Raw genomic sequence first — 57671 nt, forward strand, 5'->3', positions numbered from 1 at the left:
GGCCGCAGGCGCTTAGAGTGGTGTAATTTCTTCCGCTTTTGGGCCCCTCCACCGAAATGTCGCCACAGGAAATGCGAACACGGAGGTATTTGCCGTTGAATCTCGTGCGTAGTTCGTCAGTAAGCTCAAGAGAAGATTTTGTCTCGCCCTCGATAGGGGCAAAATCGTTGGAGCTTGCGCTTGGGCCTACCAGCCACTGATAAGTCCATCCGAACTCGGCGTCAACCCGTTTGTCCTTGGCCGACCAAGCAACGGCATACAAGGTCTCATTGCGCTGTAGAAAGCCGGGTAGAGCGCTGGTTTTCCAGGGTCTCTCGCTGCGGGATATCATGGCGAAGCTGGAACTTGTTAGCGCAGTTCTTGCTTTCGATGCGACTGTCGTGACTTCTGAAGAGGCGGTCGTCTCGCTTGCGTCGGTGTTTTCCGAGAAGGTGGGCGCCTCGTCTGTCGCTGTGCTTTCCGCAAGCCCTGCTGCGGAGTCTTCCGCAATCGCTTTTGCTGCAGATGCTTCTGCAGGCGCGTCGCCGGTCTCGTCGCCCCAGGCCGGCAAGGGCGTGAGGGTGAGGGCGAGCGCCAAGGCAAGGAACAGGGATAAGAGTCGCCGCGACCACGGCTGAGGGGCGTACGCTGAGCGCACGCGGGGGTTTCCGACCATGCGGAATCACCTACTTCCAGGGCTGTCGTGCGATGAGCAGGTGTTCCGACTTTGCGTCTTCTGGGACATCTGGCGTGCCCGCCATCGCCTTCTCGCGCCGCGTTGCCCGAGCCTGTAGAAGGCGTGGGACCGGTTTCGAAGGCGAGCGAATGCCCCATCGGCTTTTACGGTTCCTGGTAGAGCAGGGGAGTCTCACCCCTATTCCCCTCGGCCGCGCGTTTTCGGCAACGGCGACCGGCGCGGCGCCCCGCGCAACCCATCAGTGCCAATGCCGCCATTGTAGCATCATCGCTGAGCGTCTCGCTAAGCATTTCCCAGATCGAGCGGTTTGGTACCGCGCGGGGCGATCCCGCCCCTGCCGCTGGCAAAATGAGACGGTTTGGTTCCCCGTTTCAGGCCAACTTCGCCGATTTGGTACCCACGGGTTGAAGAAACCCCAGGTCGCAAAAATGACAACACGCTTTTTCGGATACCAAACCGCCCGTCTTGCCAAAGGCGGGGTACCAAATCGGCCATCCTGCCACGAAAAGATACCAAAGCCCGCTATTCTGCCAGCAAATGCGCGCCGTCGGGTACCAAACTTCGCGTTCTGTCAGCAAATGCGCGATGGGGGTGCTCGCGTGGCCGCGCTTTCAATTCTGTCTTGGTCGTTTACCGTGATGGTTCAATATGCTATACTCCCAAAGGAGTAGAGGAGGTGAGTCTCTATGGTGAAGACGCTGTACCACGGGTCGAAGGACATCATCGAGCACCCGCGCTACGGGGCCGGAAAACCCTACAACGATTACGGGCGGGGGTTTTATTGCACGGAATCTCTCGATCTCGCGAAGGAATGGGCGGTGGCCGTCGATCGCGGAGGGTTTGCCAACATCTATGAGCTCGATTGCGCTGGCCTCGCCATCCTCGATTTGAACGGGGATGAATACGGGCTCCTCCACTGGCTGGCGCTCCTGCTCCGCTACCGCGAGTTCGACGCGTCGGGCCCCTTGGCCTTCGAGGCCAAGCAGTATCTTCTGGAAAACTTCGCCATGGATCTCACCCCCTATGACGCCATCGTAGGCTACCGGGCCGACGACAGCTACTTTTCCTTCGCCCAGGATTTCATCTCCGGCGCCATCTCCTACCAGCAGTTGGGCCGCGCCATGCATCTGGGCAGGCTCGGTCAGCAGTTCGTGCTGAAGAGCGAGCGCGCCTTCGACCGGCTGCGCTTCACCGGTTACGAGGGGGCCTCGCGCGACGAGTGGTACGAGCGCAAGATGAGCCGCGACCGGGCGGCGCGCCGCGAGTATTTGGACGAGGAGCGAAACCGGCGCCAGCCAGGCGATCTGTTCATAACGACCATCATGGACGAGGGAATGGGGGCCGGCGATGAGCGCCTACGATGAGGTCTACCTGCAACCGGCCCGCGCGAATATGGGCCGTATGTTGGATGTGGCCGTGGGCAGCATGGGCTTCGGGCTGGGGGAGTTCTATGGGCTGTTCCTCGCTTCCGGCCTCGCCCGCCGCTTCGGGGCCGGAGACTACGCTCTCATTACGGGATGCTCGGGGACGGAGCTGGCCTTCCGCGTCGCGGTAGAGGTACAGGCAGAGGAGCCGCCGCGTCCCCGGGTGCGTTACCGCTACGACCGCAGCCCTGAGTACTGGTGCGGTTGGGCGCTTGCCCGCTACCAGTGGGAGACGGCGATGACCTTCGACATGATCAACCGCATCACGCCCATCGAGGACGTCCGAAAGATGTACGACGCCTACCACGAGATGGACATCCGCCATTTCGAGGATGCGTTGAATGAACGCCGCGCCCGCTTCTTTCGGCCGCCTCTGCGCATGCGGCGCATGGCTGCGAAGCTGAGCCAGGCCCAGCTGGCCGTCATCTCCGGCGTGCCGGTGCGCAGCATCCAGCAGTACGAGCAGCGCCGCAAGGACCTGAACAAGGCCGCCGCCGAAACCGTGGCCGCCCTGGCCCGCGCCCTGTTCTGCTCGGTGGAGGATCTGCTGGAATAGCGTCCAGTAGCGATTCGCCGGAACATACGGTTCCTTAATCCGAGGGCTGCGGGCGCCAGCGTGCCTACAGTCCTCGGGCAACGTTTACCCAACAGCTTATGTTGCGGCGTATGTCAAGACTTTCCTGTCACCAGGTTTTGCGTATACTGAAATCAAGCCTTGTTCCCGCCATATACTGCGATGGACCGACGTATTATGACGAGGGAGCTCTAGAAGCGGTTGGAACGGAGATTCGCATCCGTTGATGCGAAAGCCGGGAGACCCGATGCGAGCACCCACCTTTTGAGGTGGGTTCATCCTCTGGCGTGGGGCAGGGCTATTTTTGTGCCCCGTCTTCCTCGTCCTTCACGGGCACGAGCGAACCGGTGGCGTCGGTAAGTTTCTGCCCGGTCAGGTCGCCCATGGCCTCCTCGATAAGATGGTTGTGCACATAGGGGGCCACGGCGCGGATAGCGGCATCGGTGGCAGAGGAGGCTTTGGAAGCCTCGGCGATGGTGAAGCTCAGCGAACCTTTGAACCCGTAGTCGGTGATGGACGAGAACGATACGCTGGGGCGCTTCTTCAGCTTGCTCACACGGGCGACGGCCTTCTCGGCGGCGTCCTCAATGTGATGGGCCGTGGCGGTGAGGCGCTCGCTGTTGGTGGTGACCACCAGGGGAATGGAAATCTCATTCAAGGGCGACAGCTTGCAGACGGCCGTGGAAGTCATGAGCGAGTTGGGGATGTTGGTGATGGTGCCCGAACTGTCTTTGATGGAGGTGTAGCGCCAGGTGACGTCCTGCACGACGCCGGTGACGCCGGATGGTCCCATGCGGATGTTGTCGCCGGGTTCCACGGTGCGCGACACGCTGACGGTCAGGCCGCCGATGAGGTTCGAGAGCGTGTCCTGAAAACCCAACGACACCGCGATACCGACAACGCCCAGGCCGGTGACCATGGCGGAGATGTTCACGTTGAAGCACATCGACAGCACGCAGCAGATGCCGATGACCCACACGATGATGCGCACGAGATTGATGAAGATGGAGCTGGAAGGCAGAAGCGTCGTCTTGTTCAGCACGCGGCGCATAAAAGCCACGGTGATGCGCGCGACGACGAAGGTGATCGCGCAGATGATCACGACGCCGAGCAGGGTGTTGAACCAATCGGCGTGGATGAACTTATCGAATATGTCGAGCAAATTGGGCATGGCCCCATTATAGAAGGGCGCCTCCATCCCAAAGGAGGAGGCGCCCGGTTTTCACGGTTTCGTTATGCGATCCTAGTTGGTGGAAGGGGTGGTGGTGCCGGTGTCGCCGCCCTGGTTGCCCGGGTCGGTGGTGCCGGGGTCGGTCGTGCCCGGATCGGTGGTGCCACCAGGATTGTTGGTGCCGGGGTCGGTCGTGCCGGGGTTGGTGGGCTGCTCCGGCTTGGGGTCGGGCTCGGGCTCCGGCTCGGGGCCCTTCGAAATGGTGATCTGCACGGTAGCGCCAGGCTTCACCTTGTCGTTCAGCGGATCCTGCTTCATGACGCGGCCCTCGCCCTGCTTGTCGCTGTACTCGCGGGCCTTCACGTCGGCACCGAAGCCCTCGGACTGCAGCTTGTCGATGGCCACCTCCTCGGTCATGCCGATGACGTTGGGCACGGTCGTCAGCTCGCTTCCGCGGGAGGTGACGACCTCGATGGTGGTGCCGGGCTTCACCGGGTCGCCGGCGGCGGGGCTTTGCGAAATGATCTTGCCCTCGGCGACATCTTCCGAGTATTTGCTCTCGGCTTCCACAACCTTAAGGCCGGCGTCCTCGGCCGCCTGGCGCGCCTTGTCCATGGTCATGTTCTTGAAGTTGGGCGCGTCCACGGTATCGGGCCCCACGGCAATGGTGAGGGTGATGGTCGTACCCTTCGGCTGCTTGGTGCCGCCGGCCGGGTCTTGCTGCAGCACGGTGCCCTCATCGACGGACTCGTCTTCCTTAGGAGTGGTAGTTACTTGGAAGCCCGCTTGCTCCAAGGTGAATGTTGCCTCGTCTAAGGTATTGCCCACCACGCTGGGCACCTCGATGGGCTCATCGGCAGGGGCGGCCGGCTTGAAGCCGCCGGACACGGCGAAGGCGATGCCGGCCACCAGCGCGATGGCCAAAATGGCGCAGAGGGCGATGATAACGGGCTTCTTGCTCTTCTTCGTGTTGGCGTCGTGGAAGTTCGTTGCTTGGAAATTGCCCGTGGAACTCGGCGACATGGCCGCTGTGCCGCCGGCAACCGTCGGCATAACCTGGGTGCTCGTGATGCCCGGCACGGGAGCGGGCACGGCGCCCATCATGCGGGTCTGGGCCTCGGTGAACGACGAGCTCATCGCACCGGCGGGCAGGGTGACGGGGCGCCCGGCCAGGTAGTCGTTCAGTGCGATGCGCATGTCGTTGGCCGTGGCGAAGCGGCGCGCCGGATCCTTCGAGAGGGCCACCATGATGATGTCCTCGAGGTCGGGATCGATGTTCGGGTTGATGGAAGAGGGCGCGGCCGGCTCGTCCTTCACCTGCTGCATGGCCACCGATACGGCGTCCGGGCCATCGAAGGGGAGCTTGCCCGTGGTGGCCTCGTACAGCACGATGCCCAGCGAGTAGATGTCGCTGGCGGCCGTGAGATCTTTGCCCTGGGCCTGTTCCGGCGAGATGTAGTGGGCGGTGCCCAGCACAGCGGACGTTTTGTCGTTCACGGAATTCTTCGCCCGGGCGATGCCGAAGTCCATCACCTTCACGTTGCCGTCGGGCTGCACCATGATGTTCTGCGGCTTGATGTCGCGATGGATGATGTCCTGGTTGTGGGCGACGGTGAGGGCCTGGCACACCTGGGCGCCGATTTCGGCGGCCTTGCGCTGGTTAATAGCGCCGCGCTGCTGAATGGCGGTCTTCAGGTCGGACCCGCGCACGAACTCCATGACGATGTAATAGGTGTCGTCGTCTTGGCCCCAGTCGTACACGTTCACGATGTAGGGGCTCTGCAGGTTTGCAGCCGCGGCGGCTTCCTGGCGGAAGCGCTGGGTGAAAGAGGGGTCGGCGGCGAATTGGGGCAGCATCACCTTCACGGCGACGACGCGGCCCAGCGTGCTATCTTGGGCGCGGTACACCTCGGCCATGCCGCCGATGCCGATGCGATCCTTTATCTCGTAGCGGCCGCCGAAGACCTTGCCCGTCATTGTTCCCTGTCCGGTCACCTTGATACTCCTTAAAGTTCCATGTACGAGTGCGTTTGCGGTTTAAGTATGCGAACTCTGGTGAGTCTTGCCATTGTACTACAGCGCCCCCGTCACTTCGAGAGCCGTTTCCAGAACGTCGTGGGCGGCGCTGGCGCCAGCCCCCGATTCGCCCTTCTCGATGACGACGGCCACCACGACCTTGGGGTCAGCAGCGGGGGCCATTCCCACGAACCAGCTGTCGTCGCTGCCGTCACCGCGCTCGTGGGTGCCGGTCTTGCCGGCCACGGCCACATCGTCCAGGGCCGCCTTGCCGCCGGTTCCTTCGGTGACGACGCCCTTCATGATGTCGATCTCGGCGGCGGCGGTGTCGGCATCCATGGCCTGCTTCAGCTTCACGGGAATGGGCGAGAAGCTGCGCTCGCCGTTGGCGTTGTAGATGCCGTCGACCAGGTAGGGCTGCATGATGGCTCCCTCGTTGGCGATGGCGGCGCCCACCAGCGCCATCTGCAGCACGGTGGCCTGGGGTCCGGCGGGGCTCTCGTGCTCGCCCACGGGCTCGCCGCAGGCGGCCCAGGCGGTTTCCCAGGTGGTCATTTCCTCGGGGTCGGGCATGAGGGACGTGGCCAGGGGCAAATCGAAGGGGATGTCTTCGTTGAAGCCGAAGCTGCACGCCATCTGCACGAGCAAATCGCTGCCGAGCTGCACGCCCACCTGGCCGAACACGGTGTTCGACGAGTACCACATGGCCTGCTCCAGGGTGATCTTGCCGTAGGAGCGCTTCTTCACGTTGGTCACGGGCGCGTTGCCGATGTCCATCTCGCCGGGGGAGTCGTAGGTGGTGTCCGCCGTGGCGATGTGATCCTGCAGCGCGGCGGCCAGGGTCACCATCTTGAAGGTGGAGCCGGGCGCGTACAGTGCCTGGGTGGCGCGGTTGAACAGCTCGGAGGAATCGCTGCCGCCGTCCGCGGCGGCGGTGAGCAGCTCCTCGTAGTTGGCGGCGTCGAAGGTGGGGGAGGAGGCCAGAGCGTACACGGCGCCGGTCTCGGGGTTCAGGGCCACCACGGCGCCTACCTGGCCGGCCAGCGCGTCTTGCGCCGCCTGCTGGATGCGGGAATCGATGGAAAGCACGACGTCGTTGCCCTTGGTCTGGATGCCCGCGAGCGAGTTCACCACATCGGTAAAGCTGGCGAAGTTCTGCTCGCCGCGCAGGGTGTCGTTGTAGGCGGCCTCGATGCCGGCGGTGCCGAAGCGCTCGGAGGTGTAGCCCACGATGTGCGCCGCCAGCTCGCCGGCGGGGTATTCGCGCTTGTAGGAGCCGTCCTCTTGGCGCACCGATGTGGCGAGCACCGTCCCGTCGGCAGTGGAGATGGTGCCCCGCTCCATGCGGGCCTCTTTCGCGATGGTGTGGTTGTTCGACGGCATGCTCTGGTATTCCGGCGCCTTGATGACCATGAGGTAGGTGAGGTTGGCCACGAGCACTGCGAACAGCACCGAGAAGACGATCATGGTGCCGGTGAGTCGCTTGCCCAACGCCACGCGTCCCAGCACGGCGTCCGACCCGTGGGCGCCGATGGCCCCGGTCTGGCGCATTTCGGAATCGACGCCGGTGCCCTCGTCGCCGCAGCGCAGCAGGCAGCCGACGATGATGAAGCTGGCGATGAGTGAGGAGCCGCCCTGGCTGATGAAGGGCAGCGTGATGCCGGTCAGGGGAATGAGGCGCGTGACGCCGCCGACGATGATAAACGCCTGCAGCACGATGATGGAGGTGAGGCCCACGGCAGTGAACGAGCTGACGTCGGATTTTGCTCGGGCCGCCGTGACGATGCCGCGAATGGCGAAGCACAGATACAAAAGCAGCACGCCGGCCGCGCCGAGCAGGCCCGTCTCCTCGGCGATGACGGGGAAGATGAAGTCGCTCTCGGCGACGGGGATGCCGCCCTCGGCTACGGGCTGACCGCCCATGCCCCGCCCGATGCCGGTGCCGAACAGGTCGCCGTCGGCGATGGAATAGAGGCTCTGCACTAGCTGGAAGCCGCCGCCCTGAGCCTCGGCGAAGGGATCCTGCCAGATGGCGACGCGGGTCTGCACGTGGCCCATCATGCCGTAAAGGGCCACGGCCGCAATGGCCGCAAGCCCAATGGAGACCACCAGGTAGAGCTTCTTCCCCGTGGCCACGTACAGCATGATGACGAACACGGAGAACAGCACGAGCGCGAGGCCGAGGTCCTTCTCCAACACGACGACGATGAAGGCGAGCGCCCACATGACGATGAGCGGGAGCAGGGTGGCGAGGCTCGGCAGCCACAGCGGCCCCACCTTCCACGTGAATACCGAGAGCATCTCGCGGTTGGCGGCCAGGTAGGCGGCGATGAAGAACACGATGAGGATCTTGGCCAGCTCGCCGGGCTGGAAGCTGAAGCTGCCGAAGCGCAGCCACAGTTGGCCGCCGCCGGACTCGTAGCCGATGACCGGCAGCATGGGCGAGAGCAACAGCAAGATGCCCACGATCATAAGCGTGTACTTGTAGTTGGCGAGCTTGTCCAGATTGCGCACCACGGCCAGGGTGGCGATCATGGCCGCCACGCCGATGAACAGCCAGAGTAGCTGGTTCACGGCCAAGTCGGGCACGATGCGGGTAACGAAGGCGATGCCGATGCCCGACAGAGCGAACGAGATAGGCAGGATGGCCGGGTCGGCCGCAGGCGCGAGCAGGCGCACGGCAATGTGAGCCACGAGGAATGCGGCGAAGATGCCGAGCGGCACGCCCAGGGTGTTGAAGGACAGCTCCTGGCCGCCGGTGACCACCATCATGGCGAAGAGCACGATGACGATGGGCGAGGCGATGAGCAGGAGCATCAGCTCTATGTTGCGCCGGGTCATCGGTTGGTTCCTCCCGAGGTGCCGCCTTGTGCGTCGCGGCTCGTGCCAGCGCCTGTGTTGCCGGAGCTCGTGTCGCTCGTGCCGGAGCCAGCGCCCGATGAAGGCGACGCACTTTGCGAGCCGCCCGTCGCGCCTTGTGCGTCCGTGCCGCCCTGGGTGCCCCCGGCCGTGCTGCCGCCGGCACCTTTCGCGCCCTTTGCGGGCTCTTCCGGCTTGTTGGCCTCGGCCGCTGCCCGGGCCGCCTCCTCTTCAGCGGCACGGCGGTCGGCGATCTCCTTCTCATACTCGGCGACGAGGCTGTTGGCGGCTTCCAAAGAATCCACCTTGATGCCCTCCTCGCGCAGGCGATTGGCGGTGCCCGGCTGCAAGTCATCCAGGGCCACATCGGTCACGCGATCGAGATGGTTGAATGACAACCCGAAGATGTCGCCGGGAACGCCCTGGTACACGGCGACTTTCCCATCCTGGGCCACCAAATAGGCGGCGTTGGACGCCAGGTAGTTGAACCCGTAGGCGCATCCGGCGATGATGGCCACCAGCAAAAGCGCCAGCATGATGGCCGTCGCGCGGCTCTTGCGCGTCAGCTTGCGGCGGTGCTGCTCGGCCAGACCCGTGACGTCCACGACGATGACGGTGACGTTGTCGTAGCCGCCTCGGCCCACCGCCTCGTTCACCAGCTGAGCGGCGCAGCGCTGAGGCTCGCTGTGGTTGGCGAGGATCTTGGCGATTTGGTCATCTTCCAGCATGGTGGAAAGGCCATCGGAGCACAGAAGCAGGCGGTCGCCGGCTTCCACGGTGATTTCGAACAAGTCGGGCTGGGTGCGCGGGTCGCTGCCCAAAGCGCGGGTGATGACCGAGCGCTGGGGATGCACCCGGGCCTCGGCCTCGGTAATTTGCCCGGCCTCGATAAGGTCGGCCACAAGCGAGTGGTCGCGGGTGAGCTGCTGCATCTGCCCCTTGTGCAGGAGATAGGCCCGCGAGTCGCCCACCTGGGCGATGACGAGCTTATCCTTCTCCAGTATGGCGGCGGTGCAGGTACAGCCCATGCCGGCACGTCCGACGCCTTCGCGGGCCGCGCGGATGATGGCGAGGTTCGCCTCTTCCACGGCCTGGCCGAGCGCCGAGGCATCGGGGTGTGCCGGTGCGCGGTCGCAGATGACGTCCACGGCGATTTCGGACGCCACTTCCCCGGCGGCGTGGCCGCCCATGCCGTCGCACACCACGTACAGCGGCGGGGCGACGGCCAGCGAGTCCTCGTTGTGCTCGCGCACGCAGCCGACATCGGTGCGACTGCCGAAAGTTGCGCCGCTCTTCTTGCGCTTTGCCCGGGCCATTATTGGTTCCTCACGCGGATGTCGACGTCGCCGATGGTAACGAGATCCTTGTTGCGCAGGGCTACCGGGTCATGGACGGGGCGTCCGTTCACGGCGGTGCCGTTCTTCGAACCCAAATCTTCCACGAAGAGGTTCTGGCCCATCAGCTGGAAGCGGGCATGACGGCCGGACACGTAGCCGGCGCCGATGACGATGTCGGCCCCGGGCGAGCGGCCCACGATGACGGGCCCGTGCACGGCGATGGAGACGCCGCGCAGCTCTTTGGGGCCGCGTTCCACCGACACCGTCCAGCCGCGTTCCTTCTTGCGGGAACCTTTGACCATGCCGATGCCGGTGCGCATGATGGCGAACAGAAACAAATAGAGCAGCGCCACGAACAACAGGCGCGCGATGAGCAGAACGAGATCGATCACCGATAGCCTCCTTTGGCTCGCTAAGGTGCGGGCGGGCTAGATGAGCTGGAACTCGAGGTTGGTGGTGCCCACGATGATGCGGTCGGCGTCGTGCAACGCGGTGGATTTGATCTGGCGTCCGTTCACGAAGGTGCCGTTGGTGGAGCCGAGGTCGGTGAGAATCCAGGCGCCGGACTCGTCCTGGCGGATTTCCGCGTGTACGCGCGAGACGTTGATGTCGGGGATGACGATGTCGTTCTTCGACTCGCGCCCGATGGTCTCGGCCTGGCCGGGCAGCGTGAAGGCGCGGTCGTTGGTGATGTCGTAGATATAAGCTTGGCGCGGCTCGTCGTCCTCGTAGTAGTCGTCTTCCACGTACTCGTCGACGGGAGCGGCCTGGTAGTCGTAGCCGCCGGCGGGTGCGGGTGCTGGCGCCGGAGCGGGAGCGGGCTGCTGGTAGCCGTAGCCCGCTTGCGGGGCGGCCGCGCGGGCCGGACCGCCGCCGGGACGGATGCCGTAGCGGGCGTACTCTTCCTGACGCAGCTGCTCAACCAGCGGGGAGGCCACCATCTCGGCGATGACGTCGAACTTGCCGTGGCGCAAATCATCGTCGACGATGAAGCGCACAAGGGGCTGGCCGTCCATGACGAGGCCCTGCTCGGCGGCTTTGGCGGAAAGGTAGGTTTCGGTCTCGCCAGCCAGGGTGGGGTAGTAGCCCAGAAGGCGGCGGTCATCGTCGGCGTTGACGAGCACGGTATAAAGCGTGGGAGCGTACTGCTTGCCTGCGCCGACCATCTTCTCGCGGCGCATCTGCTTCTCGGCCTTCTTGGCAATCTGCACGGGAGACAGCGGGGCCGCGCCCATGCGATCGGCGGCGCCTTCCACGGCGTCTTCCATCTTGCCCTCGAATTTTGAGAGGAGTCCCATGTGCTTCTCCTTGTTCTTGCGTGTTTAAGCTGCGTTCTTCTTGCGTGGTTGCGCTGCGCTTTCGGTGCAGCGTTCAGTAGCACAGCAGCTTATTTTGCCATAAAACCTATGCACGCACCTCATCGACCAACCATTTTACTTAATTGCCACAGTGACAATTTTGTTCGATTGGCCGGGAAACAGCTTGATGCCAGGTGAATTGATGAGGAGATCGCTTCTCATTTCGCACGATACCATGGGCTTTCCAGAAAGGAGGAGCGCCCATGGCCACGTTCGAGGAGTTCATGAAGGTCGCCGAGATTTCCATCAAGGACAAGACCTCTCACAAGCGCATGAACGAGATTGTGCGCATCATGCGGCAGTACAAGGTGCTTCACGGGCTTACCCCCGAGCAGGCCGTGGAAGTACTGCAGGCGCTCGGCCCCACGTACGTGAAAATCGGCCAGCTGGCCTCGAACCGTTCCGATCTTCTGCCCAAGGCCTACTGCGACGCCTTCGAAAAACTGCGCGATGACGCGAATCCGATGCCGTTCGATGTGGTGATCGAGCAGATCGACCGCGCATACGGGAAGTCGTGGCACGAGGTGTTCGCCTCCATCGATCCGGTGCCTTTGGGTGCGGCCTCCATTGCTCAGGTGCACAAGGCGACGCTGCTCGACGGCACAACGGTGGCGGTAAAGGTGCGCCGGCCGGGTGTGGCCGAATCCATGGCCGAGGACATCATGCTCATGAAGCACTTGCTGGCCTTGGGCGAGTTCGCTTCCAATTCCCATCGCGACATCCTGCTGTCGCTCGAGGGCTTCATCGAGGAAATCGAGCGCACGACGGCCAGTGAGGTGGATTTCACCTCCGAGCTGCACAACCTCATGCGCTTCCACGACGAGCTGGCCGACGAAGAGGGGGTCACGTCCCCGGTGGCCTACCCGCAGTACTCGTGCGAGTCGGTGCTCGTCATGGAGTTCGTCCAGGGCACGGAAATTTCCCACACGCAAGCGTTGCGCGAGCAGGGGATCGACGTGAGCGCGCTGGCGCGACGCGTGTGCCAAAGCTACGTGACCCAGGTGCTCGACGACGGGTTCTTCCACGCCGACCCGCATCCCGGCAACATTCTTGTGCGCGATGGGGAAGTGGTGTGGATCGATTTGGGCATGGTGGGCACGCTGACGGTGTCGGAGCGCATGCTCGTGGGCAAGGTGTTCACGGCCGTGGCCACCGACAACGCCTACTTGCTGAAGGAGGCGGTGATGGGCCTCGTGCACGTGCTGGGGCCGGTGGACCACGGGGCGCTGCTGGAGGCGCTCTCGCGGCTGCTCGCCGAGTACAGCACGGCCGAGATGAAGGAGATCAACGTGGGCACCGTGCTCACCGAGGTCATCGAGGTGCTGCGCGGCCAGAACATGATGATGACCTCGTCGGTAACGATGCTCGCGCGCGGGTTCGTGACCATCGAGGGGGTCATTGCCCAGGTCGCGCCCGACATCAGCGTCATCGAGATCGTGTCGAAGCACGTCATCGCCCAGCAGGCCGACCCGAAGTTTTTGGCGACGCAGCTGATCGATCTCGCCACGACGAGCGCCGCTTCGGCCGAGGCCTTGGCGAAGCTGCCGACCCAGCTGTCGAACACGTTGGAGATGCTCGACCGCGGGCAGATCAAGGTGAACGGCGACATCGAGGTGTCCTCGCGCATCCTTGCCACCGCCTACGCCTCGGTGGGTCGCATATCGTTGGCGCTGCTGTCGGCGGGGCTGTTCCTGGGGTCGTCTATCCTGTGCACCACGGCTATGCAGCCGCAACTGCTCGGCGTGCCCCTGCTCGGCGTGCTGGGCTATGTCGGCGCCTTCGTGCTGGGTGCCTACACGGTGTTCCACATCCTGGTCTCCCGCCATCGCCTTCTCAACAACGAGGAGCCGCGGTAGGGGTGTGTAACGTCGTGTCTACAGGTGGGCGGCGGCGGGGAAACGGAAAAGGACCGTGGTAAAATGGCAGTTGTTCATTAGGATGAGCCACAAGGTAAGCATTTTCCGGCGATGCTAGAGCATGCGAGCTGCTTTCGGTGGCCGAGCTGTGGTTCGTAGGCGTCGTCGCTTGAAGTGCCGCGAGGGTAAGGAGGCCCCCATGTACAAGAAGATTCTCGTTCCCTACGATAAGTCCGATCCGGCGAAGAACGCCCTGGGGGCTGCGCTCGATCTGGCGGCCGGTGTGCCCGGCGCCCAGATCACCGTGCTGTCGGTGGTCGACTGGCACGACTTCAACGCCGAGACGTTCAAGATTGCCTCGCGCATGTCCGGCGTCATGGGCGACACCATGGATATGGATGTGATCTCCGAAGTGGAGAACGAGGCCATCAAGGCCGACATGGACGCCATTGCCGAGAACATCGCGCCTTTGGTGGGCGACGCCGAGGGCATCGGTATTGCCGTGGTGAACGGCTCGCCGCACGATTCCATCACGGCCTATGCCGACGAGGGCGGTTACGACTGCATCGTCATGGGCCATCGCGGTCTGGGTGCCGTGCGTGGGATGCTCGGCAGCGTGTGCTACTCCGTGCTGCACAAGACCAACGTGCCCGTGCTCATTGTGAAATAGGTTCGAGGCCATGGGACGATCAGGCGGAGGCGGCGGCTTCTCGGGAGGCGGCGGCTTCGGCGGAGGCTTTGGAAGTAGCGGCGGCGGATTCGGTGGCGGGTTTTCCGGCGGCTCGGGATCGGGCGGTCGCTCGGCTGGCCACGGCGGCTCTGGTTTCGGCGGCGGGTACCATGGCGGTGGCTACTACGGCGGAGGCTTCGGGGGCGGCAGCTTCTGGGGCGGTTTCCTCGGTGGCCTGATGGGTTCAAGCCGAGGAGGCGGTGGCTCGATGCCGCCGCAGATGCCCCAGCAGCCGAGCGGCCCGCAGCAGCCCGGATCGGGCGGCGGCCCGGGTGGCCCCGGCGGCCCGAATGCGCCGCAGCCTGGTTCGCCTCAGGGCAAGTCCTCCAACAGCGGATGCGGCACGGTGTTCGTCATCGTGGCCGCCGTGTTGCTGGCGCTGCTCCTCGTGGTGGCCCTGGGCGGCGGTGGCTGCTCGGGCGCGAACGTGCCCGCATCTACCGTGGAGCGCACGGCCCTTCCTGCCGGTTCCGTAAACGAGACGGGCTACTTCACCGACGAGGATGGCGACTGGATTCACGATCCGGCGAAGCTCGAGCGCGGTCTGCGCCATTTCTACGAGGAAACGGGCGTGCAGCCCTACGTGTACATCTTGCCGAACGGATCGGTGCGCTCCTACCAGGAGCTGCAGTCCATTGCCCAGGAAAAGTACGACGAGCTGTTCACCGACCAGGCGCATTTCGTCCTTGTGTTTTGCGACGATGGCAACGGGCGCTTCAACGCCGCCTACTGGGCCGGTGCGATGACGGGATCGGTGCTCGACGATGAGGCCATCAACATCTTCAAAGCATACCTCAGCCAGAACTACGACGACATGAGCCTGTCGGAAGAGGAGATCTTCTCCGACGCCTTTGCCGACACGGCCGACCGTATCATGACGGTGACGCCTTCGCCGCTGCCGATCATCGCGGTGTGCGCGGCAGTGATAATAGTGGCCGTCGTCGTGTTCCTCATCGTGCGCAACCGCCGTTTGGCGAAGCAGCGCGAGGCGGAGCGCATGCAGGAGATTCTGAACACGCCGTTGGAGTCGCTGGCCGACGCCGAGCTGGCGGATTTGGAAAAGAAGTACGCGCAGGCAGGCGCTTCGGACGCGCCGCCGGTGCAGCCGACGAAGACGCGGCCCTAGGCGGCGCTGCGGTATTCAACCCGGCCCTCGGGCCAGATAGGAGACTGACATGGGAATCCTCGATCGCTTCACCTCCATCGTGAAGGCGAATATCAACGAGCTTCTGGATAAGGCCGAAGATCCCGAGAAGATGGTCGACCAGTACCTGCGCGAGATGACCGAGTCGCTCGCCGAGGTGCGCGAGGCCACCGCTGGCGTCATGGCCGAGGAGAAGCGCTGCAAGAAGCTCCTCGACGAGAATCGCGAGGAAACGGAGAAGTACGAGGAGCTGGCTCGCAAGGCGCTCGCCGCCGGCAACGAGGCCGACGCCCGCGTGTTCCTCGCGAAGAAGCAGGAGCTGGCGGGGCGCGCCGAGGGCCTTACGGTGGCCTACGAGGGTGCGAAGGCCAACGCCGACAAGATGCGCCAAATGCACGACAAGCTTGTGGCCGACATCGAGGAGCTGAACGCGCGGAAGGCCACCATCAAGGCGAAGGCCGCCGTGGCGAAAACGCAGTCCAAGGTGAACGAGATGACTTCGGCCGGCGATCGTGCCGAGGGTGCCCGCAGCGCTTTTGACCGCATGGAGGCCAAGGCTGACGAGATGCTCGACCGCGCCAATGCCGTGGCTGAGCTGTCCGAGAAGCCGGCCGATCCCACCGAGGAGCTCGCGAAGAAGTACGCCGCCGCCGGCGCCGAAGCCGCCGTCGACGACGACCTGGCCCGCCTGAAGAAGGAGATGGGCCTGGAGTAGGGCTTGCCTTCGCTCCGCAAAGCGTCAGTTCCAAGCAAACATATCTTTCGCACCGACTGAGAGGCGATCCGTGGGTCGCCTCTTTTACATGCTCCATTCCAGAAGGCGGCTGAGGAAGCGGGTGAGTTCGGGGGTTTCGGGGTGGTCGAAGAGGCGGGCGGCGTCGCCGTATTCCAGAAGGCGGCCGTCGTAGAGGAAGGCGACGTGGTCGCAGGCGTGGCGGGCGAAGCCCATCTCGTGGGTGACGATGATGAAGCGCGTGCCGGCTTCGGCGAGGTTGCGCACGACGTCGAGCACTTCCGTGGTGAATTCCGGATCCAGGGCGCTTGTGGGCTCGTCCAGCAGAAGAAGGCGCGGGCGGGCGGCGAGCGCACGGGCGATGGCGACGCGCTGCTTTTGGCCGCCGGACAGCTGGGCTGGCCGCTTGGCCAGGGAGTCTTCCAAACCGAGGCGCGCGAGTAGCTCGCGGGCGCGATCGTCGGCCTCGTCGGAGCTGGCGCCATGAACCATCCGCAAGGGAAGCGCCACGTTTTCCAAAGCGGTCATGTGGTGGAACAGGCCACCGTCTTGAAAGACGAAGCCCAAGGTGGCGCGGTAGGCGCGCAAAGACGCCTCGTCGAAGGAGACGGGGCTGCCGTCTACGGCCATGGTGCCGGACGTGGGCGCCTCCAGGCCGCCGATGATGCGCAGCAGCGTGGATTTCCCGCCGCCGGAGGGGCCGATGATGGCGAGCGCCGATACCTCCTCATCGAAGGTGATGTCGCGCAGGACTTCCACGCCGTCGAAGGACTTGCACAAATGATCGAGGCTAATGAGCATGGCGTGCCTCCCGGGCTATAAGGGCCAAGGCGCCCGGCTGACGCAAATGTTTTGCTGCCCTAGTGCGCATAGTCGAGCCTCTTCTCGAAGTGGTGGCTTACCGCCATGATGGGCAGCGTGAGCACCAGATACAGCGCGCCGAGCAGCAGAAACCCGCCGAAGAAGTTGTAGTTCGTGGCGGTGATCTCGCGCATGGTCTGGGTCAGCTCGATGACGGCGATGACCGACAGCAGCGACGAATCCTTGATGATGGAGGCCACCTGTCCCGTAAGCGCGGGCAGCGTGCGCGCCACCAGTTGCGGCGCCACCACGTAGCGCAAGGTTTGGGCGCGGGTGAAGCCGACGGCTCGGGCCGCTTCCATCTGCCCCGCGTCCAGCGACAGCAGGCTGCCGCGCACGATTTCGGCGATGTAGGCACCCGAGAACAGCGACAGGATGATGATGCCGGCGAGCACCCGGTTGTCGATGCCCCAGGCCGTGCCGATGATGTAGTAGAAGAAGTACACCTGCACGATGAGCGGCGTGCCGCGGATGATTTTCACGTAGAAGTCGCACAGATAGCGCAACGGCAGGAAGCGCGCGCCTTGGCCCGCGGCCACGAGCACGCCGAGCACCAGGCTCAGTACGAGGGACGCTGCGGAAATGCCCACGGTCATGCAGAAGCCGTCCCAGATGCGCACGCGGTACTGGGCCACGAAATCGAAGTTCAGCGAGATACCCGCCGCGGCCAGCGATGCCCACACCACGGCGATGACCACCACGCACACGGCCAGGTAGTTCAGGGCCGCCTTCGCCGGGCGCACGGGCGTGCCCGCGGCGGCGGTGAAGGGGCGCATCGTCCGATGTGGGCGACGGGGCGTCGGTGAAGTCGTGGAATGAGGCATCGGCCCCGGTCGCCTCCTTAAGCTTCGGAATCGGAAAGAGCGCCCATGGTAAGTGCTCAGGTTTTCTACGCGTGCGCTTTACAGGGTACTTGAAATTACTCGAAATCGAAGAACCACTTGAAGCCGTACTGGTCGAAGGCCTTCTTTTCGTCCGCGAGGTACTTCTCGGTGAGGCGATCGAACTCGCCGTCGGTTTTCGACTGCGCGATGAAGGCGTTCAGCTGGTCGAGCAGCTCCGTGTTGCCCTTCTTCACGGCGATGCCCCATTCCTCGGCGTCCTGGAAGGGGATGAACACAGCCTCAGTGGTATCGGGGTTCGCCTGGTGGTTGCGGTAAATGGTCAGCTGATCGTACAGGAATCCGTCGGCCTTGCCCTGCACCACTTCAGTCACGCACGCGCTCTCGTCGGCCAGGCGAACGATCTCCGCATTGGTCAGGTTCTTCGTGGCGTACACATCGCCGGTGGAGCCGGTCTTCACGGCCACCTTCTTGCCCGGCTGGTTCAAGTCGTCGATGGAAGCCACGCCGGAATTCGCGTTTGCCAGAATGGCCAGCTGGGCCATGGCGTAGGCGTCGGAGAAGTCCACGGACTGCTTGCGCTCGTCGGTAATGGTCATGGAACTGATAACCAGATCGGCCTTGTCCGATTGCAGCGAGGGAATAAGGCCGTCCCAGGCGGTGTTCTCAATCTGCACATCGTAGCCGTAGGCGGCGCCGAAGTCGCGGATGAAATCGACGGCGAGGCCCTCCGGGTTGCCGGCGTCGTCTTTCGTTTCGAAGGGTGGGTAGGCCAGTTCCATGGCGACGCGCAGAGTCTTGCCGTCGGTGCTGGCGGAGGTGTTGTCGGCATCGGCACTGCTGCTGTCGGTGCCGCCCGACGCGCAGCCGGTCAAACTGCAGGCCAGGGCGAAGGTGCAGGCGATGACGGCGGCAGCAAGGGCCGCCTTCGCGATGGGGAAGCTGCGGGATAGGGAAAGGTTCATCGGTGGTCTCCTCGGGTCTCGGGCGTAGGCTCAGAACCGGATGGGGGTTCCGATTCGTGTTCGGTCAGGATGCTTGCGCGCTCTTGCATGATCACAATGGTACGGCAGCTGGTCGTTGGATTGGCGGGGAAACATGATCTGTTAGCATCGCGATAAGCTCGGTGGATGCTTAGCTCGCGATCGGCTTATGAGTGGTCGTTTCAGGCGAAGAGCTCAAATTCCACGATTGTGCGAGACTAAGATTGGGTTACAATGAAGTTCGGCGCCCCGTCACGTCCGGGCGGCTTCCCAGAAAGGAGCTTCCCATGGACACACAAACTGTCATTGCCCTGTGCGATCTCATGCTTGTGTTTATCGGAATCATCGGGCTTTTCCTGGTGAGGAAGGAGTGACGGACGGTGTTGGCAAAGAAGAAGCCGGGCCCCATGCTAAAGTAGACCCGGCTTAGTCATTAACCAGTGCCGCCCGGCTGAGCGGGGCACCGATCGCTTGCATTATAGCATGGCTCGAGGTATTTGCGCGGAAATCGTTGCGGGAAGGGAGGCGTCCGTGGGCAGCAAGAAGCGGTCGGCGTGGCAGAAGCAGAAGGCGGAGTTCGCCGCATCCCTCGGCGGCATGGACGACCTGTTCGCCAGCGAGAGCGCGCGCAGTCAGCGCCACGAAGAAGAGCGCGCCGCCGCCCGGCGCCACAAGGCCTGCGAGCGCAAGAACCGCTATGCGAGTCGCTACGAGGCCGAGCTCACCGCTGCCGAATGCGCCGAGCACGGCGCCCCGCCCCTGCACGTCTACCGCTGCCCCTACTGCAACGGCTGGCACCTCACTTCGAAGGGGGAGTAGGGCTGCGGGCACCGCCGGGTCTTTCGCAGAGTTTCGCAACTTTCGCAAAGGGGAGAGGGGGGATGCTGCACCGTAATTCCCTTTTTCGGACAGCGTGGCGGGCTTAGCGTTTGGCGCGTCGGTTCATGATGAAGGCGATGGCACCCGCTGCCGCTGCTCCTAAAGCGATGCTCGCAATGATGGCGAGGGGCACGAGATCTCCTGTCTGGGCCAGCTTCTCGCCCTCTTTCAGGCCGGTCTCGTAGACGTTCTTCACGTAGTCGGCGTCGGATTTGCTCACCGGGTTCTCGATCATCTCTTCGGTGATCTCTGTCTTGTCTTGCGCGTCTCCCGATTCGATGAAATCTTTTACCACCTCGTCTTTCACGTCGTCGGGCAGCACGCCTTCGATTTCGTCTTTGTCGAAGGTGGTATCGTTCGGCAGGCTCGGCGTAGCGCTTCCGTCGGTGCTCGGCGTGTCGGCGGGCTTGTCGGCGCTGGAATCATCCGCCGGTTTGTCGGCTCCGGAGCCATCGGCGGGCTGGTCGGCGCTGTTGTCGCCGTTTCCGCTGTCGTCGGGCGGCGTCGTGTCGTCCGGCTGGGTCGCATCGCTTGGCGGCGTTGTGTCGGTGGGCACTTCAATATCGTCGGGCAGATTCGCGGAATCGGGCACGTAAAGCACGTTGATGACGTTGTCGTCGGGGTTGACGCCCACGCGTATCTCGGACGGGTAGGTGTCCACCACGTAGGTGCCGTCGATTTTGTACTCGTAGGCGTCGCCCTTGACGAGCTGGTCGAAGCGCTGGTTGGTGAAGGTCTCCGATCCCATCTTAACGAACTTCACGTCATCGGGCGCCAGTGCGTCCTTCCAGTTGTCGGCGGTCAGATCGGCGTTTTCCATGAGGTAATAGTTCACGGTGTACTCGTTGTTCCACAGCTTGAAGTAGAAGAGGTTGATGACGTTGTCGGAAGGGTTGTCGGTCAGCGTGAGATTTTGCGGCCAGCCGTCCCAGAAGAAATGCCCGGGGATGTCGACCACGTAATTCCACGCATTCAGCGTCTGCCCTACGTGCACGTCGGTGAGCTCGTAGCTGCCTAGCAGCACCCGGCCATTCTCGTCGGGCTCGGTGTCACCGTCGTCGTAGCTGACGTTCTCGTAGTACATGATTGTCGCGGTGGTGGGGATCTCGGCCGCTGTGGTGGGGGTCTCGGCTGCCGCGGTGGGGGCCTCAGCCGCTGTGGCGGGCGTCTCAGCGGCTGCGGTGGGCGTCTCGGTGGCATCCGCCTCTTCCGTGGCGCTCGTTGTTGCCTCGGTGCCCTCGTCGCCGTTCGTTGCGGCCAAGGTGCTGTAGGCGCAGGAGGTGAGAGACGCAGCCAGGCACAAGGCGAGAACGAAAGCCGCGAAGGAGCGAGTGGTTCGTTTTGCGGGAGTGGTCATGGTGGTCTCCTCGTCTCGATGGCAGCATTGTTTTCTGAGCAAAAGCATCGAGGTAAGTGTAGAGGGGCCAAGGAAGCCTTTTCTTTCCATCCGCAACCTGTCATTCGTCTTTCTTTGAGTTGTTGTCTATCGGAAAAATACCGAGAGCTGTTCAGGCTTGGCGCTTCTTATCTTCGCGATAACTGCGATTTCGGAAATAGATGGGAGTTTCGAGCGCGTCTGCGGAAATAGACGGGAGTTTCGAGCATGAAACGGGCTCTGGAGCGCTTAATTCGTTCCGAAAATGCTCGAAACTCCCATCTACTTACCCATTTCGTATGGCCAGCTGCTCGAAACTCCCATCTGTTTCCGAAAAAGGGTGCCGGCTTGGCAAAGGAGTTCGGCAAAGGCGTCATGTCATGGGAAATCGCGCGCGAAAGTTACTCAAGGTCATAGGAGGCGCGCTTTTGGGGGCGGTGACAATTCGCTTCGTCTTTGGCAAGGCCTCCAGTACATAAGGATATATGGGGGTAGGTTCGGCGCGTTCTTTAGGAAGTGGGGAAGGAATACACGTAGCTGCCACCGCGGTGTTATTGGCGAGGAAGGGGCCACGGATGGTGCTGGCAGAGAAGAAGCTGGGCCACCGTCCAAAGTAGTCCCGGCTTAGTCATGTAACCGATGCTGCCCGGTTCGGAGGCGCACCGATTTATAATAAGCGTGCAGCGGTTTCAGGATCGGGAATGAGGGGCGTGACGCCCTTCTCGTCCATCTTGCGGCTGAAGCGTTCTTGGCAGTCGGCCATAATTTCTTTCAGGAACCGACTGTCTCCCGTGGTTTGGGCGACTTCCAGCCAGCTTTTGTAGGGACGCTCCAGAGCCTCGTCCACCACGATGATGTCCACGTCGTTCTCGAGGCATTGCTTCATCATGAGGAAGCGGCCAATGCGGCCGTTGCCGTTTTGGAAGGGATGGATGTGCTCGAAGCGCACGTGGTAGTCGACGATGGCGTCGAAATCCTTGGCGGAGCGCTCCCATTGAGCGAATAGCTCAGGCATCGCACGCGGCAGATCCGAGGGAAGTGCCACTTGCATCGACGAGTTGCGTATGCGGTTCGGGATCACCTTGTAGTGCCCGGTGAACCCAGCCTTGGCGTCGGTGGTCTCGCGGAAGAGCATGTCGTTCAGTGTCCAGAGGAATTCATCGTCCACCGGTCGGCCCAAAGTATCCACCACGTAGTTGAACACATCAACGGAGTTCTTCGTCTCCAGCACATCGTCGATGTCGTGAGAGCCTTCCACGAGACCCTGCTCGACGAGTTTCACGAGCTCTTCTTCTGAGAACGTGGAGCCTTCCAATTTGTTCGAGTGAAAGAGAAACTCCGGCATGATGACTTCGTAGGCCGAGTTGGGAGCGGCTTTCATGAGCTGCATTTGATCGACGTTAATCTTCATCAGGACGTCCCTTCTGCAACTCGCCTGGGGGAACAAAAACGCCCTCCGGAGAGGGCGTTCGTTTCAAAATGGTGCGGGCGAGAGGACTTGAACCTCCATGGGGTTGCCCCCATACGGACCTGAACCGTACGCGTCTGCCAATTCCGCCACGCCCGCAGGTGCTATTTCAGCTTTGCCAAAAGAGCGAAGTTGATAATACCCGACTTGGTGCGCGGGCGCAAGAAGTTTTTTCGGGAATCGCCTATTCTCCGCGCAAGATGGTGTCGGCGGTTTCGGTGAGGGCGGCATCGGTTTCGTCTTGCTGGCGGCGCTCGGCCTTTTCCTCATGGGCAATTTCGTCGCCGATGACGTCATGGAACCCGTGGGTCTCGCGCTCTTCGCGCTCTTTGACCTTGCGAATCTCGTCGCCGATGTGGTTTTTGATGTGCTTCTCCTGCTGCTCTACGTGGTCGCGGTAAGTTTCCGTGCTCATGGGGGCCTCCTTTTCCAAAGTATGGTTGAGCGGGGGTTTGGGCCGTGCGGTTGTTGTTCATTGTGCGGCAGGTAAGGTACTTTTCTTTTTCGCCGCGCTAACCGTCAACGAACTGCAACAGCCCCGAAAGACCACGTCCTCTCCGTGCAGGCGCAGAAGGAGAAGCAATGTGTCTAAAGCATCTCCCTTTTAATGAAGGCGCCAAGGCGTGGCACGATAAAGGCGAGCTCTCCCCGCGCAGGTGAATAAATAACGCCTGCATCTATCAGGCGTCGCCGATAAGACTGCACATGCCCCTGGGAGACGCCGAGCCGTTCTTGCAAATCTGCGACGCGCGAAACGCGATCGTCTTGGGACATTGCTTCCAGAAAGGTCATGTCCGCGCGCGAAAGAGGTCGAAGCATGGCGCCGAGGACGTCGTGGTCGAAGTCGTAGAGCGCTGCATCAATTGCGGATTCGAGCTCATCGGGCTTGACTGGCTCTCCTTCGGGGCAGTATTCCACGAGGTAATAGCCAAGAAGTTGGAGAAGATAGGGAAAGCCTTGGGTCGCTTCGGCGGCCCTGTCTAAAAGAGCATCGTCCAGCGAGCGATTCGCTCGCATGAAGGCAGAATGATAGTAAGCGCGCACCGATGGTATGGACAGAGGGCCTAGCTCGACTTTCGTTGCTCTGTGCAGGAAGGTGAGCGTGGCCTCGTCGAGAACTTCCGAAACAATGGCAGGCAAACCGGCCATAACCACGGCGATATTGGCTCCTTCTCCGGCAAGTTCTTGGTAAGTGGTGGCGAGGAGTCGCATCTCGGGCAGCTCGGGGCGCACTTCATCAATGAGAAGCAGAACGCCCTTTTCCGCTTCGGCCAATCGTTCGCAAATCATCTCAAGTTTTACGCGGAATCCGTAGCTTTCGCGCACTTCGTCAGTAAAGGTGAGTCCGAAAGAAAATCCTAAAGCTCCAGCACTGAAGCCTTTCACCGGCTGCCTTTTCTCCGACACGAAGGGGCTTCCATTGCGCTGCAGAAGGTCGAGAATGTTGTCTAGCATTGAAGGGCCGCAGGTGGTTCGCGCCGTAACGAACTCGTTGGCGTGAGCGCGATCGGCCATTTCCAGCAGGAGCACTGTTTTGCCCATGCCTCGCTGGCCTATCAAGAGCCGTGCTCGCTCGCGACTTCCTGGGTGGCGGGATAGGCCGCGAGCGAAATCCTCGATGACGTTTTCGCGCCCTACTATGCGATCAGGGCGATTTCCAAAAGAGGGGCGAAAGATGGATTGGTCGCTCACGGGTTTCCTCCCTGCGGTCGAAGAGATTATAAGCTTCCGTTATTCTCCGTTAAGTTCCGTTATTCTCCGTTAAATCTCTCGAAAAGGAGAAGGCCGTTTGCTGGAAACGGAATATCCAGCCTATCGAGTTATGCGAGCGTGTCGCTATAATAGTTGCGATGAGAAGCGCAAAGCGATAAGGCGCAACGGTGCGACAACGCAGGGTGCAAAAAGCATGACGCTGTGAGCGAGACGGTCTGGCGTGCGAGCCAGTATAGGAAAGGACGCGAACATGAGCGAGGCAACGCCGGTAGTCGGCATCATTATGGGATCGGAATCGGACATGCCGGCCATGGAGCCGTGTATGGCCCAGTTAGACGCCATGGGCGTGCCCTACGAGGTGAAGGTGGCGAGCGCCCACCGCAAGCCGGCCGTGGTGCACGAGTGGGCGGAAGCGGCTCACGACCGCGGCATCAAGGTCATCATCGCCGCAGCGGGTAAGGCGGCGCACCTGGGTGGGGTCGTGGCTGCCTTTACGCCGCTGCCGGTTATCGCCGTGCCCATGAAGACGAGCGACTTGGGTGGCCTGGACTCACTGCTTTCCATGGTGCAGATGCCCTCGGGCGTGCCGGTGGCTTGCGTGGCCATCAACGGCGCGAAGAACGCCGCCATCCTTGCTGTGCAGATGATGGGCACGAATGACGAAGTCATGCTGCAGAAGGTGGCCGACCTGAAGGCAGAGATGGCGTCCTAGGCGTTCTCGTCTTGTAATGGGTGCGGTCTGCGCCACGCAATTTGCTCGACGGTTTGCGTGGCAGAGGCGCCCTTGTTCGTGGTTGCAGGCGATTCGGTCTCCGATTTTTTCCCAAAAATTGCGTTTGTTAGCATCCGCAGTGGAGCCGCGGGAAATCTGAGGGGCGAAAATGACGTCAATGAGGGCAAATGGTTCAATTTCGGGGCAGAAAATGGACATGAGGCGAGGTCTTCCGTCTCGAATGTCTGCAGAAAATGCTAACAACCGCAATTTTTGGCGAAAAGCCGATAGGCAAATTGTCCCAGTAGATTGAGTCGGCGGGTAGGTAGTAAGTTGATACCGACGGAAAGAGCGTCCGTTAGGCTGACGCCAACGGACAGGTTGTTCCAACAGGTTGACGAGAGTGGCGGAACGAATATGGCGAAGAAACTTCTGATGGGAAACGAGGCGTTTGCCCACGCGGCTTTGGAAGCTGGTGTGAACGTGGTGGCGGGCTATCCGGGCACGCCGTCGTCGGAGCTGGTGGAAACCGTGGCGAAGCTGCACGCGGCGGGCGCGGCCCAGGACGTGCATGTGGAATGGTCCACCAACGAGAAGGCGGCGCTCGAGATGCTGGCCGGCGCGTCCTACTGCGGCGCGCGGGTGCTGTTCACCTGCAAGCAGGTGGGGCTCAATGTCGCTTCCGATGCGCTCATGTCGCTGAACTACGTGGGCACGGGCGGCGGCTGCGTGCTGTTCGTGGCCGACGATCCGGGTCCCATCTCCTCCCAAACCGAGCAGGACACGCGCCGGTTCGGCTCCTTCGCGAAGGTGCCGGTGATCGATCCGGCCACACCCGAGCAGGGTTTTGCCATGATGCAGGCCGCCTTCGAGCTGTCCGAGCGCTACCACACGCCGGTCATCGTGCGCCCCACGACGCGTATCAACCATGCTTCCACGTTCTTCGAGGTGGCCGAGGAAACTCACGGTCGCCCGCTGCCTGAAGAAGGTTTCCAGAAGGATCCGAAGTGGGTCATTTTCCCCAAACGGGCTTTCGAGGCGCACGGTGAGATCAATCGCCGGTTGGCCCAAATAGCTTGGGACTACACTCACGACCCCGCATTCGCGCAGTTCAACGAGGTGTTCGAAGGGGGCGGGGAAGGTGAGGGCGCTTGCGCTCAGAATGGCGTCGAAGGTGCTGGAGCGTCTGCTCCTGCGGTGGGTATTGTGGCTGGCGGCGTATCGGCAGCCTATGCTCGCGAGGCGCTGACGCTCATCACGTCTCAGGCCGCTCGTGCCGGCATCCCCGTGCCGCGCTACCGCTTCATAGCTGTGGGGACGCCGTATCCTTTCCCGACTGAGACGGCGGCGGCCTTTGCCGAGGGGCTGACCGATGTGATCGTCTTCGAAGAACTCGATTCCGTGCTGGAAGAGGAGATGCTGAAGCTGGCCGGGGCGCGCCATCTGCCGCTGCGGGTGCACGGCAAGCTGACTGGCGAGGCTAACGACCGCGGCGAGAACATGACGGAGAACATCGCCGGCCGCCTGGGCCGGTTCTTCGATCGCACCCACCGCTCCAATGGGCTCGCCGCCCTGGTGGCGTCCACCATCGGCGCCAACGATCTCAGCTACGAGGGCCCGTTACCCGTGCGGCCGCCGGTGCTGTGCGCGGGCTGCCCTCACCGCGGCAGCTTCTATGCCGTGAAGCAGGCGCTCCGCGGTCGCGAGGCCGTGCTGTGCGGGGACATCGGCTGCTACACGCTCGGCAACGCCCAGCCGCTCGATGCCGTGGACACCTGCCTGTGCATGGGCGCGGGCATTACTATGGCTCAGGGTTTCGCGGTGGCCGAGCCGGACAAGAAGCAGGTGGCTTTCGTGGGCGACTCCACGTTCTTCGCCAGCGCTATGACCGGTATCGCGAATGCAGTGTACAACGGCCACGACGTCACCTTCGCTATCCTGGACAATGCCACCACGGCCATGACGGGCAGTCAGCCCCACCCGGGTACGGGCGTCACGCTCATGGGCGAGCGCCGCCGCCCCATCGTCATTGAGGAAGTGCTGCACGGCCTCGGCATCCAGCACATCGGGTTCGCGAATCCTCACAGTCTGGAAAGCTCCGTGGCGGCGGCCCGCGCGGCCATCGACTACGAGGGGCCCTCGGCCATCATCTTCCGTGCGCCGTGCATTCAGCTGAAGAAGCCCGATGCTCCAGTGACGATCGATGCCGACAAGTGCACCGGCTGCAAGAAGTGCATCACCTCCATCGGGTGCCCTGGCATCGGCTTCGATGAGGGGCTGCGCGGTCCGAAGTCGGGCACGCGTGGTCAAGCTTTTGTGGATACGAGCTTGTGCGATGGCTGCGCGCTCTGCGTGCAGGTGTGCCCCTTCGACGCTATCCAGGGCGCCGTGGGTTTTGGCGGCGCGGTGCCGACAGAGCCGGCCATCTACGCCCCGAACCCCGATCCGTTCCAAACGGGGCCGATCCCTCGTGTACTGACTGATGAGGTGAATGACTTCCAGGAAACGGAGATAGCAGGCGAGTCGAACGAGACGCCTGGTGAGGTGTTGGGGGCAGTCGAAGGGGTGCCAGTGGCAGAACGCATCGTGCATTCCGAAGGGCCGACTGGCCCCTTGGCGGGATTGCCGCTGTCGGAGGAAGGAGGCGTGCGATGATCGATATTTTGCTTGCAGGCGTGGGTGGCCAGGGTACGGTGCTGGCCGCGAAGGTGCTGGCCCAGGCGGCGCAGAGCAAGGGTTGGCAGGTGCGTACGGCCGAGACTATCGGCATGGCCCAGCGCGGCGGCAATGTAACGAGCCACGTGCGCATGGGGTCGAACGGGGAGGCGGTGTACTCTCCGCTCATCACGCCGGGTACGGCCGACATGGTCATCGCTCTGGAGCCGGGCGAGGCGGCCCGCGCGCTGCCCTATCTGGCGCCGGGCGGTGTGCTGGTGACGGCCACGACGGCCATCCAGCCGGTGACGGCGGCCCTGGCGAGCCAGCCTTATCGTGCCGGCGACGTTGTGGCAGCTTTGGCGAACTCCCTGCAGGCGGAGGCGTCCCACGAGCAAGCAGCCGAAACGATCGTTGCGCCGAACACCGTGACTGCTGACCAGGACGCCAGCGCCGATGGCGCGGAAGGCTACCCGGTGCCCCTGTTCATCCCCGTGGACGACGAGGCCCTCGTGCGCGAGGCCGGTGCGAGCTCCCGCAAGTCCCTCAACATGATGCTGCTCGCCGTGGCCGTGGCCCAGGGCCGTGTGCCGCTCACCGTCGACGAGCTGAAAGATGCGGTGCGCGCCCGCGTGAAGCCCCAGTTCGTCGCCATGAACCTCGCCGCCATTGACACCGCCGTCGCCAACTTCGGATAACAGAGGGCCTCGGATAATTTGCTCTAGCTGAATAACATGCAAGAGTTCTCATAGACGTGTTGCTTGATTTGTCAATTAAAGCATCTATAATTAATACCATAATTATGGTAATGAAAGTAGGTGCCTTATGACAGCCGCTGTGGCAGCGCTTCCGCTTATTCGACCTATCACTGATTTGCGCACGCAGTTCAATGACGTGTGCGCTCAGGCGACGGAGAGCCAGGAACCCATCATCCTCACGAAAAACGGCGTACCGGCCTATGTGCTGGAAGACTGCGCCGCTTATGAGGCCGCCGCTCAGCGCAACCGCATGTTCCTCGCCTTGCGTGAGGCGGAAATTGAAGAGCGCTACCGCCCGGAGGCGCTCACAGCGGAGGAATCCGACGCGCGCATGGCCGAAATCTTCAAGGTATGGGGGCTCGACTATGCTTGATCTTGCATGGCGTCCGCGGGCGCAGCTCGATCGGGAGTCCATCGCCATTTACCTCGGCCTCGAGCGGGGAATGCCCCAGGCGGCCCTCGATGCGATAAAGGGTATCGATGCGGCTTTGGAAACCGTACGAACCTTTCCGGACGCCGGCGGCCACTTTACCGACGACCATCTCGAGCACGAGTACCGCACGACGCTTGCGGGCCCCTACATCATCTACTACCGTTACAATGCCACTACGCTTACGGTGTACCGCATCATGCATCAGCGCCAATCCATCGACACCTACAGCCTGATTGAGTATTAACACTCAATCCAGAATCAGTATAGGTTGCCAAGGTACAATTCGAAAACAGTTGATCTCAATCAACCCTCAACCGATCAAACTCGGAAAAACATGAATCAAAAACTCGGAAAACCATGAATCAAAAACTCGGAAAACCATGAATCAAAAACTCGGAAAACCATGAATAGTTTGATAGTATAGGGTCGATGCAAAGAAGCCGCTCGTAGAGAAAAGGTTGCGTGGGCCATGCCTCGGAAAACGCTTGTAAAGAATGGATATCTGCCGCGTCTTGTGGACGAGCAAATAGAGCGCTATCTCGAGGTCTTCGGGGCCGTAGAGGTGGCTGGTACGAAGTGGTGCGGAAAGACGTGGACGGCTTTGGCCCACGCGCAAAGCGTCAGCTATGTGGATGAAGAGTTGGACATGGCTCGTGCCGACCCAAAACTCATGCTCATAGGCGATCGCCCCCACGTTATAGACGAATGGCAGCTTGCGCCTGCGATTTGGAATGCAGTTCGTCATGCCATAGATGACGAGCGGGGGTTAAGGGGAGCGTGGCTGCTGACTGGGTCGTCCACCCCGATCTCGTCCGATGACCAAGAGGGCCAGAGCAGGCATAGTGGTGCGGGTCGGATTGGCTCTGTGAGGATGTATCCCTTCAGCTTGGCCGAGTCTGGGGAGTCTGAACGTTCTGTCTCGCTCCGCGGTCTATTCGCTCACCGGTTTCAGCCAGCGAAAGTTGAAAACGATACGCGTCAGCTAGCTGAGTTGATCTGCCGTGGGGGATGGCCCGAAGCCCTCGATCTTTCCGCTGAAAACGGTCAGCTCGTTGCAAGAGAATATCTGCGTCTTGTTTTCGAAAAGAGTGCTCCTAAACATGGCAAGAGTGGAGAGGTGGCCCGTCGGTTGTGCTTGTCGATTGCCCGCAATTTGGGACAGTCTCCAACCTACAAGACCATCATCAGCGATATGTACGGCGGAGAGGACAATCCATCATCCCTCGTAACCGAGCAGACGCTCGCCTCGTATCTGGAGTTTCTTCGCTCGATCTACCTTGTCGAGGAGGTGCCGGGCTGGGTGCCGCCAAAGCGCTCAAAAAAGCGCCTAGCGACGAAGCCGAAGCGCTACTTCGCCGATCCGTCGTTGGCCGCCGCCCTGCTATTGCTTTCGCCGGATTCCCTCCTCGCGGATGGGCAGACCTTCGGTCTTGTTTTCGAGAATCTTTGCATTCGCGATCTCAAGGTATACGCCCAGGCGATGGATCCTTCGATGCCGGCGGCTGTTTACTACTATCGGGACGATTCGGGGTTAGAGGCCGATGCTGTCATAGAGACCCTGGATGGTAGATGGGCCGCCTTCGAGTTCAAGCTCAGCGAAGAGAAGGTTCCCGATGCGGTGAAATCTCTCAGGCGGCTGCGGAAGAAAGTTGCAGAAAACCCACGAGCGCAGGGGCGTCCTCCAGAGTTCCTCTGTGTGATAACCGGCATTGGCTCGTATGCTAGAGAAGTGGAAGAGGGCATTTACGTCGTGCCCCTCAGGGCGCTGGCAGACTGATACGGTGTACCGCATCATGCACCAGCGCCAATCCATCGACACCTACAGCCTGGTCGAGTATTAAAGGACTTCCAGCGGGATTTACCGCTTGGAGTGAAAGAATTTTCTTCCATGATAGCTTCTAAGTTCCTCTAAGTTTGCAAGGGGTTCCCTGCAAAGACCTATTAGAACTACGGAGGGGAGGAGTACGGGTAATTCTGATTTGGGAGAAAAATTCGTGAAATAATCTCCCGCAGCGGAGATTTTTACGGCAAAGAGGATTATCTGCACTCGCTCGAAGAACGCTTGGCCTCGGGGCAATTAATAATTCGGAAAGAAAGATTGCGGATGGCGGTAATGGCTATTGGGGTCTGGTTCTCGTACTCTTGTAGACACGTTGAGGAGAACGTGCTTCTGAGTAAGGGAGAAGAGGAGGACCTATGGCTCGCAATGAAGAGACGCTCCACGTTGATTCGCACCCGACGACTCGGAACGCTGCTCATCTGACTCGCCGCAGCTTTATCAAAGCCACTACGGCTGCTACGGCTTTGGCCGCGGCTAGCTCGCTGACTGCTTGCGCTCCGGCTACGAGCGATTTGGCCGCTACGGGTGAAGATGCTGAAGCTGCCCATCCGGTCGGTCGCGATATCGTGTCAGGCGAGTGGAAGACGGCGGCCTGCTGGCACAACTGCGGTGGTCGCTGCCTGAACAAGGTGCTTGTGCAAGACGGCGTTGTCGTGCGCCAGAAGACCGACGACACCCACGAGGACAGTCCGGACTATCCGCAGCAGCGCGGGTGCCTGCGCGGCCGCAGCCAGCGCAAGCAGGTGTTCGCCGAGGATCGCATCAAGTATCCGCTCAAGCGCGCCGGCTGGAGCTTGGACGCTCCCAATGGCGAGTTGCGCGGCAAGGACGAGTGGGAGCGTGTGAGCTGGGACGAGGCGCTCGATCTGGTGGCTCAGGGCCTGACTCGCGCCAAGGAGCAGTATGGCAACCGCTCCATCCTGCTCCTGAAGGGTTGGAATCCCGAGATGACCCGCACCATGGGCGCCTTCGGCGGCTTCACGAACTTCTGGGACACCAACTCCTATGGCTCCTGGTCGAAGACTCCGTTCGTCATCGGGTTCCATCACGACAACATGCAGGACCAGACTATCAACGACCGTTACGACCTGCGCAACTGCGAGACCATCGTCATGATGGCTATGAACCCGGCCTGGAGCGCTGCGGGCAGCCAAATGTGGAACTACTGGCAGGCCAAGGCCGCCGGCGCGAAGTTCATCGTCGTTGATCCCATGTACAGCGAGACGGCGGCCACCTTGGATGCGGAGTGGATTCCCATTCGCCCGGCCACCGACATGGCCTTCCTGCTCGGCGTGGCCTACGCCATGCTGGAGGCCGACGAGGCTGAGGGCCTCATTGACTGGGACTTCCTGAACCGCTGCACCGTGGGCTTCGATGCCGAGCATATGCCGTCCGATGCTAAACAGCAGACGAACTTCAAGGACTACGTGCAGGGCGCCTACGACAACACGCCGAAAACGCCGGAATGGGCCAGCGAAATCTGCGGTGCCTCGCCCGAGGCCATCCGCAATCTGGCCCGCGCTATGGGCAAGGATCACAAGGTGGGCTTCCTCGTGTCGGCTGCCTCGGCCCGCGTCAACAACACCGACAACCTGCCCCAGCTCGTCATGACCGTGGGCGCCATGGGCGGCCACATGGGCAAGTCGGGCCACATGACGGGTTCCACCATGCATGTGACTTCGGGTAATGGCGGGCCGGCTCTCATTAAGGCCGGCAAGGACGGTCTGCCCGAGATCAAGAACCCCGTGGATGACCACATCAATGGCAACGAGGTGTGGGATGCTGTCATCGATGGCACTTATACTTTCACGGGCACGAAGCACTACGACCCGGCCGAGAAGCGCGATATCGACATCCACGTCATCTACCATTCAAGCGGCAACAAACTGCAGACCAACGTGGGCATGGCCCGCGCCATCGAGGCCCATCGCAAGGTGGACATGGTGGTGGCCCATGCCCAGTTCTTTACCTCGGCCGCCCGCTATGCCGACATCATCCTGCCCCTCACCACCGAGTGGGAGCGCTTCGACGGTCTGTTCGGCGGCACGCTCGGCCATAAGTCGAACCGCGAGATGATGGTGGCCTATCAGCAGATCATCGACCCCTTGTACGAGGCAAAGTCCGACCAGGACATTGCCTGCGAGCTAGCCGAGAAGCTGGGCATCGCGCGCGCTGATGTGTACCCCTTCGATGTGAAGCAGCAGTATTTCAATCAGCTGGCTTCCATGGAGGTGTGCGACGAGGACGGCAAAACCTATGTGCCGGCCGTGGGCATCACCCAGGAAGACATCGACGAGCTGGGCGTGGAAGGCGAGCCCCAGGAGGGCAAGCTGGCCTATCAGGAGCTCAAGCAGCTCGGCGTGTATCAGGTCAAGCGCACTCCCGACGACAACTACGGCTATATTGCTTTCAAGGACTTCGTGGAAGACCCCGAGGCTAATCCGCTGGAAACGCCCTCCGGTAAGCTGGAGATATACAGCCAGACGCTTGCGGACACGTTCTCGGCCATGGGTTGGGACACGGTGACCCCCATTCCCACCTATGTGAAGGTGACCAACGGCTACGAGGACGCCTCCGCGTCCGGGGCTGAGTATCCCCTGCAGGTGATGAACCCCCACTATCTGCGTCGTGCTCACTCGGTGTTCGACAATATCGGCTGGTTGCGCGAGGCGTGGACGAACCCGGTGTTCATCAGCACTGCCGACGCCGATGCGGCCGGGGTGTCCGACGGCGATACGGTGCTCATCTCGAGTCCCTACGGCCAGTGCGTGCGCAACGCCTGTGTGTACGCGGGTCTCATGCCCGGCGTGGTGGCTCTGCCCCACGGCGCGTGGGTGGCCGTTGACGAGGAGACCGGCATCGATACAGCCGGCGCCGACAACTACCTGACGGGCCCCGCCCCCAACGGTCAGGGCGTGTCGGGCTACAATTCCGCGCTCTGCAAGATTGAGAAGTATACCGGCGAGGCTTTGGCTCCCGATGCCGATCAGCCGCTTCGCATTGTCTGCAAGGATGGTGAGTAACCTATGGCCGACGTGAAAGAGAACAAGAACCCGCAGGGCTTCTATTTCAACCAGCAGATGTGTATCGGCTGCCGTACGTGCCAAGTAGCCTGCAAGGACAAGAACGACTTGGAAGTAGGCTACCTCTTTCGCCGAGTGGAAAGCTTCGAAGTGGGGGAATTCCCCGCTCCCGCCATTTTCCACTACTCCGGGGCTTGCAACCACTGCCATACTCCGGCCTGTGTGGAAGTGTGTCCTGCTGGCGCCACTTACATCAACGAGGAAGACGGCACGGTGCAGCATGACGATGAAGCGTGCATCGGCTGCGGCTACTGCGTGAAGGCTTGCCCCTATGGACACCCGGTGCTCATCGAGGAGTTGAACGTCGTGCATCGTTGCGACGGATGCATCGATCTCCGCGCGGCTGGGGAGAAGCCGGCTTGCGTGGCGGCTTGCCCCATGCGCGCGCTCGATTTCGGGCCTATCGAGGAATTGCGCGCTGCTCATCCTGACGGGGTGAACCGGATCTCGGTGCTGCCCGAGCCCACCACCGATCCCTCGGTGGTTATCGATGCCCGTCAGGCGGCCCTTGCCGGCGAGCCGAAGCAGCTCGTTCTGTAGCCATCTTCCCGCCGAGCCGGGCCGTGCGACCTCCCTCCCGTCGTACGGTCCGGCTTTCCGCGCTACACTGGTCGAAGGTGGAAGGGGGGCGAAAGTGAAGCTGAAAACCAAATTTCTCTGCCTGATCGCCGTGCTGCTGGCGGTGTCGCTCGGCGCGAACTTGGTTTGGACTTCCGCAAACAAGCATGCCCAGATGGAAAACGAGCTGCGAGAGCAGGGTCGCGCCTTGGCCCAGCAGATGGATGCCGTCTGGGAATTCATGGTGGCCAACCAGGACCGCCTGGCCCGGGTGGCTTTCACCGACGACGGCGTGTACCAGGGGCTTCACTGCGCCATTGCCGGTCGCATTATCGGTCAGTCTTTCACGATGCATTCCGATTACACGACGCGGTTCGTGAATTTCAACCCACGCAATAAAGCGGGCGAGCCCGACGACTACGAGGCGGCCGCGCTCTCCGCGTTCCACGACGATGCAAGTCGTGCCGACTACTACGGCTTTACCGACTATGAGGGACACCAAGTCTTTCGATATGTGGCTCCCATGACCATAGATGAGGCCTGCCTGCAGTGCCATGGCGAACCGGCTGGGGAGCTGGACGTGACCGGCACTCCCAAAGAGGGGTGGAAAATGGGGGACGTAGGCGGTGCCATCAGCATCATCATGCCACTTGACGTGTATCAGGCCAACGAGCGGGAGTCCGTCGCTCAAGATGTGCTGTTCTTCGCCGTCATGCTGGCGGTGTGCTTGGTCGTGGTGTATGTGGCGCTGACCTATTTGGTCACGCGGCCTTTGGGCAAAATTCGTTCCGGCGTGGACGAAGTGTCCGAGGGCAATCTTGACGTGCGTCTCAGCTATAGCGAATCGTCCCAGGAGATGAGTTCGCTCACGACGGCCTTCAACGACATGGCACACGAACTTGCTGATGTTTACGCAGGACTTGAAGACGAGGTGGCCGATCGGACGGCGCAGCTGCAGCAGGCTAACGAGGTGCTCGAGCAGCAGCGTCGCCAGCTGGAAGTGGTCAACGCTCAGCTGGTGGATGAGAACCAGTACAAGAGCGACTTCCTCTCTATGGTGAGCCATGAGCTGCGCACGCCGCTCACTTCCATCGTGGCCTTTGCCGATCTGCTGAGCAAGCATCGTGCAGGAGCCGACGAGAACGAGGCTAAGGCCTTGGCGGGCATCGAAGCTAACTCCCAGGCGCTCATGCTGATGATCAACGACATCTTGGAGATGAGTCGTCTTGATGCCGGTCGCGTGAAGCTGAGTCTGGAAGTGGTGGACGTCGGCGATGTGGTGGGCATCGTGCGCGCCACGGTAGGGGCCCTGGCGGCTAAGGAGCATTTGGAGTTCACGAGCGAGGTGGCTCCGGATGTGCCGCTCGTGCAGGGCGATTTCGACAAGCTCGTCCACGTGCTACAGAATTTGTGCGGCAACGCGGTGAAATTTACGCCTGACGGGGGTGCCGTGCATCTTAGGGCCGCTTTCCACCCTGCCAGCTCAAAAGACGCTGTCGATGAGGTATGGCTTACGGTGGCTGATAGCGGCATCGGCATAGATGCCGCAGATCAGGAACGTATCTTCGAGAAGTTCGTGCAGGTGGATTCCTCATCCACCCGGCGCTACAACGGTACGGGATTGGGACTCGCCATCGTGCGCGAGTACGCCGAGATGCACGGGGGCTCTGTGAGCGTGGAAAGCGAGCTGGGCCAGGGAGCTTCCTTTGTCGTGCGCATCCCTGTGTCTGGCCCGGTTTCGCGAGAAACGGCAGAGAAGGACGAGAAATCTGATAGCGGGCCTAGTGGCGAAGACCTTCCGAAGGGGGAACAATCATGAATCGACCCATCAAAGTGATGCTTATCGACGACGATCCGGGCATTCACGAAAGTCTTCGAGCCGTCGTAGAAGAAGCGGGCTACGAGTTCTGCGGGGCTCTTGGCGGGCGAGAGGGGCTTCGGCTGTTGGATGATGAGCACCCCGATCTGTTGCTTCTCGACGTGATGATGCCCGGCATGAATGGCTTCGATGTCTGCCAGCAAATGCGCGAGGAAGGACGTCGTATTCCCGTTATCTTTCTCACGGCGAAAAACGACATCGTAGACAAAAGCACGGGTTTCAAGGCCGGTGCCGATGACTACGTGACCAAGCCCTTCATCGCCGATGAGCTGCTGCTGCGCATCGACGCTCACGTGCGGCGTCACCGCGGCGACATCGAACATGCGCGCAAAAATTCAACCGATGCCAGCGAGCTGGCGCGCCGCGAACCGTGCCGCATAGGAGATCTGGAAGTGTTCTTCGATCGCTACGAAGTGCATTTGCACGGCGAGACAGTTCCTCTGACGGCTAAGGAATTCGAAATACTTGCGCTTTTGGCCGAAAGCCCCGGAGAGGTGTTCACGCGACGCCGCATCTACGAGCATCTGTGGGGCGTGACGGCGGAGGTGGATGAGAACTCCATTACGGTCTTCATGCGCAAGATCCGCGAGAAGATAGAGGACAATCCGAGTGAGCCCCGCTACCTGCTCACCGTTTGGCGCGTTGGCTACAAGCTGGCGTCAGAGTAGCGAGTGATGGGATAGGCTGTCGTCGCGTTTCTCCTTTTCTGGTTCTGATCGGCCATTTTTCCCTAAAATCATACCTTTCGGATGAGCGCTTTAGGACATATCGCCGCTTTCGTGAGACTGACGGCGAGGCGCCAATGTCCTTACGATGCAGGGGTAACCGAACCGGCAGGGACGCTGGTTCGCCGAAAGGAGGAAGTAATGGGAGAAATCAAGGGAATGGGTCGTCGCGACTTCTTGAAGACGGCTGCTCTCTCTGGTCTGGCGCTGGGAGGTGCTGCTGCACTGACGGGTTGTGCCCCCTCGACGGGCGCGGAAAAGGGCGCGAGCGCGAAGGCGAGCGCCGGCGCCGATGTTGCTTGGGATAAGGAAGTAGACGTGCTCGTCATCGGCTCGGGCACCGGTGCGTTCGCGGCTCTGGTCGCCGCGGCCAAGGGCGCCGAATCGGTGTGCCTTGTCGAGAAGGGAACCATGTGGGGCGGCACTGCCGCTACCTCGGGCGGCGGCCTGGCTGTGCCGCTGACCTACGCCGCCACCGACGCCGGCATCACCGACAGCAAGGAAGAGGTGGTCAAGTACTTCACCAACGCCACCGACGGTCGCGTCGATCAGGCTGTGCTCAACTCGTTCATCGATAACGGCAGCACCTTCATCGACTGGATTTCTGAGGAGATGGGCTGGAAGTTCGCAGCCTCGCCGCTATTCGGCGATTACTACGAGCCCATGGATGGCTGGATTCCCATGGGTCGCGGCAGCCTCGGCGCCGCCGACGCCAGCGGTTCGCTCTCGGCTGCTCAGATGTGGGATCAGATGTCCCTACGACCTGTTCAACCAGGCGTTCGCCTACTATGACACGGGCGAGCCGGGCCATGTGAACATCCCCGCCTACTTCATTTGCGATGCTGCCTGCTGGGCTACCTACTCGCTTCCCGGCCACACGGTAGGCGCCGTGGGCGATGGCGAGGACAGCTACTTCAACGAGACCTACGGCGGAGAAGCTTCCGACCCGTCGGAGGTGCCGGCGCATTTCGTGAAGGCCGACACTCTGGAAGAGCTCGCCGAGAAGCTGGGTATCGACGCGGCTGGCCTCGCTGCCGAGATTGCGACCTTCAACGAGAACGCTGCCAAGGGCGTTGACCCGGTGTACCATCGCGGCGAGAAGCACCTGGACATCAACACCACCGGCGTTATGGCCGGTAGCCGAACCGATCTGGCGAACCCGGTGCTCGCGCCGCTGGCCACGGGCCCGTTCTACGGCGCCGTGTATGTGCCCGGCACCTGCGGCACCGCCGGCGGTCTCACCATTAACGAGAACGCTCAGGTCGTGAACGTGAACGGCGAGCCCATCGAGCACCTGTACGCCGTGGGCAACTGCTCCTCCGGCGTATCGGGTGGAACGTACGTGCACGGCGGCATCAGCCTGGGTTCGGGCGCCGTCATGAGCTGGGTGGCCGTGAACCACGTCCTGGCCGCCAAGGCTTAAGCCAACTTCTGCTGGCAGCGGATCCCTCCCTACGCTGCCAGCCCATACCCTTCCCTTTGGCGGCTTCGCTTCGGCGAAGCCGCCTCCTTTATCAACGGAAGGAAGGCGCTTTAATGGGGAGCATTCCTTTTGCTAATGAGGGAGGTTCTGCTTGAAGTAGTCGATAAGCTCCTGTTTGGAGTGGATGCCGAGTTTCGCGTAGATGCGCTTCGCGTGGGTGCGGGCCGTGCCCTCCGAGATGAACAGCTCTTGCTGCACAATGCGCAGGCTTCGTCCCTCTAGGAGAAGGGACGCCACTTCGGTCTCCCTTTTGGTGAGGCCTGCCTTTCGAGCTACGTCCTCTACGGCCGATTCGCGACTCATGCTTGCCGCGCGTCCCAGAGTGTTCACCCATATCCCCGAGAAGGCGAAGAACCCCACAAGGGTGAGAAGGCACACGAAGGAAGACAGATCAACGAGAATAGGGTCTGGCAGCGGGATGAAATGCTCACGGCCGATCAGCCCGATCGCAATGCCGAGGCCCCAGCATAGGTTAATGAGGGCGAAGTAGGTGGCCTTCCGCAAATCGAGGCCGAACGCCGTGATAATGCCGAGCAGCAGGAAGAGCAGCTGCGAGATGAGGAACAGCGGTGCGGGGCGAGTGAACAGCTCCGAGGGGGAGGTGGCCATGGATACCGTGCCGAGTGCCACCACCAAACCGGTTGCGAGACCGACGAGGCACGGTACGACGATAGGCGAGGACAGGCGTACCTTCTTGGGCAGAGGCCCCAGGCGTGTGGAACTTGGTGCGGGGTTGTTTGCGCCTGCGAGCATGACGAGGGGTGCGGCTATGATGCAAGCGTCGTATACGGCTCGCGGCACGAGCAAGAGCCCCAGGTTTAACAGGTAGAAAAGCAGCAGCGAGCCGGACAGCGCCACCGATAGCGTGGAAAAGTCATCGCATTTCGCCAAGGTCTCCAGTCGAAGCAATGCGGCGAAAGTGCAAGCCACGGTCAAGGAAAGAATGAGCGTCGCATGCAGTGTGGCACTGGAGATGGGCATGTGGGGCTCTAGGGCCAAGCCGAGGGTCGTGAACGTGGCCGCAAGGGCGCCGCCGATGCGAATGGCTTTGGGGATGCGATCCCATCGCGCCCGGCCTATGCCTATGACCAAGGCGATGCCGATGAGTGGGCCTGGTATGGCGGGCGTTGCAACAGAGTCGATAAAGGATACGGTGAAAAGGCTGTCGTAATTAATTTGATGCAGCCAGAGCCAGATGATGGCATCGAGTAGGGCTATCTGCGCTGCCTGTTTCCGGTTGACCCTATGGGCCTTCAGATTGATTTGCACGATCCCCTCCCTTGAAATAAGCAAACCATGTCTTTTGGTCGAGAAAAGCCCAAGTATCCGTTTTTGTTAGACGGGCATTTTCTGGCCCGCTGGATATGCTTCCTGCGGGTTTGGTCTCGGGCTCTGCAATTTGCTCGTGGAAGACAATGTAGCAAACCTGGGGCCGAGCCTATCCGTTGGAAGTTTTTTTGTCAAGAAAGAGGCCGCGGCATGAGACGGCTTTCGAGCCCCTGGAAAAGGGATTCATTTTTGTGTCCGTTTTGAAACCAATATGAGTGTTTTATCAGGCTTAACCTCCACTTATGCCGAATCTGTTCTTGATAAAATCGAAGGGTTTTTGAGAGAGCGAAATACGTGCGAGAAGGAACGGTCTTATGGTTTCTCGTTTCGAATATCATGGCAAGGAAAGCTTGATGGAAAAGCGCCGCCAAAGGCGCAAAGAGCAGCTGAGGAATCGGACGGTGGCCCTGGCGGCGGGCTTGTTGCTGGCGGGTGTTTGCGGTGTGTCGAGCGCCCTTGCGGCTACTGGGGGTTCGGACGGGTTCGATGTGGTGGACGTCCTGCAGGATACCGCCTCGTTGAGCGCCGCGCCTTCCAGCCTTGTTCCTGCTGAGGACGACGCGCTCTGGCAGGTGGCTGCCGAAGGTGGGAGCGATGCCGCCCTGAAGGAGATTGCGAGCCGGGGTGCCAATCTCCTAGCCGCCCGATCTGGAGGTCAGAGAGCGGTTGAGGGAATGCGAATTACGACTGCCCTGATTAAGGTAGAAGGTGTACTCGATCAAAATTTGGCAAATGATAGCTCCTTCTCCGTCGACTTCAACAAGCAATTCACCCTGCACATTGAGGTGGAAAGCGAGTTGAATCTGGCGAATAAAAAGGTGGAGATCACCGTGCCCGACGGGCTGACCGTGGTGGAGTACCCCATCCCCGAGCGGGGTGACATGGCGGAGAGCGTAACGCCTGAAAGCATTGACCAGCTGCACAGTGTGAACAACTACGGCGGCTACCACCCCACAAATGGCACCATCACCTATTCTCTCAAAAATACGGCGGAAAAGAACAGCTTTAATATCGTTCTGGCCCCGGACACCGTTCTCTGGAACAGAACAAAGGAGCAGGAGCTTAAGGATTCGCTCAAAATCGAAGTCTACACAGGCGATCGAACATATCAGACAATCTCTGCCACTCCAAAGATTACGGGCAAATACAATGATACGCCTAGTGACAACAGAGCGATCCAGACCGGCCCCAGACTGTCCCGGATTGGCGTGAAGACTGGTGTACCCACGGCGGCGAATCAGCCCTTTGCCCTGCGGCAAATCTGGATAAACCCGGACAAGGACTACATCGATATGCCCCAGTTCTTTAAGAAGCTGGAGCTCACCATTGCCTTGCCATACTACACAGAAAATGGCAACAATATTTATGCGAAACTCGATCATATCACCTGGGATCCTGCGGGAGAGTCTATCAGGCTCAACCTGCTGGATCCGGAAAACCACAAGGGTGGTGACGATAGCTATAAGGACGGCTTTAACTTCACAAAGACGGTAGACGATGCCAATCACACTGTTAAACTGACCTGGGAAAACTTGTACCTGGAGTATGCGCAGGATTACTTTACCCCCTATTTTAAGTGGACGTCCGATTGTGACATCACAACTACAAATGCCGTCAGGTGGGGCAGCGATTCGATTCTCAACACCGGTAAGACAGCCCCCGGATGCTACGAGGGGAAGACGCCCACTACTGGCGATGCCTCCGCAGTGGGCGGAACGATCACCTGGCAGGATGACAGTACGTGGTATCTCTATAATGGCGACTGCACTACGCTCAGCTTCACTGCTCAAGCAGGAGAGAGCATGAGCGTGAATGGAAAAGCCAACAATCAGCCAATCTATAATAATTACGCAAGCGATTCCAATATTATCTATTATCTGGGACAGTTCCATGTGGTCAACCAGGGCGGCGCCGTGAGCGCCAATAAGACGGTGGAATTCACCTATGGAAACAATGATAAAATCGGCGTCACCGCCCAGAAGATTCCTGCAACCACGGGCAATGTTGTGGAAGTCTGGTACACGACGACAACGAACCCAACCGAACAAAAGTACAACGGCACCCTCATCAGCAGCGGCGGCTTTGTCGCCTTTACCACCCAGATGGCAGGACTTGGCAAGGGCGAGTATTTCACCAAGATCAAGGCCAACGTAGGCAGCTATGAGAAGGACTACGTGGGCTATGTGTCCTCCCGTGATCAGGATCCCACGTCGGGATATGCTACCACCTTCGGCAAGCTGCTGACCGCAGACGAGGCTACGTATTCCAACTTTGCTTCCATGAAAATGTACGATACCGGTTCAGGTGATAGCACGGCCAAATCGGGCAACTATACCGTAAAGGTCACAAACACAAGGGGCGAGATCCCCTTGGCCATGGAGCAGGCGTACGAGGAGAATTCCTTGGAGCGGGTGCCGATCCTGAGCAAGACCTCCGCAACAGCGGGAGAGACCATTACCTTCAACGGTCTGCTCAGCTCGTCCGCTTATCCTTATTCTTCCAACAATATTACAACGGATCAGGAAATCTATATCCGTCTGCCGGAAAAGATCACGGTCAAAAACCTCAAGCTATACCAAGAGGTTGGAAGAATGGCGGATAAGGTTTTCCTCCTCGACGCGGTTACGGAGACGGTAACGAGTCCCCAAAGGACCGAGATTGCCAAAGACTCATACAGCTTTGTGGAGGTAACATCTGCTGCCGAAACCGGCTATAAGCTGTACAAGATCACCTTTATGGACGCGGATAACCCCGCAAAGGTTGGCTGGTTCACCGACGGGCTGGGGCAGTACCAGATCGGGATTTCCTTTGATATGGAGATCGCCAAGGACGCCGATGCCATGACCTTGGATATGCGGGACTGCGTACGGTTCAAGAGCGCATCCCTGACCTCCACATCCAACAACGGCACCCTGGCCCAATATCAGGTTATGGATGATAGGGTGCGGTACAGCACCTTCAACGTCAACGCAAAGGGCGCGAAGCTCTCGGTGGTGGCGGCCCGGCTGGGCTTGACCTTCACCTTCGGCGCAAGAATGCTGGACAAGTCAAACACGGAGCCAGACTATGACGCAGGCGACTACTCAAACTTCGAGGAAAAGGGCGACAAGGTCTATCTCAAAGATGCGGATCATGTTGTGGACATGCTTTTTACCCTCAAGAATGAAACTGGACGAGTTTTTTCCAAGGACGACGCGCAGGCCTTTTATTACTTTATTCCGGTGCCCAAAGAGGGGGATTTCTGGGATAGTCATATGCAAGATAAGGCATTTGACTTTGACATGATGCTGACGGGAGAACCGACGCTCAGCGGTGCATCTGCAGTCCGCAATCATATTCAGGTAACGTACAGCACCAAGGTTGATGCAAGCGCAGCCCCTGGAGATTCTTTTCACTATAGTACTGTTACGAATGATAACTATGTTACGGCAGAAAAAATTACCAATTGGGGCGATGTGAAAATGATTCGCATCGCGGCTACGAGTGATACCGAAAGCATTCCGGAGGATGCGGATCTAAAAGTTAACCTGCGTCTGAGTCCAAAGTTTGACAGCAGCGCCGATCTTGTGGGCAGCGTGGTCAACTTTGGGCCTTGCGGCGTGTCTCCCTATTCCGTGGGCAGCACGCTCAATCAGGGGCACAACCCCTTGTCACGCATTCAAGTTGAGTTCCAGACGGGCGTTATTGAAGGGAAGGTCTTTATTGATAAAGACTTCGATGGCGTCTATACGGAAGACGCGGATGATCTCTATACCGGTAAGATTAAAGTAAGTGCACCTCATCAGAATGGAGTTGGCGCCGACGACACCGAAAGCCACGAGACAATTACCGAAACGGGTGTGTTTAAATTCACGGGCCGGCGGGCAGATACCTACCATGTGATTGTTGCCAACCCCGGCAGCAGCGATGCCAACGGCGATAATCCGCTGAAGTTTTCTCTACCAGAAAGTGGAGGGGCGTTTGGTCTGGGTGATGACGAGACGACCGCTACGGCCACGGTGACGCTTGAAAAAGGAACAGGCAAAGGCACCGCCGATCTGGCGATTGGTCTTCAGCAACCCCATACTGTTTCCTTTAGTGCAGAAAACGCAACGCTGAGCGCCTCTTCAACCAAGGTGTGGCACAACGATGCGCTGAAGGAGGGCATTCCGACGGTTACGGCCTCGAGTGGCTGGAGATTCACGGGGAACTGGACAGACGAAGCCACCACGTATACCACTGACCAGTTGAAGGAGCAGGTAATCAATGCGGATGACAAGACCTTTGCTGCCGAGGTGAAGAAGCTCTACTCGGTGACCTATGACTTGAACGGCGGAACCGGAGCGGGTGCTCCGGAAACCACGCAGCATGTTGAAGGCGAGAAGGTTTCGCCAAATTATACGGGCACCAGCAGTCTGAACAAGGGAGAGAAGACGATCTTTGTCGGCTGGAGCCTGGAGAAAATCGCGGACGTTCTTCAGGAGGATGCGACTCAAGAAACCATCGGCAAGATCATCTCTACGGATCAGCATGACATGCCCGATCATGACGTCCACCTTTATGCCGTCTATGCGATGGATGCCAATGGTAACAGCAATCCGGATTACAACGACGATGCCGTCCATGTCCGTTATCACGGCAACAATGGTGACTATACCGACATCATCTGTCCCCACCATCATGTGATAGGGGCAAAGGAACAGCTCTCCACCAACGGTGCGGTTTCCGGTAAAAGCCTGGGGCATGATGACGACGCATCGAGTGCTGCCGCTGAGGTAAAAAACCATACCTTTACTTACGGTACCAACATCTTTGTCGGCTGGAGCACTACGCCGATCCTTGACCGTGTGATAAAAACCAAGGCGGATCACGATGACTTGAAAGACAGCATCGTGACAGAGGTGACGATGCTGTCAAAGCCAGGCGCCGACGTTTCTGCGGATGACGCTAAAGATACGAGCAAGTACGCCGATGCAGATGGCAATACCAACGTCTACGCCGTCTGGGCCGCCGATCGCAACGGGAACAAAGTAGCTGACTACACAGAAGAATATCAGCTGACCTATGAAGCCAACGCTAGAGACGGTGACACGGTTGGCGCGATGCCCACGATCAGCGGAGCGCACATCCCCTCCGACAAGGTGACCTTGAGCGACGCCAAGCCCACGCATAGCGATGTAGATGGCAAGAAAGTGGTTTTCATCGGTTGGACCGAAACGCAAACGAATTCAATTTTCGGCCGTGCCGATGAGGCGCCGGCTACGGTTACCGAAGTCACCTTTGGAGCTGCTGACAAGACAGTCTACGCTGCCTGGGGCTATGACGAAGACGACGATGGCGTGGCCGATGCGCTGGAAACGTACTCTCTCATCTACGATCTTAACGGAGGCAGCGGAACGCCTCCAGCGCAAGTGAGCAATATCGCGAAAGGCAGTGAAGTCAAGCTGACCACGGAGGCAGGTTTCCGTCGCAACGCCAATGAGCTTTTCGTCGGATGGAGCGCCACGGAACACGAGGATGCCTTCACGGCGGCCCAGAAGGAGGAGCTCAAGCAGGCTCTCATCACAGGCACGAGCGTCATTTTCGATACGGCGGACAGAACGTTGTATGCCGTTTGGGCTGCCGACCGCAACGGCAACCACGTGGCGGACTATCAAGAGCCGCAGTACAAGATCAATTATGACGGCAACGCGCAGTCGGGAGGGTCGATCGAAGGCTTGCCCAGCGATAGCGAAATCCATCTGACGAGTGAAACCGTCACGCTCAGCACCGCTACGCCAATCTATCACTCTGCCGACGGCAAGAGCATCGCTTTCCTTGGTTGGACGGAGCGGCCCGCCAAGATCCTGAGCCGCAGCGATGACGAGCCGACCTTGGTAACGAGCGTTGCGTTCGACGATGCCGATAAAACCGTCTATGCCGCTTGGGGCTATGACGACAACAGGAACAATGTCGCCGACGTATTGGAGACCTACTCGCTTTCCTACGATTTGAATGGCGGCGTTGGCTCTGCCCCGGCAGGCCAGACCGACATCAGGAAGGGCACGCCGGTTCCGTTGACGTCGGATACGGGCTTCAGCCGGCAGCCCAGAAATCCCGACGGCATCACAGAAATCTTCGCAGGTTGGAGTCGGGCTAAGCACGAAGATGCCTTTACAGCGGAGCAGCGAGATGAAGCAAAGAAGGCGCTGGTCTCGGGCAAAATTATCATGGGAACGGAAGACCTTACTCTCTATGCCGTATGGGCACAGGACCGCAACAATAGCGGAGTACCTGATTTCTCCGAAACGTCATACAAGATCATCTACGACGGAAACGCTCAGGAAAATGGTACAGTTAAGGGGCTTCCCGTTGATGAGGGGCTTCATCTTGCCGGCGACACGGTATCTCTCGGCAGTGCTCGGCCCACTCACAGCGGCCTGAACGGCAAGGAAGTGGTGTTCCTCGGCTGGACGCTCAGTCGTGTCGACGGCATCTTCGATCATGAGGCGGCGCCCACCTCTGCCGATGAGGGCATGGCTCGCGATGGAGCGGCCTCCCACGCCTATGTTAATAGCGTGGAGCTTGTCGATGCCGATGTAACGGTGTACGCGGCATGGGGGTATCAGGAGCATGTTTGGGGCGACTGGGCTGTCGAAACTCCTTCGACCTGCGTTCAGCAAGGAACCGAAAAGCGCACCTGCACTACGTGTGACGCCGTTGAAAGACGGCCGCTCGATGTTCTTCCCCACGAGTGGGAGGCGAATTTCACGGTAGACAAGCCCGTTACCTGCGTTGAGGACGGTCTGAAATCGAATCATTGCAAGCATTGCGGCGCAACGAGATATGCGACGCCCATCCCGTCGGTGGGGCACGTGTTCGGCGGTTGGAAGGCCGATGCGGCGGGGCACTGGCGCGAGTGCACTGTCTGCAACGTCAAGGCGGCTGCGGGGGCTCATGAGTTCCGCGAGGTGATGGCCGATGATGGGCGTCGTCACGAGGTGTGCTCGGTTTGCGGTTACGATCGCGAGAAGCAGGCTATTCTCCCCGCGACGGATGGCGCGAGTGCGGCCAATGGCAGAGGCGGTTCCAGTTGGTTCCAAACGCTAATCCATCTTCCGCAGACGGGCGATCCGCAGGGTTGGTGGGTGGTCGTCCTTTTGGTGGCAACAGCACTTGGGGCGGGCATTTCGGTAGTAGCCTTCGGGCGCATGCGCCGTCTTGCGAGGGGTCGACACGCCAAATAGCGGGAAGGATCATCGGATGGAGCTACGAGAGGACAAGCTCTCGTGTTTAGCAGGAAAGTAGGGCAGGGTGACGCCAAGCAGCCGTCGGGCATCGTATGATTCGCGTAAAATCGTAACATCGCAAAAGGGCGATACGGGATTCGCTTCGGATGGTGCGGATCCGGCGATGCGCGAGGCGAGTCGCTTCGCTTTGCGCACCGTAAAGCATGAGAAAGGTGAACCGATGGGTTTTCCGAGGGAATTAAAGAGAACTGCTGCTGGTGCGGCCGGCTGCAGCTGCCCTTTTAATCCTCAGGGCAAAAAACAGCTCGGGGGGGGGGGCTCCCAGAAAACAATAGGCGCCGCAAGGGGCGCTGACCCCTCTGTTGCGACCGCGCCGACCGCGCCGACCGTCCTTGCGGCCGCCCCTTCGAACGGGAGAGGGGGCAGATAGTCGTGGCGAACATCGTTATTGTTGAAGGCGAGCAATGCGTGGCTGATGTCGTGAAAGCCGCCTTCGAGCGCGAGGGCCATTATTGCGTCACGGTGTGTGACGGGCTTGATGCCGTTGACGCCATTGTAGAAGCGGATTTCGATCTTGCCGTTCTGGGCCTTGGTCTGACGGGCATCGACAGTATTCAATTACTCGAGTACATTCGCACGCTCGATATCCCTACGATCATGGTGCTTGACGCCTCTCAAGAGAAAGAGTGCCTGCACTGCATGGAAATCGGGGCAAGCGCCTGCATCATCAAGCCTTTTTCGGTTCGGGAGCTGCTGTCGTGCGCCAATAAGTTTCTCGAACGCGGCGCGCTCCGCGAGACGCTGCGCATGGGCACGACGGAGATCGATACGACGGCGCGGCAGGTGCGCATAGCCGGATGCGAAGTGGTTCTTTCCCCCAAAGAGTACGATCTGCTCATGCTGTTCGTGAGGAATCCCCATCGCGCTTTTAGCCGAGAAGATATTTATGAGCGCGTATGGCACGGTTATTACCCTTCGAAGTCGAAGGCTGTCGATATAGCCGTTGCGCGTTTACGGAAAAAGATGGGCTGGGACGCGGAGATCAAGGCCATCCGCAAATTCGGCTACCGATTCGATCCGCCATCTATGGGTTAATCCGTCATCTTTCCAGCCATCACCTCGCCTTTTCCCTGCGCGATTATCGTGATTCACGAGTGCGAGTTGTTGCCAGTTTGTTAGAATGGGGCATACTCGCAACAAATGTGTCCGAAGGAGAGATGCGCGCCCATGGAAATGACGAAAGAGCAGCTTGAGCTTATCGCCAATCAGCTGGCCACCATTAAGGAGCGGTCGCCGTTCTACGCGAAGAAGTTCGAAGGTATCGATGTCGCGGACGTGCGCACCCAGGCCGACTTCGAAAAGCTGCCCTTTTCCGAGAAAGATGACCTGCGCGCGGTGTATCCGCTGGGGTTGCAGGCGGTGCCCGACGAGGAAGTCGTGCGCATCCACAGCTCCTCGGGCACCACGGGCACGCCGGTTATCATCCCCTACACCCAGCAGGACGTCATCGACTGGGCCACGCAGTTCGCCCGCTGCTACGAGATGGCGGGCATCACCCCGCTCGACCGCATCCAAATCACCCCGGGCTACGGCCTGTGGACGGCCGGCATCGGTTTCCAGCTGGGCGCCGAGCGCCTGGGCGCCATGGCCATTCCCATGGGGCCGGGCAACACCGAGAAGCAGCTGAAGATGATGCAGGATTTGAAGTCCACGGTCATCTGCGCCACCAGCTCCTACGCGCTGCTTCTCGCCGAGGAGATCACCAAGCGCAACCTGCGCGACAAGATTCACCTGAAGAAGGGCGTCATCGGCTCCGAGCGCTGGGGCGAGAAGATGCGCAACCGCATTCAGGACGAGCTGGGCATCGAGATTTACGACATTTACGGCCTCACCGAGGTGTACGGCCCGGGCATCGGCATTTCCTGCGACGCCCACGACGGCATGCACATCTGGGACGACTTCGTCTACATCGAGATCGTCGATCCCGAAACCGGCGAGGTGCTGCCCGACGGCCAGGAAGGCGAGCTGGTACTCACCACGCTGCGCAAGCAGGGCGCGCCGCTCATCCGCTACCGCACCCACGACCTCACGCGCATCGTGCCCGGCACCTGCGCCTGCGGCAGCCGCCATCCACGCATCGCCACGCTCACCGGGCGCACCGACGACATGTTCAAGGTGAAGGGCTGCAACATGTTCCCGGCCCAGGTGGAGGAGGTCATCAAGGCCACCGACGGCACCAGCTCCGAATACCAGGTGATGATCGAGGCCGTCGATGGCCACGACGTGCTCACCGTGCTGTTCGAGACGCCGCTTGAAGGCGAGGCGCTGGCGCGCTGCGAGGAGGAGCTCGCGCTCATCTTCAAGGCGAAGCTCGGCTGCACGCCGGAGGCGAAGGGCGTGCCCATGGGCGAGCTGCCGCGTTCCGAAAAGAAGACCAAGCGCATCTTCGACAGCCGCTACTAAGCGCGCCGCATTCGAAAGGGGGCGAGAGCCATCATTACGAGCTTGAGTGAGAAGCAGACGATCCTCATCGTTGATGACTCGATGCTGAATCGCGCACTGCTTGCCGACATGATCGGCGATGCCTACCGCATCATCGAGGCGGAGGACGGCAAGCAGGCCGTGGCGGCGTTGCAGAAAGAGGGCGCGGGCATATCGCTCGTGCTGCTCGACTACGTCATGCCGCAGATGAACGGCTTCGACGTGCTGGAGGTCATGAACAAAAACGGCTGGATCAAGGACATCCCGGTCATCATGGTGTCCGCCGAGTCCGACGCCGCCTATATCGAACGCGCCTACGAGCTGGGCGTGACCGACTTCATCAACCGCCCCTACGACGTGAACATCGTCCGCCGCCGCGTCATGAACACGCTCATGCTGTACCAGAAGCAGCGCACGCTCATGGGCATGGTGGCCGACCAGGTGTACGAGCGCGAGAAGTCCAACAACCTCATGGTGTACATCTTGTCGCACATCGTGGAGTTCCGCAACGGCGAAAGCGGCATGCACGTGCTGAATGTGCAGGCCATGACCGAGATGATCTTGACGCAGCTCATGCGCCTGACCGATCAGTATCCGCTGACCACCGAGGACATCTCGCTCATCACGATGGCCTCCAGCCTGCACGACATCGGCAAGATCGCTATTCCCGAGGAGATACTGAACAAGCCGGGCCGCTTCACCGACGAAGAGTTCGCCATCATGAAGACGCACTCCGCTGTGGGCTCGGATATGCTGGACGATCTGGAGCTGTACAAAGACGAGAAGCTCGTGCGTGTAGCGCGGGATATTTGCCGCTGGCACCATGAGCGCTGGGACGGCCGCGGCTACCCCGACGGCCTGGCGGGCGACGACATTCCCATATCGGCCCAGGTGGTTGCTTTGGCCGACGTGTACGACGCCCTGACGAGCCGTCGCGTCTACAAGCCGCCCTTCAGCCACGAAGAGCCTGCGCATGATTCGCGAAGGGGAGTGCGGCGCGTTCAACCCGCTGATTTTGGAGTGCCTGGAGGCGGTGGCGGACGATCTGGAGAAGCGCCTGAACCACGGCATCACGGGCCGCGAGATTTCGATTGACTCGCTGCATTTGTCCGAGGCGACGCTGGATAACGGCGACGCCGAGGCCTCGAGCCGCACTCTCGAGCTGCTCGACTACGAGCGCATGAAATACCACTTCTTCGCTTCCATGAGCAATGAGGTGCAGTTCGAGTTCACCGAAGAGCCGCCGATGATCGTGCTGTCCGACTGGAGCGACCACAAGCTCGATCTGCCCGAAATCATCATGGATCCCTACAACGACGAGGCCTTCTGTGCGACGTTCGGCCAGGAGAACCTGCAGAAGCTCAGCCGCCTTTTGCGCGCCACCGCCATCGACGACCCGGTGGTCGATATGGAAATGGAGGCGACGGTGGGCGGCGAGACGCGCTGGTTCCACGTGCTGGCGCGAGCGTTGTGGTCGGGGCCTTCCGACCCGGTTTACCTGGGCTCCATCGGCAAGCTCATCGATATCGATGACAGGCAGGCCGAGCTGATCGACCTGCAGTTCAAAGCCTATCACGATCCGCTGACCGAGGTGGTGAACGGGGCGTTCGCCCGCAAGGTGATCGCCGAGCGCCTGGGTGCCGAGGGCGAGTGCGACCGCCATCGCGACCGCCACGTGCTGGCGCTGTGCGATTTGGACTTCTTCAAGCAGGCCAACGACACGTACGGCCATCAGTTCGGCGATCGCGTGCTGAAGCACTTCGCCGAGCGTTTGCAGGAAAGTGTGCGCGGCGAGGACGTGGTGGCCCGCGTGGGCGGCGACGAGTTTTTGCTGTGCATGGAGTGCCCGGTTGACCCGCGCCCGCTCATCGACCGCATTCATCAGTCGCTCGAGGGCGATTTCGAGGGGTTCCCCCTGTCGGTGTCTATGGGCGTGGCCGTCACCGACGGCGTTGCGCGCGACTACGACGAGCTGTTCCGCCGGGCCGATGTGGCGCTGTACCACAAGAAGCGCGGCGGCCGCAGCGGGTATGTGTTTTACGACGATTTGGATGAGGAAGAGCGCGACTCGTTGCTCGAAGAGGCGCATACGGCGCTCTCGGGCATCGACAGAGACGAATCCGACCAGTAGACTGTCACCCAAGGGATAAAAGGAGACTGAGATGTCGTTGGAGATTGCTTACGCTGCCATGGGCGGCGATTTGGAAACCGTGCGCGGACGCTTGCTTACCGACGAGCGCATCGAGAAGTTCGCGAAGATCTTTTTGCAGGACACATCGATGCAGACGCTGGAAAGCGCTCTTGAGGCGGGCGACCTTCCCGAGGCCTATCGCGGAGCCCACACGCTGAAGGGCGTGAGCCGCGACTTGGGCTTCACGCCCCTGTTCGAGGCCGCCGCCGCGCTGTCCGATGCGCTGCGTTTGGATGACGCCGGCGTGCCGGCAAGGGTGGAGGCGGTTCCCGAGCTGATGCCGGCTGTGCGCGCCGCGTATGCCCTGGTGGTCGATTCCATCGCCATCATCTAGCGCGGGCAGCGCGCTGGCGACTGCTCTTGACATCACGTGCGGCTGACGCGAGATCGCACAAAGAATGAAGGCCGAGCCGGGGAATAGGGTCTCGAGCCTGAAAGGAACACAGCGAATGACTGAAACAGACAACAAAACGAGATACGGCCGCATTGTCGTGATTTTTATCGCGCTGGCCATAGTCATCGCCGCGTTCGTACTGTTCATCACCATGAACAACGAGCGCATCTCCGAGCAGAACACGAAGTATCTCCAGGGTTCCACCGAGCAATCGGCGCGGCGTATCAGCGAGTGGATGACCGACTCGCAGACCGAGATCAAGCTTTTGTCCTCCATGTACGAGAGCACGCTTTCGAGCGTTGACGAGATCAGCGCCGATGGCATTGAGCAGCTGGCGAACTACACGAAGTTCGATTACACCACCATTTCCTTGGCGGACGGTCGCACGATTGATGACAGAGGGCAAGTGGCCGATGCCTCTGATCGCGAGTACTTCGTGCGTGGCTTCGAGGGCGAATCGGGCGTGTGCGCCGTGGACAACTCGCTGTTCTACGACGATCTGTCGGTTGTCTTCTACACCCCGTTGTTCTTCGAGGGCGACGTGGTCGGCGTTATCTCGGGCGCCTACCGGGAAGACTCCATGGAGAAGTTCCTGCGCACCTACATTTTCGGTGAGCAAACCAATACCTACCTGCTCGCGCGCAATGGGGATGTGATGGCCCATTCGTCCATCACCTATACCAACGGGGTGAAAAACGCCGTCGACCTTTACCTTGAGGAAGATTCCTCAGGCAACATCTCCCGCAACGATTTGGAGTCGTCGCTGGAAAACGGCGTTTCCGTTACCTTCAATTACGTGGGCGACTCGGGCTCCGGCACCGCTTACGTCATGCCTATCGAGAACTACGATTGGCTGATCATGCGCACCTTCCCCAACTCTATCACCGACGGCATGCAGAGCCGGGCAAACGCGGTGGGACTCATGCTGGTGGCCCTGGTCGGTGGCGCCCTGGCCTTGGTGGCGGGCTTCTTGCTGGTGCAGGTTATGCGTCAGCGCCGCAAGCTCTTGAGCGAGAGCGAGCACGTGACGAGCATCGTGAACTCGTCGCTGGCGCTCTTCCAGCGCTTCGCGGTGATCGATTTGGTCGACAATACCTACGAGTACCTGAAGGACGAGGGCATTAAAGACGATCTGCCGCGCAACGGCGAGTACCATATGTTCCGGTACTATTGGCAGACGCGTTTCTGCGATGACGAGGAAGCCGAGCGTATGAAGGCCGAGCTCATGCCGGAGTTCATTCGCGAGAACCTGACGCCGGACGTGTCGCACTTGCATTTCGAGTACCGCCTGAAGGATCCCGAGACCGACGAGGTGCGCTGGCTGCAGGCCTCTATGCTGCCGCTTCAGCGCGACGCGGCGAAGCAGGTGACGAGCGTGCTTCTGTCGGTACAGGATGTCACCGATGTGAAGGAGCGCGAGATTGCGAACCGCATCGCCCTGGAGGATGCCTTCCGCGAAGCCGAGCGTGCCAGCCGCGCGAAGACTGACTTCCTCAATTCCATGAGCCATGACATCCGCACGCCGATGAACTCCATTATGGGGCTGACGGCCATTGCCTCGATGTATTTGGACGATCCGGAGCGCGTGAAGGATTGCCTCACGAAGATCACCGCCTCGAGCCGGCATTTGCTCGGCCTTATCAACGAGGTGCTTGATATGGCGAAGATTGAGAGCGGCAATTTGGGGTTGTCGGAGGAAGACTTCGATCTGCCCGAAACGGTGGAGAGCCTGCTTTCTATCATGACGCCGCAGGTCAACGATAAGAAGCTGAACTTGAAGGTGGAGATCGCCGATATCCAGCACGAGCACGTGGTGGGCGACCCCATGCGCCTGCAGCAGGTGTTCGTGAACATCATGGGCAACTCGGTGAAGTTCACGCCCGAGGGCGGCACCGTGAGCCTGCGCATCAAGGAACTTCCGAGCCGTGTGAAGGGCTCGGGCTGCTACGAGTTCACTTTCTCCGACACTGGCTGCGGCATGTCCGAGGACTTCGTGAAGACGGTGTTCGAGCCGTTCACGCGCGCCAACGACTCGCGTGTCACGAAGGTGGAGGGCACGGGCCTCGGCATGTCCATCGTGCGCTCGGTGGTGAACCTCATGAACGGCACGATTGACGTGAAGAGCAAGCTCGGCGAGGGCACCACCTTCACGGTGACGGTGTACATGAAGCTGCGCGACGGCGACGATCAGGATCTGACGCCTTTGGAGGGCCTGCGGGTGCTAGTGGCCGACGACGAGGAGGCTGCCGCCGAAAGCGCTTGCGAGGTGCTGAAGTCCATCGGCATGGAGCCCGACTACGTGTTGTCGGGCGAGGACGCCGTTGAGGCGGTGCGCCATTCGGTCGAGGATGAGCGCAGCTACGTAGCCGTTATTCTTGACTGGAAGATGCCGGGCAAAAGCGGCATCGAGGCGGCCCGCGAGATTCGCGAGATTGTCTCCGATGACATGCCCATCATCATCCTGTCGGCCTACGACTGGACGGCCGTCGAGCAGGAGGCCCGTTCGGTGGGCGTGGACGCCTTCATTGCCAAGCCGCTGTTCAAGAGCCGTCTCGTGCATGTGATGAAGGGCCTGCTCACGTCCGAAGAGGAGAGCGAGCCGACCAGCGAGTACGAGGTGCTCAAGCAGAGCGATTTCAGCGGGCATCGCGTGCTTTTGACCGAGGACAATTCCATCGCCGCCGCCATTGCCCTGGACATCATGGGCATGACGGGCTTGGAAGTGGATCATGCTGAGAACGGCCGCATTGCGGTGGAGAAGCTGCTCGACGCGGAGCCGGGCTACTACGACCTGGTGTTTATGGACATTCAGATGCCCGTGATGAACGGCTACGAGTCGGCAAGCGCTATTCGCGCCGCCGCCGAGGGCAAGGGCCTCGACGATACGACGATTACGCCGCGTCCCGATCTGGGCGAAATTCCCATCGTGGCGCTGACGGCCGATGCCTTTGCCGATGACGTGGCCCGTGCTCGTGCCGCCGGCATGAACGCCCATATGTCCAAGCCTATGGAAATCGAGCTTCTGGTGAAGACCCTGAAGGAGTGGCTGTAGCGGTTTGGCGCGCAGACTGACATACCGCCGTGCGGCGACCGTCGTTGCCGTGGCCCTGATGCTGGCGTGTGCGGCCTTGCTGGTGGCCTGCGGCGGCTCGTCGGGAAGCTCGGGGGGCTCGGGCGGATCCGGCATTCCCGGAGGCTCGGGCGACCCGAACAATGGCGAGAGCACTACTTCGGGCCCGGCCTACTCCGTGCCCGGTTCGGTGGCTCTGGTCGCCTTCAACGAGGGCGCCGCCCAGACCGGCAACGAGTGCGCCATCGACACCTCGCAGCTGGCCCAGGGCGTCGTGGGCGCTTCCGCGAGAAACGATGCGCGCCTGAAGTTCCAGGTGGTCAAGGGCGAGATGAGCTACAACTACGATTTGCCCGGCGACGGCACGCCCATCATCGTGCCCATCAACATGGGCGATGGCCCCTACACCTTTCGCGTTATGCAGAACACCTCAGGTAACAACTACGTGGAGCTGTTCAGCGTCATCGAGAACGTGAACCTTTCCAGTGAGACGGCGCCCTTCCTCGTGCCGAACATGTTCGTGAATTACAACGAGTCCTCCGCCGTGGTGGCGAAGGCGCGCGAGCTGGCCCAGGGCGCTGCCAATCAGGGCGATGTCGTGCGCAACATCTACCAGTGGGTGGTGGACAACATCACCTACGATCACGACAAGGCCGCCCAGTTGGCCTCGGCCACAGGATACGTGCCCGATCCGGACGCAACGTTGGCCTCGGGGACGGGCATCTGCTTCGACTACGCATCGCTGGGCGCGGCCATGCTGCGCAGCCTTGGCATTCCCTGCCAAGTGATTACCGGCTACGTTTCTCCTGATGATGTGTACCATGCATGGAACATGGTATATATTGACGGAGAATGGATAAGCGTCGAGATAAGCATTAAGCCGAACAGCTGGACGCGCGTAGATTTGACCTTTGCCGCCAGTGGCGCCGCAAGCACCATTGGCGACGGCACGAGCTATACCGATCGTTACACCTACTAGAAGAAGGGCAGGGGACGCCATGGCCAAACCAAAACTCGATAGCGCAGGCATCAGCCTCTTCTGCGAGAGCGTTGCCATGATGCTGGCGGCGGGCATCCAGACTGACGAGGCCGTGGGAATGCTCTCCGAGGACATTGGGGATGTGGCTCTGCAGGCGACCTGCGAGAGCGTTTACGGGCGCCTGTGCGCCGGGGATACGCTGGCGGTCGCCATGAAGGCGTCCGGCGCCTTCCCCCGCTACGCCGTGGATATGGTGGGCGTGGGCGAGGCCTCGGGCCGCCTGGAGGAAGTGCTGCGCTCCCTCGGCGTCTACTACGACGAGGAGGACCGCCTCTTCGCGAAGATTCGCTCGTCGGTGGGCTATCCGGCGGCGCTGCTGTGCATCATGAGCATCATCTTGGCCTTCACGGTTATCATCATTCTGCCGGTGTTCGAGGACGTGTACGTTTCCATGGCTGGCTCGCTCACCGACGGCTCCTCGGGGGCCGTGGGCGTGTCGGTGGCTATCGGCTGGGTGGCCCTCGGCATCACGCTCATCTGCGCTATCGTGGCTGTGGGCGCTGCCATCGCCTGCCGCTCGGAAGCGGGGCGCATCGCGGTGATGCACCTTATGGAGAAGTTCCCGGCCACCCGTCCCGCTATGGAGCAGCTGGCCGTGTCCCGGTTCGCCTCGGCGCTGGCCGCCTACACCGCCTCGGGCATCAACACCGACGAGGCCATGCGGCGCGCCATCGAGGTGGTGGAGCACGAGGGGCTTAAGGTGAAGGCCACGGCCGCCTACGGGCTGATGATTGACGCGGAAAGCCCGCGCTCGCTCGCTCAGGCCATCAGCGAAGCCGAGGTGTTCGAGCAAATTCACGCGCGCCTGCTCACCATCGGCACGCGCTCCGGCTCGCTGGACGCGGCGCTCGATCGCCTGTCGGCCAACTTCTTCGACGACGCCATTCTGCAGATTGATGCCGCCATTGACAACATCGAGCCGGCTTTGGCCGCCTTTCTCACCATTGCCGTGGGGGCCACGCTCATCTCGGTCATGCTGCCGCTGATCGGCATCATGGGTTCGATCGGCTAGCCATCATGATTCACGGTAAGACAGCCCAGATGCAGCAGCGGCGCACCCGGCGGGTGGTTGCCGTCATCGCGGCCGTGGTGCTGGCCGTGCTGCTGTGGTTTGCCTGGGATATGACGAGCGCCCAGACCGAGGCCCAATCGGCGGCTTCGGTGCGCACGGCGGTGCTGGATGCGGCCATGCAGTGCGCGGCGGTGGAAGGGGCCTATCCGGCGCGCCTCAGCTATTTGGAAGAGCATTACGGGCTCATTGTGAACCACCAGGATTACGCGGTCACCTATGAGGCCTTCGCCTCCAACGTGCCGCCCAGCGTGGTGGTGGTGCCGCGATGACCGAGAAGCTGAAAGGGGCGACCCGGCTCGCCTCGTCGAGCAAGACCTACGGGGCCGGCGGTGTGCGGCGTCAGCGCGAGCGCGATTTCGGGCGCGTGTTCACAGGGCTTCTGTTCGCGCTGTTCGTGGCGACGCTGCTGATGGCCATCCTGGCCGGCACCGACGTGTATCGCGGGCTGAACCGCGAGGGAGACGCGGCCGACAACCAGCGGCTCTCGCTTACGCTGCTTGCCAACGATGTGCGGGCCAACGACCAGATTGATGCGGTGGCCTGCGCTTGGGTGACCGAAGAGGGAGTCGACATGGTCGTCGCCCAAGGCCGCGAGGAGCTGGGGCTGCCCGAAGCAGCCGGCGCCAGCGACACGCGCTGCCTTTTGGACGGCCCGGCCCTGGTGCTGCGCGAGACGCTGCCCTCCGGGGTGTACGAGACGCGCCTGTACCGCTACGACGGCGTCATCATGGAGGAGTACGCCCTGGCCGATGCCCCCTACGA

45 protein-coding genes and 1 tRNA gene (1 of these 46 only partly in view) are annotated in these 57671 nt (G+C 60.9%); 31 read left to right on the plus strand and 15 right to left on the minus strand.

What is annotated here, in order from left to right; genetic code table 11:
• Positions 1-329: 329 nt before the first annotated feature.
• From ACW4LP_RS05255 to ACW4LP_RS05265, 3 genes are all read left to right on the plus strand, one after another.
• Complete coding sequence (locus tag ACW4LP_RS05255; RefSeq protein WP_455803547.1) at positions 330-617, plus strand: hypothetical protein; 288 nt, start codon at positions 330-332, stop codon at positions 615-617.
• Between the two features lie 745 nt (positions 618-1362).
• Positions 1363-2040, plus strand: a complete 678-nt coding sequence (locus ACW4LP_RS05260) for a DUF3990 domain-containing protein (protein WP_451917287.1) — start codon at positions 1363-1365, stop codon at positions 2038-2040.
• On the plus strand, positions 2024-2656 hold the full coding sequence (locus tag ACW4LP_RS05265; RefSeq protein WP_223900638.1) for a helix-turn-helix domain-containing protein: 633 nt from the start codon (positions 2024-2026) through the stop codon (positions 2654-2656). Before ACW4LP_RS05260 ends, ACW4LP_RS05265 begins: the two co-directional genes overlap by 17 nt.
• Before the next feature lie 316 nt (positions 2657-2972).
• On the opposite strand, the gene ACW4LP_RS05270 is transcribed toward ACW4LP_RS05265, so the two are convergent.
• The 6 genes from ACW4LP_RS05270 to ACW4LP_RS05295 form a co-directional block, all read right to left on the minus strand.
• Positions 2973-3845 carry a mechanosensitive ion channel family protein gene (locus tag ACW4LP_RS05270; protein WP_161128194.1) on the minus strand — a complete coding sequence of 291 codons (873 nt, stop codon included), beginning with the start codon at positions 3843-3845 and terminating at the stop codon, positions 2973-2975.
• Positions 3846-3917: 72 nt separating this feature from the next.
• On the minus strand, positions 3918-5822 hold the full coding sequence (gene pknB / locus ACW4LP_RS05275; protein WP_455803558.1) for a Stk1 family PASTA domain-containing Ser/Thr kinase: 1905 nt from the start codon (positions 5820-5822) through the stop codon (positions 3918-3920).
• Positions 5823-5918: 96 nt separating this feature from the next.
• Positions 5919-8702, minus strand: coding sequence for an FtsW/RodA/SpoVE family cell cycle protein (locus ACW4LP_RS05280; RefSeq protein ID WP_451917847.1), 2784 nt, complete (start codon positions 8700-8702; stop codon positions 5919-5921).
• Positions 8699-10036 (minus strand): Stp1/IreP family PP2C-type Ser/Thr phosphatase, encoded by a 1338-nt coding sequence (locus ACW4LP_RS05285; RefSeq protein WP_455803548.1) that lies wholly within the window; start codon positions 10034-10036, stop codon positions 8699-8701. Before ACW4LP_RS05285 ends, ACW4LP_RS05280 begins: the two co-directional genes overlap by 4 nt.
• On the minus strand, positions 10036-10449 hold the full coding sequence (locus tag ACW4LP_RS05290; protein WP_022741684.1) for an FHA domain-containing protein: 414 nt from the start codon (positions 10447-10449) through the stop codon (positions 10036-10038). The genes ACW4LP_RS05285 and ACW4LP_RS05290 overlap by 1 nt, the downstream gene beginning before the upstream one ends.
• Before the next feature lie 36 nt (positions 10450-10485).
• Positions 10486-11355, minus strand: coding sequence for an FhaA domain-containing protein (locus tag ACW4LP_RS05295; RefSeq protein WP_455803549.1), 870 nt, complete (start codon positions 11353-11355; stop codon positions 10486-10488).
• A 263-nt stretch (positions 11356-11618) separates the two neighbouring features.
• On the opposite strand from ACW4LP_RS05295, the gene ACW4LP_RS05300 reads away from it, so the two are divergent.
• From ACW4LP_RS05300 to ACW4LP_RS05315, 4 genes are all read left to right on the plus strand, one after another.
• Positions 11619-13271 carry an ABC1 kinase family protein gene (locus ACW4LP_RS05300; protein ID WP_114538920.1) on the plus strand — a complete coding sequence of 551 codons (1653 nt, stop codon included), beginning with the start codon at positions 11619-11621 and terminating at the stop codon, positions 13269-13271.
• Between the two features lie 199 nt (positions 13272-13470).
• The gene (locus ACW4LP_RS05305) at positions 13471-13941 is read left to right on the plus strand and encodes a universal stress protein (protein ID WP_022741676.1); all 471 of its coding nucleotides are present in this window, start codon (positions 13471-13473) and stop codon (positions 13939-13941) included.
• 10 nt (positions 13942-13951) lie between these two features.
• Positions 13952-15127: a hypothetical protein gene (locus ACW4LP_RS05310; protein ID WP_181815511.1), complete on the plus strand. Its 1176-nt coding sequence runs from the start codon at positions 13952-13954 to the stop codon at positions 15125-15127.
• 49 nt (positions 15128-15176) lie between these two features.
• Positions 15177-15860, plus strand: coding sequence for a PspA/IM30 family protein (locus ACW4LP_RS05315; RefSeq protein ID WP_022741669.1), 684 nt, complete (start codon positions 15177-15179; stop codon positions 15858-15860).
• Positions 15861-15944: 84 nt separating this feature from the next.
• Here the strand turns inward: ACW4LP_RS05315 and ACW4LP_RS05320 are convergent, their stop codons facing one another.
• From ACW4LP_RS05320 to ACW4LP_RS05330, 3 genes are all read right to left on the minus strand, one after another.
• The gene (locus ACW4LP_RS05320; RefSeq protein WP_114548486.1) at positions 15945-16679 is read right to left on the minus strand and encodes an amino acid ABC transporter ATP-binding protein; all 735 of its coding nucleotides are present in this window, start codon (positions 16677-16679) and stop codon (positions 15945-15947) included.
• A 59-nt stretch (positions 16680-16738) separates the two neighbouring features.
• Positions 16739-17563, minus strand: a complete 825-nt coding sequence (locus tag ACW4LP_RS05325; RefSeq protein WP_455803550.1) for an amino acid ABC transporter permease — start codon at positions 17561-17563, stop codon at positions 16739-16741.
• A gap of 95 nt (positions 17564-17658) precedes the next feature.
• On the minus strand, positions 17659-18546 hold the full coding sequence (locus ACW4LP_RS05330; RefSeq protein ID WP_114548484.1) for a transporter substrate-binding domain-containing protein: 888 nt from the start codon (positions 18544-18546) through the stop codon (positions 17659-17661).
• Between the two features lie 549 nt (positions 18547-19095).
• Between ACW4LP_RS05330 and ACW4LP_RS05335 the strand changes: the two genes are divergently transcribed.
• On the plus strand, positions 19096-19383 hold the full coding sequence (locus ACW4LP_RS05335) for a hypothetical protein (RefSeq protein WP_117283613.1): 288 nt from the start codon (positions 19096-19098) through the stop codon (positions 19381-19383).
• Positions 19384-19486: 103 nt separating this feature from the next.
• On the opposite strand, the gene ACW4LP_RS05340 is transcribed toward ACW4LP_RS05335, so the two are convergent.
• From ACW4LP_RS05340 to ACW4LP_RS05360, 5 genes are all read right to left on the minus strand, one after another.
• Entirely contained in the window at positions 19487-20800 is a 1314-nt protein-coding gene (locus ACW4LP_RS05340; RefSeq protein WP_161128201.1) for a hypothetical protein, read from the minus strand.
• Between the two features lie 685 nt (positions 20801-21485).
• Complete coding sequence (locus ACW4LP_RS05345) at positions 21486-22229, minus strand: Fic family protein (protein WP_117283610.1); 744 nt, start codon at positions 22227-22229, stop codon at positions 21486-21488.
• A gap of 69 nt (positions 22230-22298) precedes the next feature.
• Positions 22299-22385: transfer RNA gene (locus tag ACW4LP_RS05350), tRNA-Leu, on the minus strand.
• 85 nt (positions 22386-22470) lie between these two features.
• Positions 22471-22701 carry a hypothetical protein gene (locus ACW4LP_RS05355; protein ID WP_161128202.1) on the minus strand — a complete coding sequence of 77 codons (231 nt, stop codon included), beginning with the start codon at positions 22699-22701 and terminating at the stop codon, positions 22471-22473.
• A 173-nt stretch (positions 22702-22874) separates the two neighbouring features.
• Positions 22875-23978: an AAA family ATPase gene (locus ACW4LP_RS05360; protein ID WP_161128203.1), complete on the minus strand. Its 1104-nt coding sequence runs from the start codon at positions 23976-23978 to the stop codon at positions 22875-22877.
• 271 nt (positions 23979-24249) lie between these two features.
• Here ACW4LP_RS05360 and purE point away from each other — a divergent pair, with 271 nt between their 5' ends.
• The 12 genes from purE (at position 24250) to ACW4LP_RS05420 (ending at position 38065) form a co-directional block, all read left to right on the plus strand.
• Positions 24250-24711, plus strand: a complete 462-nt coding sequence (gene purE, locus ACW4LP_RS05365; RefSeq protein ID WP_161128204.1) for a 5-(carboxyamino)imidazole ribonucleotide mutase — start codon at positions 24250-24252, stop codon at positions 24709-24711.
• A gap of 417 nt (positions 24712-25128) precedes the next feature.
• Positions 25129-27366 (plus strand): thiamine pyrophosphate-dependent enzyme, encoded by a 2238-nt coding sequence (locus ACW4LP_RS05370; protein WP_114548468.1) that lies wholly within the window; start codon positions 25129-25131, stop codon positions 27364-27366.
• Positions 27363-28064 (plus strand): indolepyruvate oxidoreductase subunit beta, encoded by a 702-nt coding sequence (locus ACW4LP_RS05375; protein ID WP_114548467.1) that lies wholly within the window; start codon positions 27363-27365, stop codon positions 28062-28064. Before ACW4LP_RS05370 ends, ACW4LP_RS05375 begins: the two co-directional genes overlap by 4 nt.
• A 127-nt stretch (positions 28065-28191) precedes the next feature.
• Positions 28192-28497, plus strand: coding sequence for a type II toxin-antitoxin system prevent-host-death family antitoxin (locus ACW4LP_RS05380; RefSeq protein ID WP_022741620.1), 306 nt, complete (start codon positions 28192-28194; stop codon positions 28495-28497).
• The gene (locus ACW4LP_RS05385; protein ID WP_114538936.1) at positions 28490-28801 is read left to right on the plus strand and encodes a type II toxin-antitoxin system RelE/ParE family toxin; all 312 of its coding nucleotides are present in this window, start codon (positions 28490-28492) and stop codon (positions 28799-28801) included. The genes ACW4LP_RS05380 and ACW4LP_RS05385 overlap by 8 nt, the downstream gene beginning before the upstream one ends.
• A 225-nt stretch (positions 28802-29026) precedes the next feature.
• Positions 29027-30334 (plus strand): ATP-binding protein, encoded by a 1308-nt coding sequence (locus ACW4LP_RS05390; protein WP_022741614.1) that lies wholly within the window; start codon positions 29027-29029, stop codon positions 30332-30334.
• 419 nt (positions 30335-30753) lie between these two features.
• Positions 30754-33420, plus strand: a complete 2667-nt coding sequence (locus tag ACW4LP_RS05395) for a molybdopterin-dependent oxidoreductase (RefSeq protein ID WP_302222694.1) — start codon at positions 30754-30756, stop codon at positions 33418-33420.
• A gap of 3 nt (positions 33421-33423) precedes the next feature.
• The gene (locus tag ACW4LP_RS05400) at positions 33424-34020 is read left to right on the plus strand and encodes a 4Fe-4S dicluster domain-containing protein (RefSeq protein WP_302222695.1); all 597 of its coding nucleotides are present in this window, start codon (positions 33424-33426) and stop codon (positions 34018-34020) included.
• A gap of 94 nt (positions 34021-34114) precedes the next feature.
• Positions 34115-35857 (plus strand): ATP-binding protein, encoded by a 1743-nt coding sequence (locus ACW4LP_RS05405; protein ID WP_302222696.1) that lies wholly within the window; start codon positions 34115-34117, stop codon positions 35855-35857.
• Entirely contained in the window at positions 35854-36585 is a 732-nt protein-coding gene (locus tag ACW4LP_RS05410; protein WP_302222697.1) for a response regulator transcription factor, read from the plus strand. The genes ACW4LP_RS05405 and ACW4LP_RS05410 overlap by 4 nt, the downstream gene beginning before the upstream one ends.
• 198 nt (positions 36586-36783) lie before the next feature.
• Positions 36784-37434, plus strand: coding sequence for an FAD-binding protein (locus ACW4LP_RS05415; protein ID WP_198160983.1), 651 nt, complete (start codon positions 36784-36786; stop codon positions 37432-37434).
• A gap of 97 nt (positions 37435-37531) precedes the next feature.
• Positions 37532-38065, plus strand: a complete 534-nt coding sequence (locus ACW4LP_RS05420) for an FAD-binding protein (protein WP_371130569.1) — start codon at positions 37532-37534, stop codon at positions 38063-38065.
• Between the two features lie 132 nt (positions 38066-38197).
• Here the strand turns inward: ACW4LP_RS05420 and ACW4LP_RS05425 are convergent, their stop codons facing one another.
• Positions 38198-39394 (minus strand): helix-turn-helix transcriptional regulator, encoded by a 1197-nt coding sequence (locus tag ACW4LP_RS05425; RefSeq protein WP_114548461.1) that lies wholly within the window; start codon positions 39392-39394, stop codon positions 38198-38200.
• A gap of 374 nt (positions 39395-39768) precedes the next feature.
• On the opposite strand from ACW4LP_RS05425, the gene ACW4LP_RS05430 reads away from it, so the two are divergent.
• From ACW4LP_RS05430 to ACW4LP_RS05480, 11 genes are all read left to right on the plus strand, one after another.
• Positions 39769-46659 (plus strand): hypothetical protein, encoded by a 6891-nt coding sequence (locus ACW4LP_RS05430; RefSeq protein WP_455803551.1) that lies wholly within the window; start codon positions 39769-39771, stop codon positions 46657-46659.
• 435 nt (positions 46660-47094) lie between these two features.
• Positions 47095-47757 (plus strand): response regulator transcription factor, encoded by a 663-nt coding sequence (locus tag ACW4LP_RS05435; protein ID WP_114548458.1) that lies wholly within the window; start codon positions 47095-47097, stop codon positions 47755-47757.
• A 132-nt stretch (positions 47758-47889) separates the two neighbouring features.
• Complete coding sequence (locus ACW4LP_RS05440) at positions 47890-49125, plus strand: phenylacetate--CoA ligase family protein (RefSeq protein WP_114548457.1); 1236 nt, start codon at positions 47890-47892, stop codon at positions 49123-49125.
• A 42-nt stretch (positions 49126-49167) separates the two neighbouring features.
• A complete protein-coding gene (locus tag ACW4LP_RS05445; protein WP_455803552.1) occupies positions 49168-50238 on the plus strand; it encodes an HD-GYP domain-containing protein in 1071 nt (356 codons plus the stop codon).
• Positions 50120-51274 carry a GGDEF domain-containing protein gene (locus tag ACW4LP_RS05450; protein ID WP_455803559.1) on the plus strand — a complete coding sequence of 385 codons (1155 nt, stop codon included), beginning with the start codon at positions 50120-50122 and terminating at the stop codon, positions 51272-51274. The genes ACW4LP_RS05445 and ACW4LP_RS05450 overlap by 119 nt, the downstream gene beginning before the upstream one ends.
• Positions 51275-51305: 31 nt before the next feature.
• On the plus strand, positions 51306-51668 hold the full coding sequence (locus ACW4LP_RS05455; protein ID WP_114549376.1) for an Hpt domain-containing protein: 363 nt from the start codon (positions 51306-51308) through the stop codon (positions 51666-51668).
• Between the two features lie 115 nt (positions 51669-51783).
• Positions 51784-54780 (plus strand): hybrid sensor histidine kinase/response regulator, encoded by a 2997-nt coding sequence (locus tag ACW4LP_RS05460; RefSeq protein WP_455803553.1) that lies wholly within the window; start codon positions 51784-51786, stop codon positions 54778-54780.
• Between the two features lie 4 nt (positions 54781-54784).
• A complete protein-coding gene (locus ACW4LP_RS05465) occupies positions 54785-55777 on the plus strand; it encodes a transglutaminase-like domain-containing protein (RefSeq protein WP_114549374.1) in 993 nt (330 codons plus the stop codon).
• A 19-nt stretch (positions 55778-55796) separates the two neighbouring features.
• Complete coding sequence (locus tag ACW4LP_RS05470; RefSeq protein ID WP_114538946.1) at positions 55797-56849, plus strand: type II secretion system F family protein; 1053 nt, start codon at positions 55797-55799, stop codon at positions 56847-56849.
• Positions 56850-56854: 5 nt separating this feature from the next.
• Positions 56855-57178: a hypothetical protein gene (locus ACW4LP_RS05475; RefSeq protein WP_041714710.1), complete on the plus strand. Its 324-nt coding sequence runs from the start codon at positions 56855-56857 to the stop codon at positions 57176-57178.
• Positions 57175-57671: the 5' portion of a DUF4860 domain-containing protein gene (locus ACW4LP_RS05480; protein ID WP_022741577.1), read on the plus strand. It continues 130 nt past the right edge of the window; only the first 497 of its 627 coding nucleotides appear in the window; its start codon is at positions 57175-57177; its stop codon lies off the right edge, out of view. The genes ACW4LP_RS05475 and ACW4LP_RS05480 overlap by 4 nt, the downstream gene beginning before the upstream one ends.

It is taken from the genome of Adlercreutzia sp. CNCM I-6215 (genome assembly GCF_977072315.1).

Excerpts from the sequence above, each read along its gene's own strand:
- ACW4LP_RS05255 (WP_455803547.1), top strand. The coding sequence starts at position 330 with ATGGCGAAGCTGGAACTTGTTAGCGCAGTTCTTGCTTTCGATGCGACT.
- ACW4LP_RS05260 (WP_451917287.1), top strand. The coding sequence starts at position 1,363 with ATGGTGAAGACGCTGTACCACGGGTCGAAGGACATCATCGAGCACCCG.
- ACW4LP_RS05265 (WP_223900638.1), top strand. The coding sequence starts at position 2,024 with ATGAGCGCCTACGATGAGGTCTACCTGCAACCGGCCCGCGCGAATATG.
- ACW4LP_RS05270 (WP_161128194.1), bottom strand. The coding sequence starts at position 3,845 with ATGCCCAATTTGCTCGACATATTCGATAAGTTCATCCACGCCGATTGG.
- pknB (WP_455803558.1), bottom strand. The coding sequence starts at position 5,822 with ATGACGGGCAAGGTCTTCGGCGGCCGCTACGAGATAAAGGATCGCATC.
- ACW4LP_RS05280 (WP_451917847.1), bottom strand. The coding sequence starts at position 8,702 with ATGACCCGGCGCAACATAGAGCTGATGCTCCTGCTCATCGCCTCGCCC.
- ACW4LP_RS05285 (WP_455803548.1), bottom strand. The coding sequence starts at position 10,036 with ATGGCCCGGGCAAAGCGCAAGAAGAGCGGCGCAACTTTCGGCAGTCGC.
- ACW4LP_RS05295 (WP_455803549.1), bottom strand. The coding sequence starts at position 11,355 with ATGGGACTCCTCTCAAAATTCGAGGGCAAGATGGAAGACGCCGTGGAA.
- ACW4LP_RS05300 (WP_114538920.1), top strand. The coding sequence starts at position 11,619 with ATGGCCACGTTCGAGGAGTTCATGAAGGTCGCCGAGATTTCCATCAAG.
- ACW4LP_RS05305 (WP_022741676.1), top strand. The coding sequence starts at position 13,471 with ATGTACAAGAAGATTCTCGTTCCCTACGATAAGTCCGATCCGGCGAAG.
- ACW4LP_RS05310 (WP_181815511.1), top strand. The coding sequence starts at position 13,952 with ATGGGACGATCAGGCGGAGGCGGCGGCTTCTCGGGAGGCGGCGGCTTC.
- ACW4LP_RS05315 (WP_022741669.1), top strand. The coding sequence starts at position 15,177 with ATGGGAATCCTCGATCGCTTCACCTCCATCGTGAAGGCGAATATCAAC.
- ACW4LP_RS05320 (WP_114548486.1), bottom strand. The coding sequence starts at position 16,679 with ATGCTCATTAGCCTCGATCATTTGTGCAAGTCCTTCGACGGCGTGGAA.
- ACW4LP_RS05325 (WP_455803550.1), bottom strand. The coding sequence starts at position 17,563 with ATGCCTCATTCCACGACTTCACCGACGCCCCGTCGCCCACATCGGACG.
- ACW4LP_RS05330 (WP_114548484.1), bottom strand. The coding sequence starts at position 18,546 with ATGAACCTTTCCCTATCCCGCAGCTTCCCCATCGCGAAGGCGGCCCTT.
- ACW4LP_RS05340 (WP_161128201.1), bottom strand. The coding sequence starts at position 20,800 with ATGACCACTCCCGCAAAACGAACCACTCGCTCCTTCGCGGCTTTCGTT.
- ACW4LP_RS05345 (WP_117283610.1), bottom strand. The coding sequence starts at position 22,229 with ATGAAGATTAACGTCGATCAAATGCAGCTCATGAAAGCCGCTCCCAAC.
- ACW4LP_RS05355 (WP_161128202.1), bottom strand. The coding sequence starts at position 22,701 with ATGAGCACGGAAACTTACCGCGACCACGTAGAGCAGCAGGAGAAGCAC.
- purE (WP_161128204.1), top strand. The coding sequence starts at position 24,250 with ATGAGCGAGGCAACGCCGGTAGTCGGCATCATTATGGGATCGGAATCG.
- ACW4LP_RS05370 (WP_114548468.1), top strand. The coding sequence starts at position 25,129 with ATGGCGAAGAAACTTCTGATGGGAAACGAGGCGTTTGCCCACGCGGCT.
- ACW4LP_RS05375 (WP_114548467.1), top strand. The coding sequence starts at position 27,363 with ATGATCGATATTTTGCTTGCAGGCGTGGGTGGCCAGGGTACGGTGCTG.
- ACW4LP_RS05380 (WP_022741620.1), top strand. The coding sequence starts at position 28,192 with ATGACAGCCGCTGTGGCAGCGCTTCCGCTTATTCGACCTATCACTGAT.
- ACW4LP_RS05385 (WP_114538936.1), top strand. The coding sequence starts at position 28,490 with ATGCTTGATCTTGCATGGCGTCCGCGGGCGCAGCTCGATCGGGAGTCC.
- ACW4LP_RS05390 (WP_022741614.1), top strand. The coding sequence starts at position 29,027 with ATGCCTCGGAAAACGCTTGTAAAGAATGGATATCTGCCGCGTCTTGTG.
- ACW4LP_RS05395 (WP_302222694.1), top strand. The coding sequence starts at position 30,754 with ATGGCTCGCAATGAAGAGACGCTCCACGTTGATTCGCACCCGACGACT.
- ACW4LP_RS05400 (WP_302222695.1), top strand. The coding sequence starts at position 33,424 with ATGGCCGACGTGAAAGAGAACAAGAACCCGCAGGGCTTCTATTTCAAC.
- ACW4LP_RS05410 (WP_302222697.1), top strand. The coding sequence starts at position 35,854 with ATGAATCGACCCATCAAAGTGATGCTTATCGACGACGATCCGGGCATT.
- ACW4LP_RS05415 (WP_198160983.1), top strand. The coding sequence starts at position 36,784 with ATGGGAGAAATCAAGGGAATGGGTCGTCGCGACTTCTTGAAGACGGCT.
- ACW4LP_RS05430 (WP_455803551.1), top strand. The coding sequence starts at position 39,769 with ATGGTTTCTCGTTTCGAATATCATGGCAAGGAAAGCTTGATGGAAAAG.
- ACW4LP_RS05440 (WP_114548457.1), top strand. The coding sequence starts at position 47,890 with ATGGAAATGACGAAAGAGCAGCTTGAGCTTATCGCCAATCAGCTGGCC.
- ACW4LP_RS05455 (WP_114549376.1), top strand. The coding sequence starts at position 51,306 with ATGTCGTTGGAGATTGCTTACGCTGCCATGGGCGGCGATTTGGAAACC.
- ACW4LP_RS05460 (WP_455803553.1), top strand. The coding sequence starts at position 51,784 with ATGACTGAAACAGACAACAAAACGAGATACGGCCGCATTGTCGTGATT.
- ACW4LP_RS05470 (WP_114538946.1), top strand. The coding sequence starts at position 55,797 with ATGGCCAAACCAAAACTCGATAGCGCAGGCATCAGCCTCTTCTGCGAG.
- ACW4LP_RS05475 (WP_041714710.1), top strand. The coding sequence starts at position 56,855 with ATGATTCACGGTAAGACAGCCCAGATGCAGCAGCGGCGCACCCGGCGG.